This window comes from Stenotrophomonas sp. IS26 (assembly GCF_054188265.1).
The window spans coordinates 1-56,951 of sequence record NZ_JBSZJV010000017.1 but is presented as its reverse complement, the minus strand read 5'-3'; the positions used below and the strand labels follow the sequence as shown (position 1 = coordinate 56,951).

General features: G+C 67.2%; 49 protein-coding genes and 1 pseudogene (1 of these 50 running past the window's edge). 36 read left to right on the top strand and 14 right to left on the bottom strand.

The annotated features are described in order from the left end of the window. Positions 1-1,133, top strand: partial view of an efflux transporter outer membrane subunit gene (locus ACW6W5_RS14170; RefSeq protein ID WP_193222782.1) — the 3' portion only. It extends 268 nt beyond the left edge of the window; 1,133 of the gene's 1,401 nt are visible here — the last part of the coding sequence; its start codon lies beyond the left edge, outside the window; it ends in the stop codon at positions 1,131-1,133. 42 nt (positions 1,134-1,175) lie between these two features. On the opposite strand, the gene ACW6W5_RS14165 is transcribed toward ACW6W5_RS14170, so the two are convergent. The 4 genes from ACW6W5_RS14165 to ACW6W5_RS14150 all read right to left on the bottom strand — a co-directional run bounded on the left by ACW6W5_RS14165 (position 1,176) and on the right by ACW6W5_RS14150 (position 3,054). Then, positions 1,176-1,595, bottom strand: coding sequence for a low affinity iron permease family protein (locus tag ACW6W5_RS14165; RefSeq protein WP_121039946.1), 420 nt, complete (start codon positions 1,593-1,595; stop codon positions 1,176-1,178). A 76-nt stretch (positions 1,596-1,671) separates the two neighbouring features. Beyond that, on the bottom strand, positions 1,672-2,004 hold the full coding sequence (locus ACW6W5_RS14160; RefSeq protein WP_019186055.1) for a hypothetical protein: 333 nt from the start codon (positions 2,002-2,004) through the stop codon (positions 1,672-1,674). Positions 2,005-2,066: 62 nt separating this feature from the next. Continuing rightward, positions 2,067-2,345, bottom strand: coding sequence for a hypothetical protein (locus tag ACW6W5_RS14155; protein ID WP_121039943.1), 279 nt, complete (start codon positions 2,343-2,345; stop codon positions 2,067-2,069). Between the two features lie 256 nt (positions 2,346-2,601). After that, positions 2,602-3,054: a nucleoside deaminase gene (locus ACW6W5_RS14150; RefSeq protein WP_121039940.1), complete on the bottom strand. Its 453-nt coding sequence runs from the start codon at positions 3,052-3,054 to the stop codon at positions 2,602-2,604. Positions 3,055-3,133: 79 nt separating this feature from the next. On the opposite strand from ACW6W5_RS14150, the gene ubiE reads away from it, so the two are divergent. The 3 genes from ubiE (at position 3,134) to ACW6W5_RS14135 (ending at position 6,853) form a co-directional block, all read left to right on the top strand. Further along, positions 3,134-3,895 carry a bifunctional demethylmenaquinone methyltransferase/2-methoxy-6-polyprenyl-1,4-benzoquinol methylase UbiE gene (ubiE, locus tag ACW6W5_RS14145; protein WP_070471930.1) on the top strand — a complete coding sequence of 254 codons (762 nt, stop codon included), beginning with the start codon at positions 3,134-3,136 and terminating at the stop codon, positions 3,893-3,895. Positions 3,896-3,963: 68 nt separating this feature from the next. Continuing rightward, positions 3,964-4,830: a GGDEF domain-containing protein gene (locus tag ACW6W5_RS14140; RefSeq protein WP_121039934.1), complete on the top strand. Its 867-nt coding sequence runs from the start codon at positions 3,964-3,966 to the stop codon at positions 4,828-4,830. Positions 4,831-4,912: 82 nt separating this feature from the next. Continuing rightward, positions 4,913-6,853 (top strand): M1 family metallopeptidase, encoded by a 1,941-nt coding sequence (locus tag ACW6W5_RS14135; RefSeq protein ID WP_121039931.1) that lies wholly within the window; start codon positions 4,913-4,915, stop codon positions 6,851-6,853. 138 nt (positions 6,854-6,991) lie between these two features. Here the strand turns inward: ACW6W5_RS14135 and ACW6W5_RS14130 are convergent, their stop codons facing one another. After that, on the bottom strand, positions 6,992-7,612 hold the full coding sequence (locus ACW6W5_RS14130) for a TetR/AcrR family transcriptional regulator (protein WP_121039927.1): 621 nt from the start codon (positions 7,610-7,612) through the stop codon (positions 6,992-6,994). Between the two features lie 93 nt (positions 7,613-7,705). Between ACW6W5_RS14130 and ACW6W5_RS14125 the strand changes: the two genes are divergently transcribed. The 3 genes from ACW6W5_RS14125 (at position 7,706) to ACW6W5_RS14115 (ending at position 10,225) form a co-directional block, all read left to right on the top strand. After that, a complete protein-coding gene (locus tag ACW6W5_RS14125) occupies positions 7,706-8,791 on the top strand; it encodes an MBL fold metallo-hydrolase (protein WP_428999452.1) in 1,086 nt (361 codons plus the stop codon). 94 nt (positions 8,792-8,885) lie between these two features. Then, on the top strand, positions 8,886-9,617 hold the full coding sequence (locus ACW6W5_RS14120) for a hypothetical protein (RefSeq protein WP_121039921.1): 732 nt from the start codon (positions 8,886-8,888) through the stop codon (positions 9,615-9,617). Further along, the gene (locus ACW6W5_RS14115) at positions 9,605-10,225 is read left to right on the top strand and encodes an HAD family hydrolase (RefSeq protein ID WP_121039918.1); all 621 of its coding nucleotides are present in this window, start codon (positions 9,605-9,607) and stop codon (positions 10,223-10,225) included. Before ACW6W5_RS14120 ends, ACW6W5_RS14115 begins: the two co-directional genes overlap by 13 nt. Positions 10,226-10,472: 247 nt before the next feature. Here the strand turns inward: ACW6W5_RS14115 and ACW6W5_RS14110 are convergent, their stop codons facing one another. Beyond that, entirely contained in the window at positions 10,473-11,411 is a 939-nt protein-coding gene (locus ACW6W5_RS14110) for a carbohydrate kinase family protein (RefSeq protein WP_121039915.1), read from the bottom strand. Positions 11,412-11,686: 275 nt separating this feature from the next. Here ACW6W5_RS14110 and ACW6W5_RS14105 point away from each other — a divergent pair, with 275 nt between their 5' ends. From ACW6W5_RS14105 to ACW6W5_RS14065, 9 genes are all read left to right on the top strand, one after another. Continuing rightward, positions 11,687-12,733 (top strand): rod shape-determining protein, encoded by a 1,047-nt coding sequence (locus ACW6W5_RS14105; RefSeq protein WP_019186044.1) that lies wholly within the window; start codon positions 11,687-11,689, stop codon positions 12,731-12,733. A gap of 156 nt (positions 12,734-12,889) precedes the next feature. Beyond that, a complete protein-coding gene (gene mreC, locus ACW6W5_RS14100) occupies positions 12,890-14,008 on the top strand; it encodes a rod shape-determining protein MreC (RefSeq protein ID WP_152152290.1) in 1,119 nt (372 codons plus the stop codon). Continuing rightward, complete coding sequence (mreD, locus tag ACW6W5_RS14095; protein ID WP_019186042.1) at positions 14,005-14,490, top strand: rod shape-determining protein MreD; 486 nt, start codon at positions 14,005-14,007, stop codon at positions 14,488-14,490. Before mreC ends, mreD begins: the two co-directional genes overlap by 4 nt. Before the next feature lies 1 nt (position 14,491). Continuing rightward, a complete protein-coding gene (gene mrdA, locus ACW6W5_RS14090) occupies positions 14,492-16,552 on the top strand; it encodes a penicillin-binding protein 2 (RefSeq protein ID WP_121039909.1) in 2,061 nt (686 codons plus the stop codon). Continuing rightward, on the top strand, positions 16,549-17,661 hold the full coding sequence (rodA, locus tag ACW6W5_RS14085; RefSeq protein ID WP_121039906.1) for a rod shape-determining protein RodA: 1,113 nt from the start codon (positions 16,549-16,551) through the stop codon (positions 17,659-17,661). Before mrdA ends, rodA (ACW6W5_RS14085) begins: the two co-directional genes overlap by 4 nt. Before the next feature lie 166 nt (positions 17,662-17,827). Further along, a complete protein-coding gene (gene rodA, locus ACW6W5_RS14080) occupies positions 17,828-18,928 on the top strand; it encodes a rod shape-determining protein RodA (RefSeq protein ID WP_152152288.1) in 1,101 nt (366 codons plus the stop codon). Positions 18,929-19,529: 601 nt separating this feature from the next. Beyond that, positions 19,530-20,675 (top strand): lytic murein transglycosylase B, encoded by a 1,146-nt coding sequence (mltB, locus tag ACW6W5_RS14075; protein WP_152152286.1) that lies wholly within the window; start codon positions 19,530-19,532, stop codon positions 20,673-20,675. Continuing rightward, complete coding sequence (locus ACW6W5_RS14070) at positions 20,672-21,994, top strand: septal ring lytic transglycosylase RlpA family protein (protein WP_152152284.1); 1,323 nt, start codon at positions 20,672-20,674, stop codon at positions 21,992-21,994. Before mltB ends, ACW6W5_RS14070 begins: the two co-directional genes overlap by 4 nt. A 107-nt stretch (positions 21,995-22,101) precedes the next feature. Then, positions 22,102-23,319, top strand: a complete 1,218-nt coding sequence (locus ACW6W5_RS14065; protein WP_152152282.1) for a D-alanyl-D-alanine carboxypeptidase family protein — start codon at positions 22,102-22,104, stop codon at positions 23,317-23,319. Positions 23,320-23,378: 59 nt separating this feature from the next. Here the strand turns inward: ACW6W5_RS14065 and ACW6W5_RS14060 are convergent, their stop codons facing one another. Next, positions 23,379-24,443 carry a lipid A deacylase LpxR family protein gene (locus ACW6W5_RS14060; RefSeq protein ID WP_121039891.1) on the bottom strand — a complete coding sequence of 355 codons (1,065 nt, stop codon included), beginning with the start codon at positions 24,441-24,443 and terminating at the stop codon, positions 23,379-23,381. 193 nt (positions 24,444-24,636) lie between these two features. Between ACW6W5_RS14060 and ACW6W5_RS14055 the strand changes: the two genes are divergently transcribed. From ACW6W5_RS14055 to gnd, 7 genes are all read left to right on the top strand, one after another. Continuing rightward, positions 24,637-24,915, top strand: coding sequence for a DUF493 family protein (locus tag ACW6W5_RS14055; RefSeq protein WP_121041243.1), 279 nt, complete (start codon positions 24,637-24,639; stop codon positions 24,913-24,915). Then, the gene (gene lipB, locus ACW6W5_RS14050; protein ID WP_121039888.1) at positions 24,903-25,610 is read left to right on the top strand and encodes a lipoyl(octanoyl) transferase LipB; all 708 of its coding nucleotides are present in this window, start codon (positions 24,903-24,905) and stop codon (positions 25,608-25,610) included. The genes ACW6W5_RS14055 and lipB overlap by 13 nt, the downstream gene beginning before the upstream one ends. Positions 25,611-25,628: 18 nt before the next feature. After that, positions 25,629-26,642: a lipoyl synthase gene (gene lipA, locus ACW6W5_RS14045; protein WP_121039885.1), complete on the top strand. Its 1,014-nt coding sequence runs from the start codon at positions 25,629-25,631 to the stop codon at positions 26,640-26,642. Positions 26,643-26,880: 238 nt separating this feature from the next. Beyond that, a complete protein-coding gene (locus tag ACW6W5_RS14040; protein ID WP_121039882.1) occupies positions 26,881-29,058 on the top strand; it encodes a carboxy terminal-processing peptidase in 2,178 nt (725 codons plus the stop codon). Positions 29,059-29,187: 129 nt separating this feature from the next. Beyond that, positions 29,188-29,814 (top strand): DUF2242 domain-containing protein, encoded by a 627-nt coding sequence (locus ACW6W5_RS14035; protein ID WP_121039879.1) that lies wholly within the window; start codon positions 29,188-29,190, stop codon positions 29,812-29,814. A gap of 22 nt (positions 29,815-29,836) precedes the next feature. Then, positions 29,837-31,117: a hypothetical protein gene (locus ACW6W5_RS14030; RefSeq protein ID WP_121039876.1), complete on the top strand. Its 1,281-nt coding sequence runs from the start codon at positions 29,837-29,839 to the stop codon at positions 31,115-31,117. A gap of 3 nt (positions 31,118-31,120) precedes the next feature. Continuing rightward, entirely contained in the window at positions 31,121-32,023 is a 903-nt protein-coding gene (gene gnd, locus ACW6W5_RS14025; protein ID WP_121039873.1) for a phosphogluconate dehydrogenase (NAD(+)-dependent, decarboxylating), read from the top strand. An 81-nt stretch (positions 32,024-32,104) separates the two neighbouring features. On the opposite strand, the gene ACW6W5_RS14020 is transcribed toward gnd, so the two are convergent. Then, entirely contained in the window at positions 32,105-33,145 is a 1,041-nt protein-coding gene (locus ACW6W5_RS14020; RefSeq protein ID WP_152152280.1) for an oxidoreductase, read from the bottom strand. A gap of 170 nt (positions 33,146-33,315) precedes the next feature. On the opposite strand from ACW6W5_RS14020, the gene ACW6W5_RS14015 reads away from it, so the two are divergent. The 4 genes from ACW6W5_RS14015 (at position 33,316) to ACW6W5_RS14000 (ending at position 37,650) form a co-directional block, all read left to right on the top strand. Next, positions 33,316-33,690, top strand: a complete 375-nt coding sequence (locus ACW6W5_RS14015) for a BON domain-containing protein (RefSeq protein WP_121039870.1) — start codon at positions 33,316-33,318, stop codon at positions 33,688-33,690. Between the two features lie 183 nt (positions 33,691-33,873). Beyond that, a complete protein-coding gene (locus tag ACW6W5_RS14010; protein ID WP_121039867.1) occupies positions 33,874-35,694 on the top strand; it encodes a sensor histidine kinase in 1,821 nt (606 codons plus the stop codon). After that, positions 35,691-36,131, top strand: coding sequence for a response regulator (locus tag ACW6W5_RS14005; RefSeq protein WP_152152278.1), 441 nt, complete (start codon positions 35,691-35,693; stop codon positions 36,129-36,131). Before ACW6W5_RS14010 ends, ACW6W5_RS14005 begins: the two co-directional genes overlap by 4 nt. 4 nt (positions 36,132-36,135) lie before the next feature. Beyond that, positions 36,136-37,650 (top strand): ATP-binding response regulator, encoded by a 1,515-nt coding sequence (locus tag ACW6W5_RS14000; protein ID WP_121039861.1) that lies wholly within the window; start codon positions 36,136-36,138, stop codon positions 37,648-37,650. Here ACW6W5_RS14000 and ACW6W5_RS13995 read toward each other — a convergent pair whose 3' ends face one another. Continuing rightward, complete coding sequence (locus tag ACW6W5_RS13995) at positions 37,651-38,385, bottom strand: 20S proteasome subunit A/B (RefSeq protein WP_152152276.1); 735 nt, start codon at positions 38,383-38,385, stop codon at positions 37,651-37,653. Positions 38,386-38,469: 84 nt separating this feature from the next. Between ACW6W5_RS13995 and folK the strand changes: the two genes are divergently transcribed. Continuing rightward, on the top strand, positions 38,470-38,961 hold the full coding sequence (gene folK / locus ACW6W5_RS13990; RefSeq protein ID WP_152152274.1) for a 2-amino-4-hydroxy-6-hydroxymethyldihydropteridine diphosphokinase: 492 nt from the start codon (positions 38,470-38,472) through the stop codon (positions 38,959-38,961). 101 nt (positions 38,962-39,062) lie between these two features. On the opposite strand, the gene ACW6W5_RS13985 is transcribed toward folK, so the two are convergent. After that, entirely contained in the window at positions 39,063-39,800 is a 738-nt protein-coding gene (locus ACW6W5_RS13985) for a pteridine reductase (protein WP_152152272.1), read from the bottom strand. Positions 39,801-39,856: 56 nt separating this feature from the next. Here ACW6W5_RS13985 and ACW6W5_RS13980 point away from each other — a divergent pair, with 56 nt between their 5' ends. After that, entirely contained in the window at positions 39,857-41,041 is a 1,185-nt protein-coding gene (locus ACW6W5_RS13980; protein WP_152152271.1) for a class I SAM-dependent methyltransferase, read from the top strand. A 1-nt stretch (position 41,042) separates the two neighbouring features. Further along, positions 41,043-41,432: a VanZ family protein gene (locus ACW6W5_RS13975; protein ID WP_152152268.1), complete on the top strand. Its 390-nt coding sequence runs from the start codon at positions 41,043-41,045 to the stop codon at positions 41,430-41,432. Positions 41,433-41,497: 65 nt separating this feature from the next. On the opposite strand, the gene ACW6W5_RS13970 is transcribed toward ACW6W5_RS13975, so the two are convergent. From ACW6W5_RS13970 to ACW6W5_RS13960, 3 genes are all read right to left on the bottom strand, one after another. Beyond that, on the bottom strand, positions 41,498-43,834 hold the full coding sequence (locus tag ACW6W5_RS13970; RefSeq protein ID WP_152152267.1) for a family 20 glycosylhydrolase: 2,337 nt from the start codon (positions 43,832-43,834) through the stop codon (positions 41,498-41,500). A 93-nt stretch (positions 43,835-43,927) separates the two neighbouring features. After that, complete coding sequence (locus tag ACW6W5_RS13965; protein WP_152152265.1) at positions 43,928-46,627, bottom strand: TonB-dependent receptor; 2,700 nt, start codon at positions 46,625-46,627, stop codon at positions 43,928-43,930. 155 nt (positions 46,628-46,782) lie between these two features. Further along, positions 46,783-47,802: a glucokinase family protein gene (locus tag ACW6W5_RS13960; RefSeq protein WP_152152264.1), complete on the bottom strand. Its 1,020-nt coding sequence runs from the start codon at positions 47,800-47,802 to the stop codon at positions 46,783-46,785. 366 nt (positions 47,803-48,168) lie between these two features. On the opposite strand from ACW6W5_RS13960, the gene ACW6W5_RS13955 reads away from it, so the two are divergent. Genes ACW6W5_RS13955 through ACW6W5_RS13935 form a run of 5 tightly spaced genes read left to right on the top strand, consistent with a single transcriptional unit; the run spans position 48,169 to position 53,818 of the window. Further along, complete coding sequence (locus ACW6W5_RS13955) at positions 48,169-49,461, top strand: sugar MFS transporter (RefSeq protein WP_152152262.1); 1,293 nt, start codon at positions 48,169-48,171, stop codon at positions 49,459-49,461. A gap of 42 nt (positions 49,462-49,503) precedes the next feature. Next, entirely contained in the window at positions 49,504-50,571 is a 1,068-nt protein-coding gene (locus ACW6W5_RS13950) for a LacI family DNA-binding transcriptional regulator (RefSeq protein WP_088432334.1), read from the top strand. Between the two features lie 6 nt (positions 50,572-50,577). Next, positions 50,578-51,606, top strand: coding sequence for an SIS domain-containing protein (locus ACW6W5_RS13945; RefSeq protein ID WP_152152261.1), 1,029 nt, complete (start codon positions 50,578-50,580; stop codon positions 51,604-51,606). Then, positions 51,606-52,754: an N-acetylglucosamine-6-phosphate deacetylase gene (gene nagA, locus ACW6W5_RS13940; protein ID WP_152152259.1), complete on the top strand. Its 1,149-nt coding sequence runs from the start codon at positions 51,606-51,608 to the stop codon at positions 52,752-52,754. The genes ACW6W5_RS13945 and nagA overlap by 1 nt, the downstream gene beginning before the upstream one ends. Further along, positions 52,751-53,818: an acyltransferase family protein gene (locus ACW6W5_RS13935; RefSeq protein WP_152152258.1), complete on the top strand. Its 1,068-nt coding sequence runs from the start codon at positions 52,751-52,753 to the stop codon at positions 53,816-53,818. The genes nagA and ACW6W5_RS13935 overlap by 4 nt, the downstream gene beginning before the upstream one ends. On the opposite strand, the gene ACW6W5_RS13930 is transcribed toward ACW6W5_RS13935, so the two are convergent. Further along, the gene (locus ACW6W5_RS13930; protein ID WP_193222780.1) at positions 53,803-54,132 is read right to left on the bottom strand and encodes a hypothetical protein; all 330 of its coding nucleotides are present in this window, start codon (positions 54,130-54,132) and stop codon (positions 53,803-53,805) included. The genes ACW6W5_RS13935 and ACW6W5_RS13930 overlap by 16 nt on opposite strands. Between ACW6W5_RS13930 and ACW6W5_RS13925 the strand changes: the two are divergent. After that, positions 54,131-56,951: pseudogene (locus ACW6W5_RS13925) on the top strand (hypothetical protein); the annotation flags it as partial. The gene ACW6W5_RS13930 and the pseudogene ACW6W5_RS13925 overlap by 2 nt on opposite strands.

The window sequence follows — 56,951 nt, the reverse complement described above, 5'->3', positions numbered from 1 at the left end:
AGCGTGCCCGGGCGCAGTACCGCATCCAGCGCGCTGACCGCGTGCCGGCGGTCGGTGTGCAGGGGCAGATGACCCGCAGTGGCGGCGATGCCCCGGTGACCGAGCAGTTCAGTGCCAACCTCGGCGTGGTCGAGTTCGAACTGGATCTGTTCGGCCGCGTGCGCAACCTCAGCCAGGCGGCGCTGCAGCAGTACTTCGCCGAAGCGGCCAACCGCCGCAGTGCGCAGCTGTCGCTGGTGGCGGAGGTGGCCAATGCGTGGCTGACCCTGGGCGCGGACAGCGAGCAGCTGCGGATCGCCCAAGCGACGCTGGCGACCTATGAGGACTCGCTGCGCCTGACCGAGGCCCGCCGCCAGCTCGGCGGCGCCTCGGCGCTGGAACTGAGCCAGACCCGCACCCTGGTGGAAACCGCGCGCACCGATGTGGCGCGCTTTGCCGGGCAGGTCGCGCAGGACCGCAATGCACTGGTGCTGCTGGCCGGTGGGCCGGTCGATGCCGCGCTGCTGCCGCAGGCGGAGGTGACCGAGGTCGCCAGCGTGCGGCCGCTGCCGGCCGGGATGCCGGGCGATGTGCTGCTGCAGCGGCCGGACGTGATGGCGGCCGAGCACGTGTTGCTCTCGGCCAACGCCAACATCGGTGCGGCGCGCGCGGCGTTCTTCCCGTCGATCAGCCTGACCGGCAGCATCGGGTCGGCCTCGTCGGAGCTGTCGGGTCTGTTCGACAGCGGCACACGCGTGTGGAGCTTCATTCCCAAGCTCACCCTGCCGATCTTCCAGGGCGGTAAGCTGCGCGCCAATCTGGGCATGGCCACGGCGGACCGCGATATCGCGCTGGCGCAGTACGAGAAGGCGATCCAGGTCGGTTTCCGCGAGGCGGCCGATGCCTTGGCGCTCAACGAGAGTCTGGATGCGCAGTTGTCGTCGCAGCAGGCGCTGGTGGCTGCCGCGGAGCAGGCGCAGCAGTTGTCGCAGGCACGCTATGACGCCGGCCTGGACAGCTTCCTGACCCTGCTGGATGCACGCCGTACCGCGTACACCGCACGGCAGTCGCTGGTCAGCACGCAGCTGGCCCAGCAATCCAACCAGGTGGCGTTGTACAAGGTGCTCGGCGGCGGTTGGCACGAGCGCGGGTGAATGATCCACGCGGGTGCGGCCACGTTGCCGCACCCGTGCCGCTCAGGGATCGTCTGCCCGGCCATCGCCGTGGCAGCGGCGCGCGCGATCCAGTGCGCTGCCGGCTTCGCGGGCCATCCGTTCGTACTCGCGGCGGATTTCTTCCAGGCGTTCTTCGTCCAGCTCTTCCAGATCGAGTAGTTCGTTGTTGGCCTCTTTCGTCGCGCGGATCAACTCATCGAGCTTGATCTGGATCGCAGCGGTATCCGCGTTCTGGCTGTGCTGGATCAGGAACACCATCAGGAAGGTGATGATGGTGGTACCGGTGTTGATCACCAGCTGCCAGGTGTCGTTGAACGTGAAGATCGGCCCGCTCAGGGCCCAGACGACCACGATCGTTACCGCCGCCAGGAAGGTCCACGGCGTTCCCGCCGCATAGGACGCCTTCTTGGCGACAAGGTTGAAGAGACTGCGCAGTTTCATGAGGCACGACAGGTGGGAGCCGAGGTGTCTGCATCATTGGAGGGGCGCCGTGCAGGCGCTGTGCAGCCGGCGCGGGTCAGACGCGGGCATGCAGCCGCGGGCGCGAGGACAGGTCCTGGCGGCCGGCATGGTAGACGTGTTCCCAGCACTGGTCGACGAACTGGCGAGCCTGTTCTTCGGACAGGCGCGGCATGATCTGCAGCGCGTAGTGGGTCTGGAACATTTCATCGCGCTGCTCATCGCTGGCACGCGGTTGCGTGATCAGCGAATCGCAGGCGAATTTGATCCACGGCACGTAATGGCCGAATGAGCCCGTCCCGAGGTTGCCGTCGGCGTGACGCTGGCGCCAGTAGCTGACTTCGGCGTCGACATCGATGACGGCAGGGATGGAGATCTGGGCGGAGGACATGGTCACTTCAATATGGGAAGAAGGGAATCTGGATGATGGCGTAGGGCGCGGTGCATGTGATGTCATGGCGATGTGGAGCCGGTGTGGCGGCGTTCGCCCCGTGGCTCGCCCAGCAGCTGCGCGTGGTGGACCACGCCCAGGCGTTCGGCCAGGGTCGCCAGCCGGTTGCAGACCGCGACGCGATGATGCGGATGGGACCGCGTCAACTCATCCTGGATCGCCTGGTAGGCATCCCAGAAAGGCGCGGCGTTGTGGTGGCGTGCGTAGTGCACCTGCAGTCTTTCCCACGCGTCCATCAACGCAGGTTCGACGGAGGAGGTGCGGCGGGTTTGGGCATGCATGACGTCTCCTCGACGATGGTGCCCCCTGTGCAACCACCTTAAGGCGTTCATGCAGCGCGGTTGTTAGTGCGGCGTGTTGGCGATGTCCCACGGCGGTGTGCGGCACGTGAGGGTGTCGCACGCATACATCCGTGGCACAGGGCGTTGCGCCCCGCCTCGCTCACTGAAGCATTCAGAACGTTGCAGCGCCCGCGCGCTGCGTATCGGCATCACGCGGGCGGGTTCCGGGCGGATCCGCGCGGAACGGTGGCGTTTCTTACTCGCCGATGTCTTCGTTCCAGACCTCGGGATGGGCGCTGATGAAGCCGCCAAGCAGGTCGATGCATGCCTGGCTCTGCATGTCGATCACCTTGACCCCGTTCTCGCGCAGCCACGCGATGCCGCCCTGGAAGGTGACCGACTCGCCCACCACCACGGTGCCGATGTTGAACTGGCGCACCAGCCCGCTGCAGTACCAGCACGGGGCCAGGGTGGTGACCATGATGGTGTCCTGGTAGCGGCGCTGGCGGCCGGCCTTGCGGAAGGCATCGGTTTCGCCGTGCACCGAGGGGTCGCCTTCCTGGACGCGGCGGTTGTGGCCGCAGCCGAGCAGGCGGCCATCGTTGTGGTACAGCGCGGCGCCGATCGGGATGCCGCCTTCGGCCAGGCCCTGGCGGGCTTCGGCGATGGCGGTTTCGAGCAGGGCGGCGTAGTCGGGGGTGGTGATCATGCGCAATCCAGGAACGTGAAGGCCCCCATGATAGTGGGCGGCCTGCCGCAACGGCGCCGGCGGTGCGATAATCGTCCCCATGAGCGAATCCCCCTACAAGACTGGCACCACCCATTTCGGCTTCCGCGATGTCGCTGCCAAGGACAAGCAGAAGCTGGTGGGCGAAGTGTTCACCTCGGTCGCGCGCAGCTACGACCTGATGAACGATCTGATGAGCCTGGGCATCCACCGGGCGTGGAAGCGCTACTACGTCGCCACCGCGCAGGTGAAGCCGGGCGACCGCGTGCTGGATCTGGCCGGCGGCACCGGCGATATCGCCGCGCTGATCAAGGAGCGGGTGGGTGATGAGGGTGAAGTGGTGCTGGGCGATATCAACGCCGGCATGCTCTCCGTTGGCCGTGACCGGCTGACCAACCGTGGCCTGGTTGCAGGCCTGAACTACGTGCAATGCAACGCCGAGGCGCTGCCGTTCCCGGATGCGAGCTTCGATCTGGTCACGATCGCCTTCGGCCTGCGCAACGTCACCGACAAGGAAGCCGGTCTGCGCGAGATGCATCGCGTGCTCAAGGTGGGTGGCCAGGCGCGCGTGCTGGAGTTCTCCGAAGTCACCGCCGACTGGTTCAAGCCGATCTACGATTTCCACTCGTTCAAGATCCTGCCCAAGCTGGGCCAGCTGTTCGCGCGGGATGGCGACAGCTACCAGTACCTGGCCGAGAGCATCCGCAAGCATCCGCCGCAGGAGCAGCTCAAGACCATGATGGCCGAGGCCGGTTTCGAGCGCTGCCATTACAAGAACCTGACCGGTGGCATCGTTTCGATTCACTCCGGCTACAAACTTTGAGACAGAGGTCCGGTTCCCGCTGAGGGAGCTCGGCCACACTGCACGCAGGCTGTCGAAGAGGGCCTGCCATGCGTCTGTACCGCGGGCTTGCCCGTGTGTTTCCCCGCTCGTTCACCGCCAAGCTGATGGCGGTGGTGTTCCTTGGCCTGCACGTTCCGCTGCTGGTCCTGCTGCTGTGGATGGCCGCCACCGGCCACTATGAGCGCGGGATGATGTGGACCGTGGTCGGGGTGGTGCTGCTGGCCACGCTGCTCGGCACGGCGATCGCGATGATGGCGCTGTACCGCCTGATGGCGCCGCTGCGCCAGGCCGCCGATGCACTGGAGGCCTACTACGACGAGCAGCGCCTGCCGCATCTGCCCGATCTGGGCCACGATGAGATCGGCCGGCTGCTGCGCAGCATCAACCGCAATCTGCATGGCGTGGACGCCGGCCTGCGTGATCTGCGCCGCAGTGTGCTGCTCGATCCGCTCACCCAGGCCCTGAACCGGCGCGGCTGCGAGCAGGCGCTGGCTGAGTCCGCCGCCTGGGCCAGCGAGAAGGCGCGTCCGCTGACCCTGTTCGTGGTCGATCTGGACAACCTCAAGCCGATCAACGACGCCCACGGCCATCTGGCCGGCGACCAGGTGCTGGTGCGGCTGGTGGAGACCGCGCGACAGTGGCTGCGCGGCCCCGACTGGATCGGGCGCTGGGGCGGTGATGAGTTCCTGCTGGCCGTGCACGCCGATGGCAACGAGGCCGGCGAGCGGGTGACGCGCTGGCTGGCGCAGCTGGCCGCGCCCGCGCGTGCCGGTGACCCGCCGGTACGCGCCAGCGCTGGCGCGGCCGGGTATCGCCCCGGCGATGACCTGCGCGAGGCCTACCGGCGCGCCGATGCGGCGATGTACCGGGCCAAGTACGCCGGGGGCGGGCGCCTGCTGCGCGCCGAGGACTGAATGCGCGAACCGGCACGCATGGCCTGCGCGGGCGCCGGGGACAGGGGGTAAACTGGTCGTTTCACCCTGATCGGTCCCGTTCATGCGATCTCCGTTCCTGTTGATTCCCCTGGCCGTCGCCCTGGCGTCCGGCTGTTCCAAAGAACCGGCGGCTCCGACCGTCGATCCCACTGCCACCGCCCCGGCGAGCACTGCCATGAAAGCCGACAGCCGCAGCCACGATGAAAGCTCGTACGCCGAGCCGGACAAGGTCGTCGTCAAGGACATCGCGCTGGACCTGAAGCTGGATTTCGACAGCAAGCAGATCGGCGGCACCGCGACCTACACGCTGGAGTGGAAGGACAAGGCCGCCAAGCAGCTGGTGCTGGACACCCGCGAGCTGACGGTGGAGAAGGTCGAGGCGATCGCCGCCGACGGCAAGGCTGCCCCGCTGCCGTTCGTGCTGGCGCCGGCCGACAAGGTGTTCGGCAGCAAGCTGAGCATCGAGACCCCGGATCAGCCGGCCAAGGTCGTGATCACCTATCACACCGCACCGACCGCCTCGGGCCTGCAGTGGCTGGAGCCGTCGATGACCGAGGGCAAGAAGCTGCCCTTCATGTTCAGCCAGTCGCAGGCGATCCACGCCCGTTCCTGGGTGCCGCTGCAGGACACCCCGAGCGTGCGCTTCACCTACAGCGCGCACGTGGTCTCGCGCCCGGACGTGATGGTGCTGATGAGCGCCGACAACGATCCCAAGGCCGCGCGTGATGGTGATTACACCTTCAAGATGCCGCAGCCGATCCCGTCCTACCTGCTGGCCATCGCCGCCGGCGACCTGGTGTTCGAGCCGATCTCCGGCCGCTCCGGCGTGTGGGCCGAACCGACCATGGTCGGCAAGGCCGCCAAGGAGTTCGAAGACACCGAGAAAATGATCGGCGCTGCCGAGAAGCTCTACGGCGAATACCGTTGGGGCCGCTACGACATGCTGGTGCTGCCGCCGTCGTTCCCGTTCGGTGGCATGGAAAACCCGCGCCTGACCTTCGCTACCCCGACCGTGATCGTCGGCGACAAGTCGCTGGTCTCGCTGGTGGCCCACGAACTGGCGCACAGCTGGTCGGGCAACCTGGTGACCAACGCCAGCTGGAAGGACATCTGGCTCAACGAGGGCTTCACCACCTACGTGCAGGGCCGCATCACCGAGGCGCTGTACGGCCAGGAAATGGCCGAGATGGAGCGCGAGATCGACCAGAACGATCTGCTCGCCGAAGTGAAGGACATGAGCGCGGCCGACCAGGCCCTCGCCCTGCCGCCGCTGAGCGAGCGTGACCCGGACGAGGCATTGAGCCAGGTCGCCTACGTCAAGGGCGCATGGTTCCTGCAGTTCCTGGAACAGCGCTTCGGCCGCGAGACTTTCGATCCGTTCCTGCGGGGCTGGTTCGATGACCATGCTTTCCAGAGCGCGAACACCGACCAGTTCGTCGAGTACCTGAAGAAGAACCTGCTGTCCAAGAAGCCCGGCGCCGTCAGCGACGCCGAGCTGAAGGCATGGCTGGACGAGCCGGGCATTCCGACGTTCGCGACCAAGGCCCGCTCGCGCAACTTCTCCATCGTCGATACCGCCCGCATCGCCTGGCAGGGCAGCAACACGCTGCCCAACGCACAGATCACCGGCGAGTGGGGCACCCAGGAATGGGTGCACTTCATCGACGGCCTGGGCAAGACCCTGCCGGTGGAGAAGCTGGCCGCGCTGGACAAGGCCTACCACTTCACCGGTACTGCCAACGGCGAGATCGCGATGCGCTGGTATCCGTTGACGATCCGCAGCGGCTACAGCGAAGCGAACGACGCCGCCGGCGCGTTCATCGAGCGCGTTGGCCGTCGCAAGCTGATCATGCCGATCTACGCCGAACTGGTGAAGACGCCGGAAGGCCTGGCCTTCGCCAAGGCGGCCTTCGCCAAGGCCAAGCCGGGCTACCACCCGATCACCACGGGCTCGGTGCAGGACATGCTGGACAAGGCCGAGGCGGGCACGGCCAAGCCGTAATCGCCCGACGCATCGGTTGAACGAAAAACGGCGGGGAAACCCGCCGTTTTTTTATGCCTGCCTGCGTACCGCGAGCCGAGCCCGACCAACTAGCCTCCGCGACTGGATAAGGCATGCTTCTTTGCGTGGAAGCCTATGTCACACCGCGCGCACCGCCAGGAACATGTCCACGCAATCGTGCATCACCTGCTGCTGCTGCGCCGGCGCCAGCGGTGGCTGGCCGAAGGTGATCTGCGGCCAGAACGCAAAGGCCTTGAGCATCGCCTGCAACTGGTGCGCAGCCTCGGCCGGCGGCATGTCCGTGCGCAGCCGGCCATCGGCCTGGGCCGCGCGGATCCAGCCGGTCAGGCCTTCTTCCTTCTCGGCCAGCTTGTCCATCATCGCGCGCGCGCGCTCGGGGGCATGGACCAGTTCGGCCATCGCGACCCGGGAGAGATCGATGAAGCCGGGGTCGTCGAGCAGGCGCATCTTCCGCTGCGCGAAGACCAGCAGCTGCTCGCGCAGCGACTGCGCCGGATCGTACGGCACGACATCCAGCGCCTGGCTGGCTTCGAACAGCTGCCACAGGATCGCGGCGAACAACTCGTCCTTGCTGGCGAAGTGGTTGTACACGGTGCGCTTGGACACCTCGGCCGTGGCCGCGATGCGATCCATGCTGGTGCCGGCGAAACCGAATTCGCGGAACTCGGCCACCGCGGCGCGGAGGATGGCCTCGCGTTTACGGTCGGTGAGGCGGCTGGGGCGGTCGGGGGCGGTCATGCGGATTATTTTACACCGTTCAGTTTACTTTTCGGAAAAGGCAAGTAAACTCGCCGGTGTACTTTCCAGGGCAAGCCCCGCATGAAACGTCGCCTGCCTCGTGTCCTCCTCCTTCTGACGGTGTTGATCGCCATGTCCATTGGCCTGTTGACCTGCGGTGCCCGCCCGGCGGCCGCCTATGACCAGTCGCCGCAATTCGGCGACGGCCGCTTCCACAACCCCACCGGCAAGACCGACCTCGGCTTCTTCCGCACCGTCGGGGTGATGTGGCGTTTCCTGTTCAACAAGCCGGCCGATGCCAGCCCGCTGGCGCCGATCCCGGTGCAGGCGCTGACCCGCCAAGCCCTGCTCGAGGCACCGGACGACAGCCTGTGGCGGTTGGGGCATTCGACGATGCTGATGAAGCTGGACGGCCACTTCTGGCTGACCGACCCGGTGTTCTCCGAGCGTGCCTCGCCGATGTCGTTCATGGGCCCCAAGCGCTTCCATGCGCCCCCGCTCACCATCGACGAACTGCCGCCGATCACCGGCGTGATCGTCTCGCATGACCATTACGACCACCTCGATCACGACGCGATCCAGGCGCTGGCGCCCAAGGTGCAGCACTTCGTCACCGCCCTCGGCGTGGGCGACCGCCTGATCGCGTGGGGCGTGCCGGCGGCGAAGGTCGTGCAGCTGGACTGGTGGCAGGACACCCGCGTGGAAGGCCTGAAGATCGTCGCGACGCCGGCCCAGCACTTCTCCGGCCGCACCCTGGCCGACGGCAACCGGACGCTGTGGGCCTCGTGGGTGATCGACACCGGGCGTACCCGGATTTTCTTCAGCGGTGACACCGGCTATTTCGACGGCTTCGCCCGGATCGGTGAGCGCTATGGCCCGTTCGATCTGACCATGATCGAAACCGGGGCCTACGGCGAGGATTGGCCGGACGTGCACATGCAGCCCGAACAGAGCCTGCAGGCGCACCTGGACGTGCGCGGCAAGGTGATGATGCCGATCCACAACGGCACCTTCGATCTGGCCCTGCACCCATGGACGGAACCGTTCGAGCGCATCACCACGCTGGCGCAGGAACAGGGCGTGCCCCTGACCGCGCCGCACATGGGCGAACGTCTGGATATCCGCGCACCGGCACCGTCCACCCACTGGTGGCGCGAAGGACAGCCGAGCACGGAGTGAAATCGCTGCCCATCGGTGCCACACCGGCGTGCGCCGCTTGGCGATAAAGTAGGCGCAGGCGCCTTGCGCGCCATCGTCCAACACGGAGCACCCAATGAAGCGACTGATCCTGGTAGCGGCCTGCGCCTTTGCGCTGGCAGCGTGCAGCAACCCCGAAGCCGAGCGCCAGGCGCAGCAGGCCGCTGCGGCCGCCGCCAAGGCGCAGCAGGAAGAAAAGGCCGAAGGCGTAGCCAAGCAGTACGACATGGCGGTCGCCGCGCAGGATTGGGAACGTGCCCGCATCCACGGTGGCTCGCTGCTGGACCAGTACAAGGACACCGACGTCGCCGCCCGGATCGAACCGGGCTACGCCGAGGTCAAGGCCAAGGCCGAGGCCGCGCGCGAAACGCGCCGTCTGCAGGCCCTGTGGCAGTACAACCAGATCCCGGTCGGCACCAAGGGCATCCAGTCCTCGGCGCAGATCTACAGCAAGGAGCGCGTGGACGTGGATGGCAGCGGTGCCAAGCCGGTGCAGCTGGTGTTCCGCGATCATCCCGAATGGAAGCGCCATGCGTACCTCGTGCTGCAGGCCGGCGATTTCCGCTGCCCGAAGTGCCAGGTCAAGGTGACCGTCGACGATGGCAAGCCGGTCTCCATGGCCGCCTGGCGCCCGGATACCGATGAAGCGATCGCGATGTTCATCACCGACCAGAAAGCGCTGTGGAACCTGGCGCGCAAGGCCAAGGTGATCAGCATCGAGTTCCCGGTCAAGGCCGGTGGCACGCGCACGGCCGTGTTCGAAACCGGTGGTGTGGATGCCAGCCGCATGCCGTCGTGGTGGCAGTGAGGGGCCTGCCGGCGATCCGTCACTGGGTGTTTGACCTGGACGGCACGCTGACCGTGGCGGTGCACGATTTCCAGCGCATCAAGCGTGACCTCGCGATTCCACCGGACGATGACATCCTCACCCATCTGGCCGCGCTGCCTGCCGAGGAGGCCGCGGCCAAGCATGCGTGGCTGCTCGCACACGAACGTACGCTGGCCGAGCAGGCACAGGCCGCCCCCGGCGCGGTGGCCCTGGTACGCACCCTGCACGCCGCGGGCTGCCGGCTGGGCATCCTGACCCGCAACGCGCGCGAACTCGCCGAGGTGACCCTGCAGGCGATCGGTGTCGGGGGGGTGTTCGCCACCGATGACATCATCGGCCGTGACGAAGCCGAGCCCAAGCCATCACCGGCCGGGCTGCAGTACTTCGTTGCGCGCTGGCAGGCCGTTCCCGCCCAGATGGTGATGGTCGGCGACCATCGCTTCGACCTGGAATGCGGCCGTGCCGCCGGCACCCGCACGTTGCTGGTCAACACCCCGGACAACCCTTGGCCGGGCATGGCCTGCTGGCACCTGGCCGATTGCGGGCAGGTGCTGGCGACATGGGAAGAGAGCCGGGTTTCGGCCTGACTGCAGCGGCAAGTGCCTGCCGCATGATCCGCGGGCGATGGAGCCGGAAAGCAGCCAGGCATGGCCTGGCTCTACCCTCATCACCCCTAAAGTCCTCTCTGGTGGAGAGCCCCCTTGATGTTCAAGGGGGCGCGCCAGCGGCGCGGGGATCAGGTGGAATGCGCGGGACGGTTGCGCCACAGGCGCAGTCGTCTCAAGGGGGCGCGCCGAAGGCGCGGGGATCAGGTGGAATGCGCGGGCAGTTTGGTTACGCGGTTAACGCGTAACCAAACTGCTGCTTGAACTGCTCATTGAACTCATCGAACGTGAAGCGCTGGTTCTGGGTGCCCGGGTGCTCGACCTTCAGCGCGCCCATCAGGTTGCCCATGCGGCCGATGGTCAGCCAGTCGTAGCCCTTCTCGATGCCGTAGATCAGGCCGGCGCGGAACGCATCGCCACAGCCGGTCGGATCGACCACGCGGCGCTCGTGCGCCGGCGGGATGTCATAGGTCTTTTCCGGGGTGTGGATGACCGCGCCCTTGGGGCCACGGGTGGTGATGTAGGCCTTGACCCGGCTCACGATCGCTTTTTCATCCCAGCCGGTGCGCTCCTGCAGCAGGTTGGATTCGTAGTCGTTGACGACGACGTAGTCGGCCTGCTCGATGAAGGTGCGCAGCTCCGGGCCGTTGAACAGCGGCATGGCCTGGCCCGGGTCGAAGATGAACGGCACGCCGGCCTCGAAGAATTCCTGCGAGTTCTGGATCATGCCCTCGCGCCCATCCGGGCCGACCAGGCCCAGGGTCACGCCCGGCACGTCTTTCACGTGGTTCTCGTAGGACCGCATCATCGCGCCCGGGTGGAAGGCGGTGATCTGGTTGTTGTCGTGATCGGTGGTGATGAACGCCTGCGGGGTGAACAGTTCATCGATCACCTTGACCCGGCTCAGGTCGATGCCCAGGCCCTGGAAGTACTCGCGGTACGGGCCGAAATCCGAACCCACCGTGCCCATCGGGATCGGCTCGCCACCCAGCAGGTACAGGTTGTAGGCGATGTTGCCGGCGCAACCGCCGAATTCACGACGCATGCGCGGCACCAGGAACGACACATTCAGGATGTGCACCTTGTCCGGCAGGATGTGATTCTTGAACTGGTCCGGGAACACCATGATGGTGTCGAAGGCAAGAGAACCACAGATCAAAGCGGACATCGAGTAAGGCCTATGCGGAAGGGGGTTTGAGGCCCGTTGGGCGGGCAACGAAACGGCGCCCTGCGGCGCCCTGCGGCGCAAAGGTTAACGGGTAGGGCGGCTTTGGGCCAGAACCCGGGCTGTCCGGATTGGCCTGAATGGCCGTGAAGGCTGGCTTTCGGCCAGATTTGTCCTTGCTCGCGCACAGGGGGATTGCTAGGCTTGTCGGCCTCGAATTCTGCCCATTTTTTCGCCATCCCGCGTTGGGCGCGACACCCCTCAGGATCAACTCCCAGATGTTCAAGAAACTGCGTGGCATGTTCTCCAATGACCTGTCCATCGACCTGGGCACGGCCAACACCCTCATCTACGTGCGTGGGCAGGGGATCGTGCTGAACGAGCCGTCGGTCGTGGCCGTGCGCCAGGACCGTGCCATCGGTGGTACCCGTTCCGTGGCTGCCGTGGGCGCCGAGGCCAAGCAGATGCTCGGCCGTACCCCGGGCCATATCACCACCATCCGCCCGATGAAGGATGGCGTCATCGCCGACTTCACCTACACCGAGGCGATGCTCAAGCACTTCATCAAGAAGGTCCACAAGTCGCGCTTCCTGCGCCCGAGCCCGCGCGTGCTGGTCTGCGTGCCGGCCGGCTCGACCCAGGTCGAGCGCCGCGCGATCAAGGAATCGGCCGAGGAGGCCGGTGCGCGTGATGTGTTCCTGATCGAAGAGCCCATGGCCGCTGCGATCGGCGCCGGCATGCCGGTCACCGAAGCGCGCGGCTCGATGGTCATCGACATCGGCGGCGGCACCACCGAAGTGGCGGTGATCTCGCTCAACGGCATCGTCTACTCGGCCTCCGTGCGTATCGGCGGCGACCGCTTCGACGAATCGATCACCAACTACGTGCGCCGCAACCACGGCATGCTGATCGGTGAAGCGACCGCCGAGCGGATCAAGGTCGAGCTGGGCTGCGCCTACCCGCAGGCGGAAGTGATCGAGATGGAAATCTCCGGCCGCAACCTCGCCGAGGGCGTGCCGAAGATGATCAAGATCAACTCCAACGAAGTGCTTGAAGCCCTGCATGAGCCGCTCTCGGGCATCGTCAGCGCGGTCAAGCTGGCGCTGGAGCAGACCCCGCCGGAACTGTGCGCCGACGTCGCCGAGCGCGGCATCGTACTGACCGGTGGTGGCGCCCTGCTGCGTGACATGGACCGCCTGATCTCCGAGGAGACCGGCCTGCACGTGCAGGTGGCCGATGACCCGCTGACCTGCGTGGCCCGCGGTGGTGGTCGTGCGCTGGAGCTGGTGGACATGCACGGCAACGAGTTCTTTGCGCCGGAGTAAGCCGTACCGGCCGTGTATCGTAGACGCGCCTCTGCGGCGTGATGCCTCCAGCAAGCTTCGCTTGCCGGGCGTCACCTCGCCGGGGCGTTGTCGCATGCTGTTCCCGCTGCGCTCTTGTTCCGCGCGCTTCATCCACACTATTTCCAGTCGACGCCTGTGCCGCCTTACGCCGGTCCTCCCGTAGCCTCCCGCCAGGGCGATGCCGCCAGTCCGCTGCGCCTGCTCGCTTACCTGGCGTTGGCCATCACCCTGATCGTGCTTGATGACCAGGCCGGCTGGCTGTCGCGCCTGCGCGCGCAGGCCAACGTGCTGGTGCAGCCGGTATGGGCATTGGCCGGTCTGCCGGGACGGCTCGGCACCCAGGTCAAGGACAACGCGGCCAGCCACGGCCAGCTGGTCACCGAGAACCGCGAGCTGCGCAACCAGTTGCTGATCGCCAATGCGCGCCTGACCCGCCTGCAGACCGCCGCGCTGGACAACGCCCAGCTGCGCGAACTGCTCAACGTGGCCGAGCGCAGTGGCCTGGATGTGCAGCTCGCGCCGATCCTGGATATCGACCTGGACCCGGTGCGCCAGCGCCTGGTGCTGGCGGCCGGCACCCGCGATGGCGTGCATGTCGGCCAGGCGGTGATCGATGCCGGTGGCCTGATGGGCCAGGTGATCGCCACCACCGGCAACAGCGCGACCGTCCTGCTGCTCACCGATCCCGACCATGCCGTGCCCGTCACCGTGGCCCGCAATGGCGTGCGCCTGATCGTCTACGGCCGCGGCGACACCCTGGAACTGCGCGACATTCCGCTCAGTGCCGGGGTGGAAGTGGGCGATGAGATCGTCACCTCGGGGTTGGGCGGGCGCTTCCCGGCCGGCTTCCCGGTCGGCAGCATCACCGCGCTGCGCCCGGATGACACCCACGCCTTCCTGGTCGGTGTGCTGAAGCCGGCCGCCCAGCTCGACCGTGGCCGCGATGTGCTGCTGCTGCGCCCGGGCGAGGCGATCCGCATTCCGCCGAACCTGCGCCGTGATGCGGGCGAAGCCGGTGGCCCGGCCGCGCTGCCGCTGCAGGCCGGCGCGCCGGCAGGCACCGCAGCGCCGGCCAGTGCCACCCCGGCGGGTTCATCCCCGGGCTCCACGGCACCTGTGACGGCGCCCGCCAATGCACCGCAGGCCAACCGGCCCGGTCCATCCGCGCCGGTACCGGTGACTCCGCGTCGCCCCGCAGCCTCGCCTGCGCCCGCGCCTGAAACCGGCGCCGCGCCGCCGGAGGAACAACGATGAGCCGCCTGCGCGACAAACCCTGGGTGCTGCCGGTGAGTCTGGTCGTGGCGCTGCTGCTGGGCCTGTTGCCGCTTCCGGCGCTGCTGCAGCCGCTGCGTCCTTACTGGCTGGCACTGGTGCTGGCCTACTGGGTGATCGAAACACCGGACCGGGTCGGGCTGGGCATCGCCTTCGCCAGCGGCGTGATCGCCGATCTGCTCTACGGCGGCGTGCTCGGCGAGCAGGCGCTGCGGCTGGTGATCCTGACCTTCATCCTGCAGCGCTTCCGCGCGCGGATCCGCTTCTTCCCGATGTCCCAGCAGATCCTGGCGATCGGCGGCCTGCTGTTCAACGACCGCATCGTCAGCGCGGTGGTGCACATCGTGGTCGGCGAGCCGACCCTGCCGTGGTCGTACTGGTGGGCCCCGCTGCTGGGCATGGCGCTGTGGCCGCTGGTGTTCGTGCTGCTGGATGCGCTGCGTTTCGGGCGACGCGGGCGCTGACATGTACATGCGCCGCCAGGCCAAGAATCCGCATGCCGAGGCAGAACAGTTCCGGCGCCGTGCCGCGCTGGGCTTCCTCGGTGTACTGGTATGCCTGTTCGGCCTGGGAGGGTGGTACTTCAAGCTGCAGGTGATGGACCACGACATCTACGCCACGCGCTCGGAGGCCAACCGGATCAAGCCGCGGCCGGTGGTGCCGGGGCGCGGGATGATCTACGACCGCAACGGCCGGCTGCTGGCCGAAAACGTGCCGGCGTTCCGCCTGGACATCACCCCGGACAAGGTCAAGGACATGGACGCCACGCTGGCGGGCCTGTCCAAGATCCTCGCGCTGAGCCCGGAAGATATCGAGACCTTCAACAAGTCGCGCAAGGCACGTCGCAGTTTCCTGCCGGTCACGCTGAAGCTGCGTGTCACCGATGAGGAGATGGCGCGCTTCGCGGTGGACCGCTGGCGCTTCCCCGGCGTGGAGCTGGAGCCGTACCTGACCCGTCGCTACCCGTACGGCGATCTGTTCGCGCACATCATCGGCTACGTCGGCCGGGTCGATGACAAGGATCTGGAGATGCTGGGCGAGGGCAATGCCGCGCTGACCCATATCGGCAAGTCCGGGCTGGAGCGCTATTACGAGCAGCAGCTGCGCGGCAAGGTCGGTTACGAGCAGGTCGAAACCAACGTGCAGGGCCGCGCGATCCGCACCATCGGCCGGGTCGCGGCGCAGTCGGGCAGCGATCTACGGCTGTCCATCGATGCCGATCTGCAGCGCGCGATGGTCGCCGCCTTCGGCGAGTTCGAAGGTGCGGCGGTGGCGATGGACCCGCGCACCGGCGAAGTGCTGGCGATGGTCAGCCTGCCGTCCTACGACCCCAACCTGTTCGTCAACGGCATCTCGCATGCCGATTTCAAGGCGCTCAACGACAATCCCTCGCGGCCGCAGTTCAACCGCCTGGTCCTGGGTGGCGTCGCGCCGGGTTCGACGATCAAGCCGCTGATCGGCCTGGCCGGCCTGGACAGTGGCGTGCGCAAGCCCGAAGACAAGATCCTGTCCACCGGCATGTTCTATCTGCCGGGCACCTCGCGCGGCTGGGGCGATGCCAACCGTGGCGGCCATGGCTGGACCGATCTGCGCAAGTCGATCACCCAGTCGGTCAACACGTACTACTACAGGCTGGCGCTGGATCTGGGCATCGATCGCTTCGACCACTACATGGGCTACTACGGGTTCGGCGCACCGACCGGCATCGATCTGACCGGCGAGATCGGCGGCATCCTGCCCTCGCCGGCGGCCAAGTTCAAGGCACGCAAAGAGCGCTGGTATCCCGGTGATACGGTCAATGTCAGCATCGGCCAGGGCGACTGGAAGGTCACCCCGCTGCAGCTGGTGCATGGCGTGGCGGGCATCGCCGATGGCCAGCTGCGCCAGCCGCACCTGGTGATGCAGCAGCGCGCCGGTTTCGATGCCGACTGGACGGCGACGCCGCCGGGCGAGAGCAAGCCGATCAGCCCTACGCCGGGCAATCTGCAGGCGGTGCGCGAGGGCATGATGGGCACCATGCAGCCGGGCGGCAGCGGCGCGCGGGCAGCCGCGGGCGCGCCGTACGTGATGGCGGGCAAGACCGGTACCGCACAGGTGATCAGCCGGCGCGGTACGGCGGCGGTCAATCCGCGCAGCCTGCCGCTGCATCTGCGCCATCGCGCGCTGTTCGTGGGTTTCGCGCCGGCCGACCATCCGGTGATCGCCGTGGCAATCGCGGTCGAAGGCGGCGGTTACGGTGGCTCGGCCGCTGCACCGATCGCACGCAAGATTTTCGATGCCTGGCTGCTGGGCAAGATGCCCGACGGCCTGGAGCCGCTGGACAGCGAGCGCGGTACCACCGCGATCGGCATCACCGCCTTCGATGGCGGCGATGGCGCCGTGCGCGAGGCGGGCGATGCCGCCGTGGCTGCGCTGGAGTTGATGCCGGTGGTGGTGGGCCTGCCTGCGCCTGCGCCCGCGCCGGACCCCGCTGCACCCGTCCCCAGTGCCACTCCACCCCCGACCGCACCGGAGCGGCCACGATGAAGGTCTTCCTGCGCTGGGCGGTCGACATGGCCGTCCGCTTCAGCAGCTCGCTGGACTGGGTGCTGTGCCTGGCCCTGGCCGCGCTGATGCTGATGGGCCTGGCCGTACTCAAGAGCGCCGGAGGCGACGGCCTGGTGTTCGCCCAGGGGGCGCGCTTCGCGGTTGGCCTGGGCGCGATGTGGGCGATCTCGCGGATCTCGATCCTGCGCATCCGTTCGGCCACGCCGCTGATCTACGCAGTCTCGATGATCCCGTTGCTGGCCGTGTTCGTGCTGGGCACCGGCAAGTACGGCCGCCAGTGGCTGGATCTGAAAGTGTTCTACCTGCAGCCGGCCGAGCTGCTCAAGGTCAGCCTGCCGATGATGGTGGCCTGGTATCTGCATCGCATGCCGCTGCCGCCGCGCTTCTCCACCGTGCTGACCAGTGCGGTGATCATCGGCGTGCCGACCGGGCTGGTGATGCTGCAGCCGGATTTCGGCACCGGTGTGCTGATCGCTGCCAGCGGCGCGTTCGTGCTGCTGCTGGCCGGCCTGCCCTGGTGGTGGGTAGGCGTGGCGGTCGGCGGTGTGGCCGCGGCCGCGCCGGTGGCCTGGTTCTGGCTGCTGCGGCCGTACCAGAAGGACCGCATCATGATGTTCATGGATCCGGAAAGCGACGCGCTCGGCGCGGGCTGGAACATCATCCAGTCCAAGATCGCGATCGGCTCGGGTGGCTTCGATGGCAAGGGCTGGGGGCAGGGCTCGCAGTCGCACCTGAACTTCATTCCCGAGCAGACCACCGACTTCGCCTTCTCCGTGCTCAGCGAGGAGTTCGGGTGGATCGGCGTGGCGATTGTGCTGGCACTGTACCTGGTGGTGATCGGGCGTTGCCTGTGGATCGCCTCGCAGTCGCGCGATACCTATTCGCGGCTGCTGGCCGGCGCGACCGGGCTGGCGTTCTTCGTCTACGTGCTGGTCAACGGCGGCATGATTTCCGGCCTGCTGCCGGTGGTCGGCGTGCCGATGCCGTTGATCAGTTACGGCGGTACCTCGGCGGTCTCGCTGTTGGCCGGCTTCGGGCTGGTGATGGCGGTGCGTCGCCACAATCCAGTACACGGCGGCTACGGCTGAGCGCACGCGATGCGTGCGCCGTGGCCCGGCGGTACGTATCGGCTAAGGATTGCGTCGCCCGCGCGTGTTACGGTCCTGCGCTCGCGCCGGCCCGCCTAGCGGGTCCGCTTTCTGTTCGCCGTGTCGCCTCCTGCTGTGCGTCGCGTCATCCACAGGAGTCGTCCGCATGGTCGAACTACTGCAGCGCGCACGCGCCGTGTTCCATTTCTTTTTCCGCACCCTGGATCTGCCCCTGGTGGGCGCGCTGTGCCTGCTGATGGTGGCCGGCCTGGCCGTCCTGCACAGCGTGGACGGGCCCGTGCATGCGCAGGCGATGCGCTACGGCGCCGGGCTTGCCGCGCTGTGGGGACTGTCGCGGCTGCCGGTGGTGACGCTGCGCGCGTGGTCGCCCTGGATCTACACCTTGTCCTTGCTGCCACTGCTGGCCGTGTATGTGGTCGGCACCGGCAAGTACGGCCAGCGCTGGTTGAACCTGGGCGTGTTCTACCTGCAACCTTCCGAGCTGCTCAAGCTCAGCCTGCCGATGATGATGGCCTGGTACCTGCACAAGCAGCCGTTGCCACCATGGCCGCGCGCGGTGCTGACCGCCGCGTTGCTGATCGGCGGCCCGGCGGTGCTGATCCTGCTGCAGCCCAACCTGGGCACCGCCACGCTGGTGACCGCCAGCGGGGTATTCGCGCTGTTGCTGGCCGGCCTGCGCTGGTGGTGGATGGCCGTCGCGCTGGGCGGGTTGTCGGTGGCCGCGCCGCTGGCCTGGTTCGGCCTGCTGCGGCAATACCAGAAGGATCGCGTGCTGACCTTCCTGTATCCGGAGAACGATCCGCTGGGCACCGGCTGGAACATCATCCAGTCCAAGATCGCGATCGGCTCGGGCGGCCTGCATGGCAAAGGCTGGGGGCAGGGCACCCAGGCCACGCTGGATTTCCTGCCCGAATACACCACGGATTTCGCCTTCTCGGTGCTGGCCGAGGAGTTCGGCTGGGTCGGCGTGGCGGTGGTGCTCAGCCTGTTCCTGTTCGTCACTGCGCGCTGCCTGTGGATCGCCAGCCAGTCGCGTTGTGGTTACTCGCGCCTGCTGGTGGGCACCACCGGCCTGGTGTTCTTCGTCTATGTACTGGTCAACGGCGGCATGATCTCCGGCCTGTTGCCGGTGGTCGGCGTGCCGATGCCGCTGATCAGTTATGGCGGCACCTCGGCGGTCTCACTGCTGGCCAGCTTCGGGCTGGTGATGGCGGCGCGCCAGCATCAGCCGGTGCACGCGACGTGAGTTGCCGGTGCGGCCGCGATTGCGCACCCCAAGCACACGAAAACGGTTTCAGGTGCAAACGTTGTCAACGCGCGGAGATAAAAGTGAGAAGTGGCGCACAGATATGAAGTGACTTGATCTCGATCAATGGACTTGTCGTAAACGGCCTGCACAATGGCGGCCCGCCAACAACGACGCGCTGAGCCAAGCATCGCGGAGGGGGAGTCTGGCGGGGAGTAGTTGACCCAACAGGCAGAGGGGCGAGGCACGCGCTGGGGAGATGCGCGCCGCGCCGCTGCCGATCGGGTCCGGTTTGGCCGGTTGCGTCTGCGGGGATGGGGACGCAACCGGCGGACCTCTTGTGCGTTCTGCATCTTTCTCAAAAGTGAGACGTGCGTTGCTCGATGGCCCTTCGCCGGGCGGCTGCGGTGAGCCAGCCATGCGCCTTGCCGCATCGCCGCGCGTTCGAGACGGCGACGGCACCTTCGTCAGACTATGAATGGGCAGGGGAGGCAGGGCCTCTCTACACGCGGGCTTAACGGTCGCGAAGAAACTCAGGCAATCCGTTGAGATTCATGGCCTTAGGGGTTTTAATTCATCCATGACCTGCTAACCTGCCGCGATGATTCGACGCTCCCTGGCCTGCATGCTCACGCTCGGTTTGGTCGCTTGTGCGACCCAGCCGCAGACTCCTTCACCGACGCCGCAGGCCTCGGGTGTCCCGGTTACGCCGGCCGCCGGCAACAACGGGCCCGCCGAAGCCGCCCCCGAAGCCGCCGGTGCCAATGCCGCCCCGGTCGATCTGACCCCGGTGCCCTTCGAGGTGGCCCGCGCCAACTTCGTGCGTGACACCGCCGCACGCTACGGGATTCCCGCCGCGCAGATCCAGGCAACCCTGGCCCAGGCGCAGATCCGTGATCCGATCATCGCCGCGATGTCGCGCCCGGCCGAGCGGGTCAAACCGTGGAACGAATACCGGCCGATGTTCATCAGCCAGGCGCGGATCGAGGGGGGAAAGAAATTCCTCGCCCAGCACCGCGAAGAGCTGATGCGCGTGCAGCAGCGCACCGGCGTGCCGGCCGAAGTGATAGTGGCGATCATCGGCGTGGAAACCAGCTACGGCGGCAATACCGGTAATTACCGTGTGCTCGATGCGCTGTACACGCTGGCCTTCAAGTACCCGCGCAGCGGCGATCCGGCCAAGCTGGAGCGCGAAGTGCGCCGTGAGCTGTTCTTCCGCGACGAGTTGGCGCGCCTGTTCGCGCTGACCCGCGACGAGAAGCTCGACATCACTGCGATCAAGGGCAGCTACGCCGGCGCGATGGGCATGGGCCAGTTCATGCCGTCCAGCTATCTGGACTATGCGGTGGATGGCAACGGCGATGGCCGTCGCGATCTGTTCAACAGCTACGACGACGTCTTCTCCTCGATCGCCAATTACTTCGTCAAGAAGGGCGGTTGGGTGCGCGGTGGCCCGGTTGCCGTGCCGGCCACGCTGCAGGCCGGTCGTGAAGAATTCAATCCGACCGAATGGGCGCCGACCTGGACCCTGTCCCAGTTGGCCCAGCGCGGTTACCAGCCCAGCGTCCCGGTCGCGGCCGGCTTGACCGCGACCCCGATCACGCTGGAAGGCAGCACCGGCAAGCAGTACTGGCTGGGCTTCCAGAATTACTACGCCATTACCCGCTACAACCTCTCGAAAATGTACGCGATGGCCGTGTACCAGTTGTCCCAGGCCATCGCCGGACAGGAGTTGCCGCCGGCATGAACACGATCGCACGCTCCAGATGGCTGATCCCGGGTCTGTTGATACTGGCACTGGCCGCCTGCAGCAGTGCGCCGAAGAAACCGGGTGGCAGCACCGCCGGCAGCAGCAAACCGTCCGGCGCGGTGGTGCAGGGCAAGGGCGGACGCCCGGCGCATTGTCCTGACGGGTCGCCCTACAAGGCGGCCGCGGAAGATCCGAGCACGCGCGGTGACTACCGCGCCGGCGGCCTGTACAAGCCCGGCGTGAATGACAGCACCCCCACCTACATCCCGAACGTGGCCTGCATCCCCGAGCCGGACGTGGTCGATCTGCCGCGCTCGCCGATCGGCAACAAATCGCCGTATGTGGTGCTGGGCAAGCAATACCAGGTGATGGACAAGACCCGCGGCTATGCCGAGAAGGGCACCGCCTCGTACTACGGCGCCAAGTTCCACGGCCGCCTGACCTCCAACCGCGAGGTGTACGACATGTACGCCTTCACCGCCGCGCACAAGACGCTGCCGCTGCCGAGCTTCGCCCGGGTCACCAACCTGGACAACGGCGAATCGGTGATCGTGCGGGTCAACGATCGCGGCCCGTTCCACGATGGCCGCGTGGTCGACCTCAGTTATGCCGCCGCCGTGCGCCTGGGCATCACCCAGCGTGGCACCGGCAACGTTGAAGTACGCGCGCTGGCCCCGGGGGATGACAACCTGCTGGCCGACAAGCCCAGCCGCCGCGAGCGCCGCGAGGTCGCCGCCGCTGCGGCAGCCGCCACCACGGCCAGCGCTGCCGCGGCACGCCGCGCCAGCGATATGGATGCCCTGGTCGGCAAGCTGCCGGCCGCCACGGCCACGCCCGCCGCCGCCGCCAAGCCGGCCGGCGAGCAGTACCGCTACCGCGTGGCCGACTCGGCCAAGCCGGGCAACGCCGACAACTTCGATCACTGGATGCGCGACAACGGCGTGCGCGTGGCGACCGGCAAGCCTGCCACCACCCAGGCCGCCAGCGTCAACAGCGCCCCGGTCGCGGTGGCCGCCTTGCCCGCCGCCGCACCTGCAGCGCGCCCGGCACCGGCGCCCAGTGCGACGCTCTCCCAGCAGGTGCTCGGCAGCGTGCTGCTGCAGGTCGCCAGCTTCGCCAGCCGCGACAACGCCACCCGCGCGCTTGGCCAGTTGTCCTCGGCGGGTATCGCCGGGGCCAGCATCAGTGACATCGTCAGTGGCGGGCGCACCCTGTGGCGCCTGCGCGTGCCGGCCCCCGACCACGCCAGTGCCTCGGAACTTGCCGGCCGGATTGCCGGTCTGGGCTTCGGGGCGCCGCAGATCGTGAAGGACTGAGCCTTCCGCTGCCCGCGGCACGCCAGCGCGTGCCGCCGCTCCTTGGGCCTACAATGCCCGTTATCCCTCATCCACCCCTTGGCGCCCCTCCAGGAGCTTGCTGTCCGATGAAATTCCGCTTTGCCGCCGCTGCCATGGCCACGACCCTGTTCGTGGGCATGGTTTCCGCCCAGACCCCCTTGCCGACCCCGGCACCGGCGCCTGCTCCCGCCGCCGCCGCACCGGCCACCGTGGCCACGCCGCCGGCTCCGAAGCCCAGCGTCTCCAAGGCCTGGATCCTGATGGATTACGCCACCGGGCAGGTCCTGGCCGGTGAAAACGTGCACGAACAACTGGCCCCGGCCAGCATCACCAAGGTGATGACCTCGTATGTCGTGGCCGCCGAGGTCAAGAACGGCAAGGTCCGTACCGACGACCAGGTGATGATGAGCGAACGCGCCTGGCGCGAGGGCGGCGCCGGCACCGACGGCAGCTACAGCGGCTTCCCGGTCAACCAGACCGCGCGCCTGGAAGACATGGAAAAGGGCATGGCGATCCAGTCCGGCAACGATGCCGCGATCGCCTTGGCCGAACACGTGGCCGGCAGCGAAGAGGCCTTCGCCTCGCTGATGAACAGCTATGCCGCCAAGATCGGCATGAAGGATTCCCACTTCGTCAACGCCCATGGCCTGAGCGCCCCGGGCCACCACACCACCGCCTACGACCTGGCGCTGCTGGGTCGCGCGATGGTGCGTGACTACCCGGAAACCTACGCCTACAACAAGGTGAAGGAATTCACCGTCGGCAACATCACCCAGCCCAACCGCAACCTGCTGCTGTGGCGCGACCAGAGCGTGGACGGCATCAAGACCGGCCATACCTCCGAAGCCGGCTACTGCCTGATGAGCTCGGCTCAGCGCGGCGACCAGCGTCTCGTGGCGGTGGTCCTCGGTGGCGGCTCGGAAAAGCAGCGCGCCGATGACAGCCTGGCGCTGCTCAACTGGGGCTTCCGCTTCTTCGAAACCCACCGCATGTACGAGCCGGGCAAGGTCGTGGCCGAGCACAAGGTGTGGAAGGGCAAGACCGCCACGCTGCAGCTGGGCGTGGCCCAGCCGATGCTGGTCAGCGTCCCGCGTGGCCGCTACAACGATCTCAAGCCGAGCATCGATGTGCCCAAGACCCTCGAAGCCCCGTTCACCGCCGGCCAGCAGGTCGGTACCCTGAAGGTGATGCTGGACAACCAGGTCGTCGCCCAGGCCCCGCTGGTGGCCGTGGCCGCCGTGGAAGAAGCCGGCTTCTTCAAGCGCCTGTGGGACAGCTTCTGGATGTGGTGGGAATCGGAGTAATCCGATTCGACCGCACTAAGAAAAAAGACCGGCGAAAGCCGGTCTTTTCATTTCTGGCGTTACAGCGACCGGCTGATCGTAAAGCTGCCGAACACCGGCGCCTCGCGCTGCCCATCGAACTCGCGCGTGCTGTGGTAGCGCGCCAGCGCGAACTTCCAGCGCCCACGCATCACCGCCAGCCCGTACCCGGCCTGGCCGACCACATGCCGCTTGTCGACACTGTGGCTGTTGCGGAACGTATTGCCGTCCAGCGTGATATCGCGGATCACCCACGCTGCATCGGTCGTGGCGAACAGATGCCACGACCACCCGCTCGGCTTGCCGCCGCGCGTCGGCGCCGTGTTCTCACCGGCGGGGCGCAGCGGGGTACTGCCGAAATCGTCCGGCAGCTTCCAGCCGAAGCGCACCTCGCCACCGGCGTTGACGTGCGTGGCCAGGTTGCCCACCGCGCCGCCGTAATGGCTGATCGCATCCCAGCCCCAGCCGCCCAGGTTCTCGCTGGCATCGGCCGGCCAACGTCGCATCCGCTCATGCGTCAGCATGAACACCGGTTCGTTGTGCAGCTGGTTGTCCCAGCCCTGGAACTTCTCGTCGCCCAGCAGCTCGTGCACCGCGTTCTGCACCTCCTCGCCGAGCGCCCACGGCCCCACCACGCCCACCGCCAGCTGCGTCGTCTGCAGCCGGTCGCCGCGGCGCGCGTTGTACCCGAAGCTGGCGATCAGCACGCCCGCATAAGGGCGATCGTCCTCGATCAGGTCCTTCCGGGTGAAATCGGTCGGGGTGAAAATGCCCTGGGCCAGGCTGAAGATCATGTTCTGCTGCTCGAACTCGCCCGGGTGCAGCCGCTCCAGATGGCTGTTGACCCAGCGTGCCAGGCGCGGCAGGCAGGGATCGTCGGTGTAATCGACCAGATTTGGCGAGACCAGGGTGATCTGGGCGCCATTGGTATAGCCCTGATCCTGGTCCTTGCCGCCGAACAGATCGTTGTCGACGCGGAAGTTGACCTGGGGCGGATGCTCGCGCATCGCATCGGGCCCGCATTGAGTCGCGGCATGGGCGGCAGGGGCGGCCAAGGCCAGGAGACCGGCAAGGGCGGCCGGCAGCGCGAAGGGCTTCAGGGACATGGGATACCAGACAGGGATTTATGCTTTCTTAAGCCGATACAGCGTAGTCAGAGCGTGATGTCGTGAACAGCGCTGCGCACGCACTGCTGCGTATCAGTGGCGATACAGGCCTTTTCACGTGCCGTTCGGTACCGCTGTGCGCACGATCAAGCAGCGCTTGGGTTCGGGCGCGGGCATCCCCATAATCCCGGTCATGGAGATCAAGTCTGACAACCCCGACCACGGCTTCCAGTTCCCCGGCCAGTTCGAACTCAGCGCCATGGGCGCGGCCGGCAACGACCTGGAACGCGAACTGCCACGCCTGCTCGAGCTCGCCGGGCTGGAAGTACTGACCGAACGGGTCAGCTGGAAACACTCGTCCAACGGCAAGTACGTGTCCGTGCGACTGGTGTTCAAGGCCGACAACCGCGAACAGTACGATGCCGCCCACAACGCGCTGCGCGACCACCCGGAAGTGAAGTGGACGCTGTAGCCAGCTGCGCCACTGCCGCGGCCCCGGGCGACCGGGCGCCGCAACCGGCCATCGTGCGTGACCTCGGCCGCCAGCCCTACGCCCCGGTCTGGCACGCCATGCAGCGCTTCACCGATGCCCGCACCGATGCCACCCGCGATGAACTGTGGGTGGTCGAGCACGACCCGGTGTTCACCCTGGGCCAGGCCGGCAAGGACGAGCACGTGCTCGCCCCCGGCGATATTCCGGTTCTTCATGTCGACCGCGGCGGCCAGGTGACCTACCACGGCCCCGGCCAGCTGGTGATCTATCCGCTGCTGCAGCTGCGGCGGCTGGGCATCGGGGTGCGCGACTACGTGTGCCGCATCGAACAGGCCATCATCGACACCTTGGGCGACTGGAACATCGGCGCCGAGCGCCTGGAGGGCGCGCCCGGGGTCTACGTGGGCGGGGCCAAGGTGGCCGCGCTCGGCATCCGCGTCCGCCGCGGCTGCACCTTCCATGGCCTGTCCTTCAATGTGGCCATGGACCTGGAACCGTTCCGCCGGATCAACCCCTGTGGCTATCAAGGGCTGCAGGTGACCTCGGTGGTAGACTTGGGGGGACCGTCCGGCATGGCGGCCGTCACGCCGGTGCTGCTGGGCCATCTGGCCCGCCAGTTCGGCCTGGACCTCGAGCCGGCCGCTGAACTACCCGATTTGACTGACGCGGCGTGAACGCCGCCGACCAAGGCCATGACTGAAACCACCGCTCGCCTCATTCCCCTGCAGGTTGTGCAGGGCGACACGCCGTCCGCCGCCCCGTTGCAGACGGGCGTCAAACAGATCGGCGGTGACAAGATCGGCCGCTCGCCGGTGCAGTTCGCCGACGTGCCGGTGCTGCGCAAGCCGTCGTGGATCCGCGTGCGGATTCCCTCCGGCAACGCCGTGCAGAACCTCAAGGCCAAGCTGCGTGAGAACCGCCTGGTCACGGTCTGCGAGGAAGCCAGCTGCCCCAACATCCACGAGTGCTTCAGCCACGGCACCGCGACCTTCATGATCCTCGGTGAGGTCTGCACCCGCCGTTGCTCGTTCTGCGACGTCGCCCACGGCCGGCCCAAGCCGCCGGACGCCAATGAACCGGCCAGCCTGTCCCAGACCGTGGCCGACATGGGCCTGAAGTATGTGGTGGTGACCAGCGTGGATCGCGATGACCTGCGCGACGGCGGTGCCCAGCACTTCGCCGACTGCATCGGTGCCATCCGTGCCAAGTCGCCCAAGACCAAGATCGAAGTGCTGACCCCGGACTTCCGCGGCAAGGGCCGCATGGAGCGCGCGCTGGAGATCCTGGCGACCAACCCGCCGGATGTGTTCAACCACAACATCGAAACCGTGCCGGATCTGTACCGCAATGTGCGCCCGGGCGCGGACTACCAGTGGTCCCTGACCCTGCTCAAGAAGTTCAAGGCCCAGCACCCGGAGATCGCCACCAAGTCCGGCATCATGCTCGGCCTCGGCGAGACCCTGGAGCAGGTGCAGGCCACGCTGCGCGACCTGCGCGAGCACGACGTGGACATGATCACGATCGGCCAGTACCTGCAGCCGACCGCACATCACCACCCGGTGCTGCGTTACTGGACCCCCGAGGAGTACAAGGCGCTGGAGGAGTACGGCAATGCGCTGGGCTTCAGCCACGTCGCCTCCGGGCCGATGGTGCGCTCGTCCTACCACGCCGACCGCCAGGCGGCCGACGCCGGCGTCGCCGGTTGATCCAGCGGGCCCTTCGGGGCCCGTTCTGCCAATCCCTCCCGTCTTTCCCCGGCCGCGGCCCTGAACCGCGGATGGCCGCAGGCCTGTGCCTGCCCGCCGTTCTCCCCGGTATTCACAAATTTCTCCAACGGCCTCGGTAGGCTGAAGGCCCCGGTGACAAACGCGGCAACTTTCGGCACTGTCGTGGTGTCTGTAATGCACGCAGTCTCTCCCTTGGCAAGGTGCCACGAGCTAGTCCATGAAATTCAAAGCCCCCGCATTCCTGATGGCCCTGGCGCTCACCGCGCCGATGGCACTGGCCGCCTACGCCGATTCGCCCGCGCTGCCCTCGGCGGCCACGGCCGACCAGGTGACCACCTCCAAGCTGGTCTACGGACTGCTTTCGGACAGCCGATACGCCTACCGGCCGCGTGCACTCGATGCCGCGACCTCCAAGGACGTCTTCAAGCGCTACCTGGAGTCGCTCGACAGCAGCAAGCAGTTCTTCACCCAGGCCGACATCACCCGCTTCGCCCCGTTCGAGGCCAACATCGCCACCGCCATCCGCGGCGGCGAGCTGGAGCCGGCGTTCCAGGTGTTCGCGGTCTACAAGCAGCGCGTCGGTGAGCGTGTCGGCTATGCGCGCAAGCTGCTCAAGACGGATTTCGATTTCAGCACCGATGAGAAGTTCGAGTACGACCGCAAGGACGTGCCGTGGGCCGCGAGCAGCGCCGAGCTGGACGATCTGTGGCGCAAGTCGGTCAAGAACGACTGGCTGCGCCTGAAGCTGGCCGGCAAGCAGCCGGCCGAGATCCGCAAGACGCTGGACAAGCGTTACGCCACGCTGGAAAAGTCGGTCAATGAGCTCAAGGGCGAGGACGTGTTCCAGTTCTTCCTCAACGCCTACACCAGCGCGGTGGACCCGCACACCGATTACTTCACTCCGCGCACCGCCGAGAACTTCAACCAGGCGATGTCGCTGTCGCTGGAAGGCATCGGCGCGCAGCTGCAGCGCCAGGACGACATGGTGGTGATCCGCGAGGTCATCGCCGGTGGTCCGGCCGCCGTCAACGGCACGCTGAAGCCGGGCGACCGCATCGTCGGCGTGGGCCAGGGCAAGTCCGGTCCGCTGGAAGACGTGATCGGCTGGCGCATCGATGATGTGGTGGCCAAGATCCGCGGCAAGAGCGATACCCAGGTGCGCCTGGAATTCATTCCGGCCGAAGAGGGCGTCGACGGCAAGCACCACACCCTGGTGCTGACCCGCCAGAAGGTGCGTCTGGCCGAACAGGCCGCCAAGGGCGAGACCCTGACCATCCCGGCCAAGGATGGGGAGCCCGAGCGCAAGGTGGGCGTGATCAAGCTGCCGACCTTCTACCAGGATTTCGAAGGCCGCCGCCGCAACGCCGCCGACTACGCCTCTGCGACCCGCGACGTGGCCAAGCTGCTGGCCGGCTTCAAGGCCGACAAACTCGATGGCGTGGTGCTGGACCTGCGCAACAACGGCGGTGGTTCGCTGGATGAAGCGATCGAACTGACCGGTCTGTTCATCGAACAGGGCCCGGTGGTCCAGGTGCGCGAGTCCGGTGGCCGCGTCACCGTCAACAGCGACCGCAGCGAAGTGGTGGCGTGGGACGGCCCGCTGGCCGTGCTGATCAACCGTGGCTCGGCCTCGGCCTCGGAAATCTTCGCCGGCGCCATCCAGGATTACGGCCGCGGCCTGGTGATCGGTGAGACCACCTTCGGCAAGGGCACCGTGCAGAACATCGTCGACCTCGACCGTTGGCCGAGTGGCGAGACCCAGCGCTTCGGCCAGGTCAAACTGACCATCGCCCAGTTCTTCCGCGTCAGCGGCAGCAGCACCCAGCACAAGGGGGTGGTGCCCGATCTGGCCTTCCCGGCCAGCGTGGACGCCAGCGAGTACGGCGAAAGCACCTACGACAACGCGCTGCCGTGGACCCGCATCGCCGCCGTGCCGCACACCCAGTACGGCAACTTCGGCCCGCTGCTGCCCAAGCTGGAAAGCCGCCACGACACGCGCATCGCTGCCGACAAGGAATTCCAGTGGTGGAACGAGGATGTCGAGCAGTTCCGCGCCGAGAAGGCCAAGAAGTACATCTCGCTCAACGAGGCCGAGCGCCGCGCCGAGCGTGAGAAGCAGGACAAGCAGCGCACCGACCGCCAGGCCATCCGCAAGGAACTGGGTCTGGATCTGGATCCGCTGGCCGATGACAGCAATGACGACGGTCTGACCGGCAACGAGCGCGACATCGTCAAGGATGCCGCCCGTGAGAAGGCGGCCGAAAAGCGTCCGGATCCGCTGCTGCGCGAGTCGGCCGCGATCCTGGCCGATGCGGTCAACCTGCTGGAAGCCGACCGCCCGCTGTCGGCCCAGGTGCTGCCGCAGTCGACCGGTGTGGGCCGCTGGGCGGACTGACCGCCACGGCTGCCGCAGCTGAACCGGTGACAACTCCACAGGCCGCCCTTCGGGGCGGCCTGTGCGTATCCACCTCCTGCCAACGTGCGCAGGTCTATCCTTGGAGGCTGGATTTCCGCAGGAGCGGCCATGCGCTTTCGTCGTGTACGTTCGATCCCGCTGCTGGCGGGGCTCGCCGCTTTGACCGCCTGTGGCGGCCGCGCCGCTGACAGCACGCTGATCCGGGAGTCCTTCGACTCCGGCGATACCTATTCGCGCACCGTGCCCGGCCCGCCTGCCCAGGCCTGCGAGGCCGCACGCCGTACCCTGCTCAGCCAGGGCTACGCGATCGCCCGCGCCGGCGATGACGCAGTGGAGGGCAACAAGAACTTCCAGCCCAAGGATGAAGAGCACGAGCAACTGGTGCTGCGCATCTCCTGTGCGCCGCGCGGCGACCAGGCGCTGGTATTCGTCAGTGCCGTGCAGGATCGCTACGCGCTCAAGAAGAGCCCGACCTCGGCCAGCGTCGGCGTGGGCGCGCTGGGCTCGGTGTCGCTGCCGTTCGGCAGCAATGACGACTCGCTGGTGAAAGTGGCCAGCAGCACCGTGCAGGACGCCACCTTCTACCGCCGCTTCTTCGAGCGCCTGCAGCAGTACTTGCCGGCCGCGGCCGTGCCCGAGCCCACGCCGGCCGCGGCGCCCGCGACAGCCCCGGCTGCGGCGGTGGAGGCCACGCCTGCCACGGTGGTGAGCGATACCCCGGCATCGCTGCGCTGAGCGGGCGGCGGTGCGGCAGGTCATGGCAACAGGATCGCGGCGCTGGCGCCGCCATGCGCTTGCGTTCCTGCTGGGGCTGATCCCGGCGGGCAGCGCGTGGAGCGCGTCGTCCTGTGCGCAGGGCGTGCTGGAGGAGCTTGGCTGGCAGATCGCTGCAGCCGACATCGACGCCCCCAAGGTGCACGGTGGTCCGGTCTGCGAACGCGCCGATCTGCGCCAGGCCCAGAGCGCCGGCGACCTGCGTGTGCAGCTGCCGCGGCAGTGGTCGGCGGACCAGCGGCAGGCCTGGCTGCCCACGTTGTTCGATGACCCGGCCACCGTATGTGCGTACGCCTTCCAGCTTGGCGCCGCTACCCGCCGCGCCACCACCGCGCTGCAGGACAACGACGGCTTCCGCTTCTCGGCGCTGCAGCTGGGCTGGATCGGCTTCGGTGCCGGCGGCGCGCAGGCCAAGGGCTGGGAGCGCTTCCGCAGCTTCGGCCGCGGCTATCAGCCGGCCGGGGCCAACAGTGCGGCGCTGCAGACCTTCTACGAGGGCCGCGTGCGTGCCGAGTGCGGGGTCGGCCGCCAGGTCGCGCAACTGGCGACCCAGCGCGAGCTGTACGGCGATGCCGCGTTCGATCGCGAGTTCTCGGCCGATGAGCTCTCCATCGGCACCTTCCTGACCCTGCACGAGACCGACAGCATCCTGCTCGGCCGGCATGCCGGGGAGTTCCTGGCCGATGGCAAGGCGAAGAAGACCGCCCTGCGCGGGCGGCAGGCCTTCGTCGGCACGCCCGGCTTCATCGAGCACGTGTTCGAGCGGAAGTACCTGGACGACATCAACAACCAGGCCGAGAACTTCGTGGTGGTCGATGTCAGTGATGCGGCGGCACGCGCGCTGCGCGAGCACGAGGGCTTTGCCTACTACGACCGGATCAACCGGCGCATCTGGGCGCTGGCCCAGCGCATGCCGGGCCCGGGACCGCGCCGGTTCGAGCGGCTGCTGATCGAGCGCGATCCGATCTGGCGGCGCGAGGTACCGGCCGAGCAGCAACCGTTGCTGAAGGAACTGGATGCCTTGCTGGACGATCCGTTCTACCAGGGGTTCCTGATTTACGTGCATCCTCGGGGTATACGTCCTATCGGGTACCACATCGCACGCCTGCTCGATCGCAATCCGCGTACACCGTTCGCGATCGAACTGGGGCTGCACAACCTGCATACCACGCTGTATCGGCGCTGGATCGACGCACGCCTTCGCCAGTGCGATGCCCCGCCGCCAGCGTTCCTGCAAGACAACACGACAACTGAGCAAAGGTGATTCATGGATATTGCAATGATCGGGCTGGGCCGCATGGGCGCGAACATGGCCGAGCGGCTGCACCGGGGCGGCCACCACGTGATCGGCGTCGATCCGGGTGAGGCCGCCCGCAGCGCGGCGGCCGCGCGTGGGTTCCAGGTCAGTGCCTCGATCGCCGAGACGCTCGCCGCGCTGCCGGTCCCGCGCGTGGTGTGGCTGATGGTGCCGGCCGGCGTGGTCGACCAGACCCTGGCGTCACTCTCGCCGCATCTGTCCGAAGGCGATGTGGTGATCGACGGCGGCAACTCGTACTACAAGGATTCCATGCGCCGCAGCGAACAGCTGCAGGGCGAGGAGGTGACCTACATCGACTGCGGCACCAGCGGTGGCGTGTGGGGCCTGCAGGAGGGCTACAGCCTGATGATCGGCGGTGACACGGCGGCGGTCGAACGGATCGGGGCGATCTTCCGCACGCTGGCGCCGGGCGAGGACCGTGGCTGGGCGCATGTGGGGCCGAGCGGGGCAGGGCACTTCTGCAAGATGGTCCACAACGGCATCGAGTACGGGATGATGCAGGCCTATGCGGAAGGCTTCGCGTTGATGCAGCACAAGACCGAGTTCAACCTCGATCTGGCGCAGGTGGCCAAGGCCTGGCAGCACGGCAGCGTGGTGCGTTCGTGGCTGCTCGATCTCAGTGCCGACGCACTGGGCCGCAACCCGCAGCTGGACGGCATCGCACCGTATGTCGAGGACTCCGGCGAAGGCCGTTGGACCGTCGCCGAGGCGATCGATCTGGATGTGCCGGCCCCGGTGATCACGCTGTCACTGCTCGAACGCCTGCGCTCGCGCGAGAAGAACTCCTTCAGCGACCGCCTGCTGGCGGCAATGCGCAACGAGTTCGGCGGTCACGCGATCAAGACCACGTAAGACCCATCGATGCGGGCCGAACCCCATCGTCCGGCCCGCATCCACGCATGGCGGAGATCTGCGTGGGCGGGCGTGGCCGACTCAAAGGGTCACCCGCCGCCCGCTGCGTGCACTCTCTGCGCCCGCCTCCAGCAGGCGCATCAGCTGCAGCGCCTGCGCAGTGCTGACCGGCGCTTCGCCCACGCCCAGCATCGCATCGCGGAAGGCCGCATAGAACGCCCGGTAATCGCCGGGCACGTTGTCCACGGTGCTGCGCCGGGTGTGCCCGTCGGCATCGATCCGCACCAGGTGACCGTGCTGCGGATCCAGTCCCCAGCCCGGGGCGCCCGGGGCAATGCCGCGCCGCAGCTGATCTTCCTGCACGTCCAGCCCGTCCTTCAGATAGCTGCCGGCATCGCCATGCACGATGAAGCGCGGGCCGGAGGCGGCCACTAGCGAGCCGGCATGCACGATCGCGCGATGCCGGGGGTAATGCAGTACCGCATGGAAGTAGTCGTTGCCCAGCGCGTGCTCGCGCTGCGCCATCAGGTCCACACTGATCGCGCCGGGCCAGCCGAACAGCTGCAGCATCTGGTCCAGCAGGTGCGGCCCCAGATCCATCCACAGCCCGCTGCCGGGCGCATCGCTTTCGCGCCAGCGTTCGCGCACCTGTGGGCGGAAGCGGTCGAAGTGGGAATGGCATTCGGCGACGCGGCCGATCCTGCCGTTGTCGATCACCTGCTTGAGCGTGAGGAAGTCGGCATCGTGGCGGCGGTTCTGGAACACCGTCACCACCCGGTCGGCGTCGTGCGCGGCCTGCACCACCGATTCGGCCTCCGCCACGGACAGTGCGAACGGTTTGTCCACCAGCACATGTTTGCCGGCCGCCAGTGCGGCGCGCGCCAGCGGGGCATGCGCATCGTTGGGCGTGGCGATCACCACCGCATCCACCGCCGGGTCATCGAACACCGCCTGCGGGTCATTGCAGATGCGCACATCGGTGAAGCTGCGCAGCAGGCGATCCCGCTGCGAGCTGACGATGCTGTGCAGTGCAAGCCCTGGCGTATGCAGGATCAACGGCGCATGGAACACGCTGCCCGCCAGCCCGTAGCCGATCAAGGCGACCTGAAGTGTGGCGGCCATGGTGCGCTCCAACATAACGGGGCAGGACAGCGTAACGGCTGCGCGCGCGCGGCGGAAATCTGAACGATCGGGCGCCAACCTGAGTGGTTCACGGCAACGTTATGCGGCGCCCACGTCCCGTCCACGGCCGTGCACGGACACTGGCTGCACATCCGCAAAGGAATTCGAACATGACCAACACGACCCGTAATCTGCTTGCTGCTTCGCTGGCCCTGGGCATGGTGCTGGGCACCTCGACTGCCATGGCCAAGGATCCGCCGAAGACCACCGATCATGCCGCGATGACCCATGCCGACAAGCACGATTCGGCCGAGCCGGTCACCGACAGCTGGATCACCACCAAGGTCAAGACCGACCTGCTGACCAGCAAGAACGTCCCGGGTACCGAAGTGAAGGTGGAGACCGTCAATGGCGTCGTCACCCTGACCGGTACCGTGGCCAGCCAGGCCGAGCATGACAAGGCCGTACGCGTGACCCAGCAGATCAAGGGCGTCAAGCGCGTCGATGCTGCCAACCTGAAGGTGGCTGCGACCGCCGCACGCTGAGCCCCAACGCTGCATCGCTGAACAGGGCGCGCCTTCGGGCGCGCTTTTTTTTTGGCAGGCCGCCTGCCCCGTATTCACAAAGGGGTGGAGTATATTCAACGCTTCGCCATTGCCGATGGGGCTGCGCGGGCCGGCGCTGCCGCCTGGGCCGGGTCGTCGATGGCATCGAGCTGACGAGGGACTATGGCGCTGGTGTTCAGTGATCAAATCTGGGACCGCTGGCGTCTGCCGGCCTTGGCCCTGGCGGCGGTAGCCATCATCGTGGTGCCGTGGCTCACCCTGCGCAAGCTGGCCAATGACAACATCGATGCGATGAACTGGGTCACCCATACCCAGGATGTCGGGGTGGCGGTCTACCAGCTCCAGGCCGATGTCCGCGATGTCGAATCCGCGGCGTTGACGATGTCCAAGGGCATCGACGCCCCCGGCCTGCGTGAGCGGCTGGCCCAGGCCGACGACATTCCCGGGCGGCTGGCGCGGTTGGCGGAGCTGACCCGCGACAATCCCGATCAGCTGGTCCGGATCGGTCGCATCCAGTCCATGCTCGAGCGCCGGATGGAGCTGGCCAAACAGTTGGCCCGTTCCTCGCCCGATGCCGATCAGCGCCAGCTGGTGGCCGACCTGACCACGCGCTACCCGATCCGCAGCCTGGTGGAAGAACTGCAGGCCACCGAGGAGCAGCTGCTCAAGCAGCGCTCCTCGCTGTTTGCCGCACAGCAGCGCCAGGGTGAGTTCGTGTCCTGGTCGGCGCTGGTGGTGCAGTTGCTGTTGCTCGGCCTGGTGCTGTGGCTGTTGCAGCGGCAGATCCGCCACCGCCTCTCTGCCGAACGTGCCTCGCTGCGCGCGGCCGAGCGCGCGGCCTCGGTGCTGCATACCGTGCGCGAGCCGATCGTGCTGCTCGACCGCAGCCTGCGGGTACAGATGCACAACCCCGCGTTCGCCGAACTGTATGGGCTGGACGAGGAGGCCTCGCCCGAAGGACTGCCGCTGGACAGCATCGGCGACGGTGCCTGGGCCGATGCGGTGGTCCGCCAGCGCCTGACCGATGTGCTGCTGCGCGGCCGCGAGCTGTGGGACTACGAGCACGAACAGCGCACCGCCGATGACGTGGTCCGCATCATGCTGATCAACGCGCGGCGCATGCCGTTGCCGGACAAGGATGACGAAGTGGTGCTGATGACGGTCAGCGATGTCACCGTCCAGCGCGCCGTGCAGCTGCGCGTGGAAGAGCTCAACCGCCAGCTGGAAGGGAAGGTCGAGCAGGTCTCCGAGGTCAACCGCGAACTGGAAGCATTCAGCTACTCCGTCTCGCACGATCTGCGCGCGCCGCTGCGTCACGTGGCCGGCTTCTCGGACAAGTTGACCCGTCACCTGGGCGAGGGCGCGGACGAAAAGTCCCTGCATTACCTGGGCGTGATTTCCAATTCGGCCAAGCGCATGGCCGCGTTGATCGACGACCTGCTGGTCTATTCGCGCCTGGGCCGGGCGGCGATGCGGCTGCAGGCCGTGGACATGCAGTCGCTGGTGGCCGACACCCGCGCCATGCTCGATGCCAACCAGCAGAGCGAGTCGGAGAGCAGCGGGGTGCCGCACCATATCGACTGGAAGATCGCGCCGCTGCCGATCATTGTTTCCGATGAAAACATGATGCGGCAGGTCTGGCTGAATCTGCTCGGCAACGCGATCAAGTATTCTTCCAACCGCGAGCCGGCCCGGATCGAGGTCGACTACAAACTGCAGCCGGACGGCAGCCATCTGTTCACCGTGCGCGACAACGGCGCCGGCTTCGACATGGCTTACGCCGGCAAGCTGTTCGGGGTGTTCCAACGGCTGCACAAGGCCAGTGACTACCCCGGCACGGGCATCGGCCTGGCCAGTGTCCGCCGGGTGCTGACCCGCCACGGGGGCCGCATCTGGGCCGAGTCGGTGGTCGATCAGGGCGCCACTTTCCATTTCGTTCTTCCACCCGCGCTCGACGCAATCAACAAGGGCTCCGCCGCATGACCGCTCTCCGTACCATCCTCCTTGCCGAGGACAGCCCCGCCGACGCCGAGATGGCCATCGACGCATTGAAGGAGGCCCGCCTGGCCAACCCGATCGTGCACGTCGAAGACGGCGTGGAAGCGATGGATTACCTGTTGCGCCGTGGTGCCTTCGCCACCCGCGACGAAGGCCTGCCGGCCGTGCTGCTGCTGGATATCAAGATGCCGCGCATGGATGGCCTGGAAGTGCTCAAGGAAATCCGCAACACCGAGGAGCTCAAGCGGCTGCCGGTGGTGATCCTGTCATCCTCGCGCGAGGAAAGCGATCTGGCGCGCAGCTGGGACATGGGCGTGAACGCCTACGTGGTCAAGCCGGTGGACGTGGACCAGTTCTTCGGCGCGGTGCAGACCCTGGGCAAGTTCTGGGGTTTGATCAACCAGGCACCGGAGGTCGAGTAAGACCATGCCGCTGACCGGCCCTGCGTTGGGTGCCCTGCGGATCCTGCTGATCGAGGATTCGCCGGAAGACGCCGAACTGATGTGCGAGCAGATGCTCGACGCTGGCCTGGAGGCCAGCTTCGAGCGGGTCGAGAGCGCGCAGGAACTGCGTGAGGCGCTCGAGCGCGCCGCGCCGGACATCGTGCTGTCCGACCTGAGCATGCCCGGCTTTTCCGGCAATGAAGCGCTGCAGATCGTGCGCGCTGCGTTGCCCGAGGTGCCCTTCATCTTCGTGTCCGGCACGATGGGTGAGGAAAACGCGGTGGCCGCCCTGCACCAGGGGGCCAACGATTACATCATCAAGCACCAGCCGGCGCGCCTGCCCTCGGCGGTGGCGCGTGCCGTGCGCGAAGCGCGCAGCGCGATCGACCGTCAGCGGGTGGAAGCCGAGCTGATGCGCGCGCAGCGTCTGGAAAGCCTGTCGCTGCTGGCAGCCGGCCTGAGCCACGACCTGCGCAACATCCTGCAGCCGCTGCTGATCATGCCGGACCTGATGAAGGCACGCACCGACGATCCGCAGCTGCACCATCTGGCCGACATCATCGCCGAGTGTGGCCGGCGCGGGCATGAGATGGCCGAATCGATGCTGTCCTTCGTGCGCGGTTCGCGCAACAGCAGCGAACACATCTGCCTGGTCCACCTGTTCGAAGGGGTCGAGCTGCTCCTGCGCAGCAACCTGCCCGCCAAGGTCACCCTGCACCTGGAGGTGGCCGACGGCCTGGCGGTGGATGCAAACTACACCGAGCTGCAGCAGGTCCTGCTCAACCTTGCGTTGAATGCCATCCAGGCCATGCCGGACGGCGGCCGGTTGACCCTGCGCGCGGCATCCGCCGCCGATACGCATGGCGAGGACTGGTTGCGGATCTCGGTGACCGATGAAGGCATCGGCATGGATGCCGATACCCTGTCGCATCTGTTCAATCCCTTCTTCACCACCAAGGCCACCGGCACCGGCCTGGGCCTGATTTCGTGCAAGCGCATCATTGAAGGCGCACACGGCAGCATCCACGTCGACAGCCAGCCGGGTGTCGGCACCCGCTTCGATCTGTTGCTGCCGATGCGCGAGATCGCCGACACCGCCGCTACGGTCGATGGGCCGATCGCCGCCGGTACCGGCCAGTCCATCCTGGTCGTGGACGGTGAGGCGACGCGGCTGTCGCTGCTGGGCAATGCGTTGTCCAGCCAGGGCTATCACCTGCAGCTGGCCTCCGATGGTGCGGCCGCGCTGCGCTGGATGCAGCAGGAGAGCATGCCGGCACTGGTGATCGCCGATGCCGGCTCCAAGCTGCTCTCGGCCAGCCACCTGCTGGGCGAGATGGCTACGTTGGGCTATCGCGGGCCGGCGCTGGTGCTGGAAGAAGCCGAGGTGACCGTGCCGCTGGCGGTGTTCCCGCCGGGCATCAATGTGCACGTGCTGCGCAAGCCGCTGGAAATGCAGCAGGTGTTCCGTTCGGTCGCCGAGGCGCTGGAAACCGCCTGATCAGGCCTCCCAGGGGAACCGGGGGAGGCTGGCCACGGCCTGTTCGAGCTTGAAGGACCAGTTGCCGTGGATTTCCGCGTACAGCGGGCTGTCGCCGGCCAGGCGCATGCGCTGGGTGATGCGCAGGTCATCCTTGCGGATCAGCACCAGATCCACCGGCAGCCCGACCGACAGGTTGGAGCGGATGGTGGAATCCAGCGAGACGATGGCGGTGCGCGCAGCGTCTTCCAGCCGCGTCTGCGGGCGCAGGATGCGGTCGAGGATCGGCTTGCCGTACTTGGACTCGCCGATCTGCAGGAACGGGGTTTCCGGCGAGGCCGCGATCGCATTGCCGAGCGGATAGATCATGTACAGCCCCGGATGCTCGCCGCCGATCTGGCCCCCCAGGATCAGCGTGGCCTGGGTCACGATGCCATCCTGGCCCGCCTCATGCGTGCTGGATTTGACCTGGCTGTCGAGCAGCACCCGGCCCACGTACTCGGCCACCTCGAACAGATGCCGGTAGGCGCGCAGATTTTCCGGGCGCTGTTCCTCCACATCACGGCGCAGCCGTGAGATCAGCAGCTGGGTGGTCGCCAGGTTGCCCGCGGCCATGATGACGAAGGCGGCTTCCCCGGGAAACTCGAACTCGTGCAGCTTGCGGTGCACGCGCACGTCGTCCAGCGACGCGTTGGTGCGGGTGTCGGCGGCGAAGACCAGGCCTTCGTCCACCTCGATGCCGACGCAATAGGTCATGTCGGTGTCCTATGATGTGCACCCCGATTCTATGCGCTGGGCATGTTGCCCCCGTGTGGAATCGCCCCACGTACGCTGAATACCATGACCACTGCGCTCCTGAGCCTGGGCAGCAACCTGCAGCCGCAACAGCACCTTCACGCCGCGGTGGAGGCGCTGCGCGCGCGTTTCGGCGCGATCGCGGTATCGCCGGCCTACCGCACTGCCGCGGTCGGCTTCGACGGCCCGGACTTCCTCAACAACGCCGTGGCGATCGAGACCGAGCTGCCGCTGCAGACACTGGATGACTGGCTGCACGCGCTGGAAGATGCCCACGGCCGCGACCGCAGCGGCCCGCGCTTCAGCGATCGCACCCTGGATATCGATGTGGTGTTCTACGGCGACCTGATCGTGGAAGGCCCCGGCCACCTGCGCATCCCGCGCCCGGAGCTCAGGCACGCCTTCGTGCTCAAGCCGCTGGCCGACATCGCGCCGGACTTCCGCGATCCGGTCAGCGGGCTGACCCTGGAGGCGTTGTGGCGCGCGCATCGGCAGTTCGGCGAGCCGTTCGACACGATGGAGCTGGTGCCCGGGTAATCAGGCGCCGGGTAGTGCCGGCCGCTGGCCGACGATGCGACAACACCCGATTCATGCGGAGCCGGCCAGCGGCCGGCACTACCGGGCGGGGCAATCGGCGTTTACGACAACGTCCGCCCGCCATCCACGCGCAGCGTGTGCCCGGTGACGAACGCGGCCTCGGTGGCCAGCCAGTACACCGCCTCGGCGATCTCCTCCACCGTGCCGGTGCGGGCCAGCGGCGTGCGCGCCAGCAGCGCCTGCCGGGCGAAATCGTCCTTGCCCTGTTCCGGCCACAGGATGGCCCCAGGGGCAACCGCGTTGACCCGTATCTTGGGCGCCAGCTCCAGCGCCAGTGAGCGGGTGACCATTTCCAGGGCTGCCTTGGCGGCCGCGTACACCGGGTGGTCGCGCATCGGCTGGGTGCCGTGCAGATCGGTCAGGTTGACGATGCTGCCCTGCTGGCGGCGCAGGTGCGGCGCGGCGGCCTGGGCCAGCAGCAGCGGCGCGCGCGCATTGACCGCGAACAGGTCGTCCCACTGCGCGGCGGTGATCTGGCCGAGCAGGGTGGGGTAGAAGTTGGAGGCGTTGTTGACCAGCGTGTCCAGCCGGCCGAACTGGGCCATGGTCTGGTCGATCAGGTCGGGCAGGGCATCGGCATCGCGCAGATCCGCCTGCAGGGCCAGCACGCTGCCCGGCCGCAGCATGTCCATGTCGAAGGCCATCTGCTGCAGCTCGGTGGTGGAGGTGTGGGCATGCAGCGCCACCGACCAGCCACAGGCGTGGAACTGGCGGGCGATGGCCGCGCCGATCCGGCGCGCGCTGCCGGTGATCAGCGCCACGGGCGCGGTATCGGTCATCGGGGGTACTCCCTGCTCAGGCTATGCTGTGCATTGTCACCGCAATCGCCCGCGCCATGCATTCCCCACTGCCCACCCCCGAATCCGACGCCCTGGCCCACAGCGACGAGCTGGCTGCGGCGCTGCGTGCTGAAATCCTCGCCAACGGCGGCGCGATGCCGTTCTCCCGTTTCATGGAGCTGAGCCTGTATACCCCCGGTTGGGGCTATTACAGCGCCGGCGCGAGCAAGTTCGGTGCCGCCGGCGATTTCACCACCTCGCCGGAGATCGGCGCGCTGTTCGCCGCGACCCTGGCCAATGCGATCGCCCCGATAATGCAGCAGCTCGGCCCGGAAGCGCGTTTCATGGAAGTCGGTGGCGGCAGCGGCGCGTTCGCCGAAGTGCTGCTCAAGCGCATGCTGGAACTGGACGCACTGCCTGAACGCTACGCGATCCTGGAGCCCAGCGCGGACCTGCGCGAGCGCCAGCGCGAGCGCCTGGAAATGGCGCTGATCCCGCCGGTGTTCGCCCTGGTGGAATGGCTGGACCGCCCGTTCGATGACGACTGGGACGGCATGGTGTTTGCCAATGAAGTGATCGATGCCTTGCCGACGCCGCGCTTCCTCGCGCGCGATGGCATGGTCTACGAGGAAACCGTCGAGCTGGATGCGCAGGGCGCCTTCGTGCGCGGCGCGCAGCCGGCCGATGCGATGCTCACCGCGGCGGTGCGGCATGTGGAGCACTACCGTCAGAAGCCCTTCGCCGATGGGTACCGTTCCGAACTGCTGCCGCAGCTGCCGTACTGGATCCAGGCGATCGCCGGCGGCCTGAAGCGCGGCGCGATGTTGTTCGTCGATTACGGCTACCCGCGCAACGAGTATTACCAGGACGACCGCGACGACGGCACGGTGCGCGCGTTCTATCGCCACCACGTGCACAACGATCTGTACCGCTGGCCGGGCCTGCAGGACCTGACCGCCTCGGTGGATTTCACCGCGTTGGCCGAGTCGGGCACCGGGGCGGGATTCGAACTGGCCGGTTACTGCACGCAGGCCAGTTTCCTGCTCGGGAACGGGCTGGATACCCTGCTGGAAAAGGCCGACGCGCGCACCGACGAGATCGGCCGCGTACGCCTGCGCGATCAGGTGAAAAAGCTGACGCTGCCGACCGAGATGGGCGAGCGCTTCCAGGTGATGGGCTTCCAGCGCGATGTCGATTTCGAACCCGCCTTCGAACTCGGCGATCTGACCTGGCGTCTGTAAGGTGGCGGCGACACCCGTGCTTAAACCGCTGCGCTGGCCACGGTTCTGGCTGGCGCTGTGGTGGCTGGCGGTGCTGGGCACGATCGTGGTCTGCCTGATCCCGCCGCCGCCGATCCCGTTGCCGGAAAACAGCGACAAGGTCGAGCACTTCCTCGCGTATTTTCTACTGGCCGCATCCGCCGTGCAGATCTACCAGCGTCGCGCGGCCCTGGTCTGGGCCGCGCTCGGCCTGGTCACGCTGGGCATCGGCATCGAGTTCGCCCAGGGCGCCTTGACCGTCAACCGCATGGCCGACCCGATGGACGCGCTGGCCAACAGCGTCGGCGTGCTCGCCGGCACGGCGATCGTGTTCACCCCGTTGCGCGATCTGCTGGTGCGCCTGCGCGGTTGATGCGTGTGACGCCGGCGACCCATGACGGGGAGTGCCGGCCGCTGGCCGGCACCTTGGCGCCCCGATTACCGCGGCAACAGCGTCATCTCATCCAGCACCCACATGGTCGGCCGGGTATCGCCGGTGAAGCGCACGCACAGATTCTGCTTGCCCTTGAGCGAGCGCGGCAGCGCCGCCTCCAGCGTGATGAACCCATCGGCGCCCGGCGCGGCCGGCAGTGCCACGCTGGCCAGCGGCTTGCCAGCGCACTGGCCGCCGAGGATGTCCATTTCCCCATGCGCGCTGCGCTTGGGCGCGAAGCGGCGGTTCGGCTCGTCGTGGGCCAGCTGGAAGTAGTACGGGATCTGTCCGGCGCGGATGCGGAGCGTGGCGATGCCATCCACATCCGCGTCCTTCCACAACCAGCACGGGTTGAAGATGTCCACGTTGAAGATCGCGCGCTCGCCATCGGCCGGGCCGTCGTCTTCCAGGCGCAGCAGCAGCTGGCCTTCGCCCGGGCACTGCGCGAGATGTTCGTCGGTCCGCGACAGCAGCGACCCGGCGGTGATGTCGAAGCGGCTGGCCGCCTTGGCCAACGCCTCGCCGTTGAAGAACGTCGCCGCCTGCAGTGCCACCGGCAGCGGCTGCTGCAGCGGGGCGGTGTAGCGCGGTGACTGCGCGGTGACCGCGCTGCCGTCCACGCTGTAGTGGATGTCGTAACCGAGCGGGGTGCGCAGGGCCAGCGTCGCGGTGCCGGCGGCGCGGTCGTCCGTGCTGTCCAGTTCCACCTGGAATGGCGTCTGCGCATACGCGATGCCCATCGCCTGGTAACGCTTCAGCTGCGCCGGCAGACGCGCCAGGAAATCCGCATAGTCGCGGCGCTCGCGCGGCGACCAGCCCGTCTCGGCCACCGCGGCCAAGCGCGGGAACAGGTTGTGCTGCAGGCGCGCGTAGCTGCGCGTGTGCTCGGTGAACATGTTGGCCTGCAGGCCGAGGATGTGGTGCTGCTTGTCCTTGGCCAGCGCGTCCGGCACCGGCTCGAAGCCGTACACGCGTGCCAGCGGAATCGTCGCCGGGCGGCCCGGCGGCTCGTTCTCCGAGTTGGTCTGCAGGTAGTCCATGTACATGTCGGTCACCGGCGACATCACCACGTCGTGACCCTCGCTGGCGGCCTTGAGGCCGCCTTCGGTACCGCGCCAGGACATCACCGTGGCCTCCGGCGGCAACCCGCCTTCGAGGATTTCATCCCAGCCGATCAGGCGCCGGTCGTGGTGTTCCAGGAAGGTCTCCAGGCGCTTGATGATGTGGCTCTGCATTTCCATCTCATCGCTGGCGCCCACTTCGCGCATGCGCGCCTGCACCCGCGCGGAGGCTTCCCACTGGTCCTTGACCGCTTCGTCGCCACCCACGTGCACGTACTTGGCCGGAAACAGCGCGATGACTTCTTCCAGCACGTTCTCAAGGAATTCGAGGGTGCTGTCTTCCGTGTTGAACAGGTTCGGGAACACGCCCCATTCGCTCAGCGGCTTGAGCGGGGTGTCGATCGTGCCGAGCTCCGGATAGGCCGCGATCGCCGCGGTAGCGTGACCGGGCACGTCGATCTCCGGGATCACCTGGATATGGCGCGCGGCGGCATACGCGATCACCTCGCGGATCTGTTCCTGGGTGTAGAACCCGCAGTAGGGACGCTCGGCGCCGGTGACCGGATCGCGGCCACCGTCGCCGGCCGGAATGCGGCAGCTGCCGACGCCGGTCAGTTTCGGGTAGCGCTTGATCTCCATGCGCCAGCCCTGGTCATCGGTGAGGTGCCAATGGAAGGTGTTGAGCTTCTGCTCGGCCATCGCATCGAGGACCTGCTTGATCTCATCGAGGCTCTGGAAGTGGCGGGCCGAATCGAGCATCAGGCCGCGCCAGCTGAAACGGGGCGCATCATCGATGCGCAGCGCCGGAAGCGTGCCATCGCTGCCGCCGGTGAGCAGCTGCGAGAGCGTGGCCGCACCGTAGAACAGACCGGCCTCGGTGGCGGCCTGCACGGTCGCGCCACGCGCGTCCGAACGCAGCTGGTAGCCTTCGGCACCGGTCTTGAGCGTGGCATCGAGGATGAAGCGGATGCCGTCCTTGCCGCGTCCTTCGCTGACCGTTACCGCCGGGCCACCGCTGTCGCGCAGCAGGGTGGCGAACTGTGCAGCCACGCGGGCGGCGGCCTGGCCCTGTGCATGCACAGGGGTGGCGGTGGTCACGGTGTAGCCGGCGCCGTCGATGCGATCGACCCTGGCCGGCGCGGGGATCAGCATCAGCGAACCGGGCAGGGCCTTCGGGCCAGCCGGTGCCTGTGCGTCGGCGGCCTGGGCCAGCGGTGCGAGGGAGAGTGCCAGTGCGAAGGACAGCAGCGACAGCGAGGTACGACGGGTGCGGGTGTGCATCGGGTCATTCCTTTGTAGCGATTCGGGTTCCACCTGTGAAACGGGCCCGGAAATCCGGGCCCGTTTCAGGTGTGCAGCGTGTTACCGCGGCGATCAGTACTTGAAGCGGAAGTTCAGATAGTACTGGCGGCCGTTGCTGTAGAACGAGGTCGGCACCGACGCGCTCTGGTAGTACTTGTAGGTCGGGTTGTTGAGGTTGAGCGCATCGAAGCTGACGCTCAGCCAGTCGGTGGCCTTGTAGCTCAACGACGCCGACAGCGTGCCGAAGTCATCCTGGTAGTACGGGTTGGCACCGGACAGGCCGATCAGGAACGAGGAGCGGTAGGTGTAGCCCACGCGCGCACCGAAGGTGTCGTTCTCGAAGTAAGCACCCACGTTGTAGGTGTTCTTCGAGGTGCCCAGCAGGTTCTGCGTGCCGTCTTCCCAGGTATGCGAGGTGCTGCCATCGGCGTAGGTGTAGTTGGCGTTGACGCCGAAGAATTCACCGATCGGCTGCTCGTAGGCCAGCTCGACGCCGCGGACCTTGCCGTTGGCGTTGATCGGCTTGGAGATCTCATACGCTTCCAGCTGGTGGGTCAGCTCGCTGAAGAGCATCTGGGTCTCGGTGCCGAAGGCCACGTAGTCCTTCAGGTTCATCGAGTACACGCCGGCCGACAGCAGGCCGCGCGGCATGAAGTACCACTCCAGGTTGGCATCGAAGTTGGTCGACAGCACCGGCTTGAGGTTCGGGTTGCCACCGCCGCCGAGCTTGTTCAGATCCGAACCCCACGAGGAGGTACCCAGGGCCGAGAAGTCCGGCAGGGTCTGGGTCTGGGAGGCGGCAAAACGCAGCACCAGGTCGTCGGCCAGGTCGAACTTCAGGTTGGCGCTGGGCAGCACGCGGTTGTGCTTGTTTTCGAACTTCAGCGCATCCCAGGCACCGAACAGGCTGCTCACGTCCGGGTCGCTGGTGACGGCCACGTAGGTGTCGATGTCCTGCTTGATGTTGACGTAGCGCAGGCCGACGTTACCGGCCCAGCTGTCACCGACGAAGTTGGCCTGGACGTAGGCGCCGAAGTTCTTCTCGGCCACCTTCCATTCGGCGCCGTAGTTGTGGCGTCCGTCCGGGCCGTCATTGTTGGCCAGCCAGGTGGAGTTGTTGGTCACCGCATCCTTCAGCGCACCCGGGGTGTAGTACCAGATGTTGCGCGGGAAAGTGCCGCCGATGTCACCGGCGAAGCCGTTCGGGTAGTTGCCGGTGGGGGCGCCCTGCAGCGCGGCCCAGATGTTGCCCGGGGTCGCGCCTTCCGGCGACAGCGACTCACGCTTGTGGTCAGCAAAGCGTGCACCGAAGTCGATCGAGCTCAGCACGCTGCCGCTGCTGAAGTACTGGCTGAAATCCAGGCTGGCCCACTTTTCCTTGTCTTCGGCGGTGACCTGCTGGTTGCCCCAGGTGCCGAAGGTGGTCACGCCGTTCGGGCTGATGTCGCCGCCGATGTTCCAGTCGACCGGGGAGCCGTTGCCGTGCGTGGCCCAGCTGGCGCCGCCGCCGCGACCAACGGTGACTTCGGCGATGTACTGGCGCGGGGTTTCGCCGGTGCCCTTGGTGTTGCCGGCCTGGAACTTGGCGGTCAGGTTGTCGTTGATCTGCCAATCCGCATCGAAGGTGATGTAGTTCGTCTCTGCCGTTGCTTCACGGTAGATCATGTCGTACACGCCGTAGTCCGTGCCCGGCTTGCCGCTGTAGGTGGCGTTGGTGATGACGCCGTCCTTGACCACATAGCCCGGATCCGGTGCCTGCGATTTGGCGAAGCTGGCGCCGAACATCATGAAGTTGCGGTTGTAGTTGTTGGCTTCCAGCTTGGAACTGAAACCTTCCAGACCCAGGGTCAGGGTGTCGGTGGGCTTGAACTGCACCGAGATCAGGCCGCCCTTGCGCTCACGGGTCTGTTCGAACAGCGTGGAACCGAGCAGGCCGGGGATCTTGAGCCCCTCCAGGTCCGGACGCGGGCCCTGCAGGAACTGGCCCGGGTTGGCCGGATCCGGGATGCCTGCGACGACCGGGTCGTTCGGGCCGAGGGTGAAGAATCCGCCCGGGATTTCCTGTGCTTCGCGGCGCAGCTCACGCTTCTGGTAGAAGCCCTGCACCATCACGCCGAAGGTGCCGTCGTCGTTCTTGTAGTTGAACAGGGCCGACAGCTGCGGATCGGTCGACTTGGCCTGGTCCGAATTCACCGCACCGACCGAGGCTTCGGCGGTGATCTGCTTGGCGAACTCCAGCGGGCGACGGGTGATGATGTTGACGGTGCCGGTGGTGCCGCCGTCCTGCAGCTTGGCCTGCGAGGACTTGTTTACTTCCACCGAGCTGACCAGCTCGGAGGGCAGCAGCGAGTAGCTGACGCTGCGGCCGACGTTGTTGCCTTGGCTGAGCACGAACCAGTCGGCCGAGGCAACGCTGTGGCCGTTGATCAGGGTCTGGGTCAGGCTCGGGCTGGTGCCGCGCAGGCTGACGCGGTCGGCTTCGTCGAAGCCGCCTTCATCGGCGCTGGACGAGCTGATGTTCACGCCCGGCAGGCGCTGCAGGGTATCGGCGACGTTGTGCGCGGGCAGCTTGCCCACGTCTTCGGCGGTGACCACTTCCAGGCGCGCATTGGCATCGCGCTTGGTGTCCAGCGACTTTTCCATCGAGCCACGGATGCCGGTGACCTGCACGGTGTCCAGATCGGTGGCGGTGGGGGCGGCTTGCTGCGCGTGGGCGCTGAAGGCCAGGCAGCTGACGATGGCTGCGGAAAGCAGGGTCTTGCGGGTGTTCATGATGTCTCTCCTCATCACTCGATGGTCGCCGGCGACGGCGTCTGTTTTCTTGCGTCTGGTACGACTGTGCCGCGCGCCTGTTGTCCGGGTGCGCCTTGGGTACTACGTACTGCGTGGTGCGATGTCCACAGCGCCGATCCCGGCGCCGCGGCAGATCAGGTGTCCGAGCGGCCCAGGTACCAGCTGGCGGCGCCGATGACGCCCAGCTGCCCGTGCTCGACCACCTTCACGGGAATGCGTTCCAGCGCCTCGCGCATCGGTCCCTTGTTGAGGTACCGCTCGACGAAGGTGCTGTTCAACAGGAAATCGCGGATCTGCGGCAGGATGCCGCCGGCCAGGTAGACCCCACCGGTGACGCCGTATTGCAGCGCCATGTCGCCGATCGTGCTGCCGAGCAGGCCGCAGAACACATCCAGGCTCTGCCGCGCGAGCGGGTCCTGGTCGGCCATGGCGGCGGCGGTGATCGCATCGGGGGTGGTCAGCGCTGGCGATTGGCCGCTCAACGCACACAGGGCGCGATACAGATTCATCAGGCCGGGGCCGGACAGCGCCTGCTCGACCGAGACATGCGACCGGTCGCGCAGCATCTGCCGCACGATCGCCATCTCCAGTTCGGTGGTGGTGGCCAGGGTCGGCTGGCCGGCTTCGGTCGCCAGCACGACGGCGCCGTGCGGGGTCGGGATCCACACCGCCGCGCCGAGGCCGGTGCCGGGGCCGACCACCAGGGTCGGGCCGCGCGGGGCGGTGGCCGGGCCGGTCAGCTGCAGCACGCCGCTGGCATCGACCTGGGCGGCGGCATAGGCCACGGCCTCGAAGTCATTGACGATGTACACCTGGTCCAGGCCGACATCGCGCTCGATCTGCCGTGCCGACAACGGCCAGGGCAGGTTGGCGGTGATCACCGTGCCGTCGTCGCGGGCATAGCCGGCGGTGGCGACCACGCAATGCGTCGGGCGCGGGCCATCGGCCAGAAAGTCGGACAGGATCGCGCTGAGGCCGGCGTAATCCGCATTGCGGAACTTGCGGTAGTCCAGCAGCTCCACCGGATGGGCCGGATCGGCGCTGGCCTGGACCCGGCCAACCCGGACATGCGTGCCACCCACGTCGGCGGCCAGGAACGGCGGCGTCGCGGCGGGCGGGGCATGGGCCGGAACAGCGTGGGCGGCGTTGGTCACACGGACTCCATCGGTTGGGCGTGGCCAGGGTTGCCCCGGCGATTGAGGCGGAGTCTGTAATCGTTCTGACAACGATGTCAACGATAACCTCACACTTTCGATGCTGCGCCGCAACGTGGGTTTGCGCGGGAAAACGTTTTCATCACACTGCCGTCATGTTTTCGCAAACTGCCGTGAATACGGGCTCCGCTCCGCCCGCGGCGAGCGCTGCCGCCAGATTGCGCAGGTGCAGCAACGCAAAATGCGCGGCGCTGGCGTGAACCAGTTGTTGACAAACCTGGCGGCTGCAACGAATAAATGTGACAACGTTGTTCCCAGCCACTCTTCCGATGCCGCTCCGGCGCCGTCGATGCAGGAGCCTCCTTGATGTCTGCCGTGCCTGCTGCCTCCGCGCGTTCGAGCGTGCTTACCTCGATCCTGATCATCGGCGTGCTGTTCTTCCTGATCGGCTTCTTCACCTGGCTCAACGGCCCGTTGATCACCTTCGTCAAACTCGCCTTCGAGCTGGATGAGGTGGGCGCCTTCCTGGTGCTGATGGTTTTCTACCTGTCGTATTTCTTCCTGGCCCTGCCGGCCTCGTGGATCCTCAAGCGCACCGGGATGAAGAAGGGCCTGAGCCTGAGCCTGCTGGTGATGGCGGCCGGTGCGGTGGTGTTCGCGCACTTCGCCCAGCAGCGCTGGTACCCGGGCGCGCTCAGCGGCCTGTTCATCATCGGCAGCGGCCTTGCCCTGCTGCAGACGGCGGTCAACCCGTACATCAGCATCCTCGGCCCGATCGAGACCGCGGCCCGGCGCATCGCACTGATGGGCATCTGCAACAAGATCGCCGGCATGCTCGCCCCGGTGCTGATCGGCACGCTGGTGCTGCACGGTATCGGCGACCTGGATGCCCAGGTGAAGATCGCCGATGCGGCCGCCAAGACGGTGCTGCTCAATGACTTCGCCGCCAAGATCCAGCTGCCGTACATGGCCATGGCCGGGCTGCTGGTGGTGCTGGCGGTGGGCGTGCTGTTCTCGCCGCTGCCCGAACTGAAGACCGCCGAAGCCAATGCCACGCCAGCCCGCGCGCCAGGGGTGGCCGAGCGCACCAGCATCTTCCAGTTCCCGCACCTGTGGCTGGGCGTACTGTGCCTGTTCGTGTACGTCGGCGTGGAAGTGATGGCCGGCGATGCGATCGGCACTTACGGCCACGGCTTCGACCTGCCGCTGGACCAGACCAAGATGTTCACCTCGATCACCCTGGGCGCGATGCTGATCGGCTACCTGGCCGGCCTGGCGCTGATCCCGCACCTGGTCTCACAGTCGCGCTACCTGAGCATCTCGGCGGTGCTGGGCGTGGTGTTCTGCATCGGCGCGCTGCTGACCCACGGCTATGTCTCGGTCGGCTTCGTGGCGGCCTTGGGCTTTGCCAACGCGATGATGTGGCCGGCGATCTTCCCGCTGGCGATCCGCGGCCTGGGCCGTTTCACCGAGACCGGCTCGGCCCTGCTGGTGATGGCCATCGCCGGTGGCGCGATCATTCCCCAGCTGTTTGCCGTGCTCAAGCAGCACTTCGACTTCCAGTGGGTGTTCGCCGGCCTGATGGTGCCCTGCTACCTGTACATCCTGTTCTATTCGATGCGCGGCCACCGCGTCGGGCTGTCCCGCGACGGGCAGTGATCGGCGATCATGGACGCTCAACCGGTCAGCCAGGAAAAGACGATGCGTAGAGCGACCATCAAGGATGTCGCCGAACGGGCCAAGGTATCGCTGAAGACGGTCTCGCGGGTCATCAACAACGAGCCCTCGGTGATGCAGGCCACCCGTGCACGGGTGCTGCGTGCGATCGCCGAGCTGGACTACGAGCCCGATCCGGCCGCGCGCAACCTGCGCACCGGCACCACGCTGGTGGTCGGGCTGGTCTACGACAACCCCAACCCGTACCACATCATCGGCGTGCAGAACGGCGTGCTTGCCGCGTGCCGCGAGACCGGGTTCGGCTTGCAGATCCATCCCTGCGATTCCAGCTCGCCGATGCTCGCCGAGGAACTGGCCGACTGGGTGCAGCGTTCGCGTCTGGCCGGGCTGGTGCTGACCGCGCCGATGTCCGAGCGCAAGGATCTGGTGGCCGCGCTCACCGCACGCGGCATCAAGCTGGTGCGCATCATCGCCGCCACCGCCGATCCGCAGGACGGCGCCTGTGTGTTCGTCGACGACCGCGAGGCCGCCTACGAGATCACCGAGCACCTGATCCAGCTGGGCCACCAGCGGATCGGCTTCCTCTGGGGCGGCACCTCGCACCGCTCCAGCGGTGAGCGCTACGCCGGCTATGAAGCGGCGCTGCGCGACTACGGCATGACCATCGACAAGCACCTGGTGGTGCAGGGCGATTACACCTTCGATGATGGCTTCCGCGGCGCGCGCCGCCTGCTGGCGCTGCGCGAACCGCCCACCGCGATCTTCGGCTCCAACGATGAAATCGCCGCCGGCGTGTTGGCGGCGGCCAAATCCACCGGCATGAACGTGCCGTACGACCTGTCCATCGCCGGTTTCGAGGACAGCCCGTTCTCGCGCCAGTCCTGGCCGCCGTTGACCACCGCCAAGCAGGCCACCGAAGACATCGCCCGGCATGCCGCGCGCCTGCTGATCGCGCAGCTGCGCAGCGATGCCTACGACGACGCGCCGCTGCAGCTGCAGAACCAGGGCTTCGTGCCGCAGCTGGTGGTGCGTGGTTCCACCGCGCCGATGCGCCCACAGGGTGCACGGCTTCCTTCTCCTGAAACGACCTGAGTCCCCATGTCCCTGCCTGCCCCCCACGACACCCTGATGTACCGCGAAGCCGCCGAGGCTGCCGATGTGATCGCCGCGCAGTTCGCGCGCAACCAGGTGGCCGTGGAGACGCTGGCCGCCAGCCTGCGCGCGGCACCGCCGCCGTTCGTGGTGACCTGCGCACGGGGCAGTTCCGACCACGCCGCCACCTATGCCAAGTACCTGCTGGAAACGCGCCTCGGGCTGGTCACCGCCTCGGCCTCGCCGTCGGTAGGCTCGGTGTACGAAGCGCCGCTGAAGCTGCGTGGGGCGCTGTACATCGTGATCTCGCAGTCGGGCAAGAGCCCGGACCTGCTGCGCAACGCCGAGGCCGCGCGTGCGGCCGGCGCACGCGTGGTGGCGCTGGTCAATGTCGAGGATTCGCCGCTGGCGCAGCTGGCCGAGACGGTGATCCCGCTGGGCGCCGGTGCCGAGCACAGCGTCGCGGCGACCAAGAGCTATCTGGCCTCGCTGTCGGCGATCCTGCAGCTGGTGGCGTACTGGACCCAGGATGTGGGGCTGATCGCTTCGCTGCGCGCGCTGCCCGATGCGCTGCGTCAGGCTTGGAACAGCGACTGGTCGTCGCTGACCGACGGTCTGGTGCCGGCCCACAATCTGTTCGTGCTTGGCCGCGGTCTTGGCCTGGCCGCCGCGCAGGAAGCGGCGCTGAAGTTCAAGGAAACCTGTGGCCTGCACGCCGAGGCGTACAGCTCGGCCGAGGTCAAGCATGGCCCGATGGCGCTGGTCGGCCCGGGCTTCCCGGTGCTGGCCTTCGCCCAGCCGGATGAAACCGGCGCTGGCACCCGCGCGGTGCTGAGCGAGTTCGCCGCGCGCGATGCGCAGGTGTGGCTGGCCGATGTCGGCGGTGACCTGCCGCTGCCGGTCGCGCCGCACCCGGCGTGCGCCCCGCTGCTGACCATCCAGAGTTTCTACCGCGCGATCAATGCGCTGGCGCTGCGCCGTGGTCACAACCCGGACCTGCCGCCGCATCTGAACAAGGTGACGGAAACCGTCTGATGAAAACTGTCCTGCGCAATGCCCGCATCCTGGCCGGTGACGACTTCCGCGATGATCTGGCGGTGGTGATCGAGAGCGGCCGGATCACCGCGCTGGTCTCCGATGCCGCGCCCATGCTCGGCCAGGCCGATGAGCAGGTGGACCTGGGTGGTGGTTGGCTGCTGCCCGGCTTCATCGATGCGCAGGTCAATGGCGGTGGCGGCGTGCTGTTCAACAACAGCCCGGATGTCGCCACGCTGCGCACGCTGGCGCAGGCGCACCGCCGCTTCGGCACCACCGGTCTGCTGCCGACCCTGATCAGCGACGACGTGCAGGTAATGCGCGCGGCCATCGCCGCGACCCGCCAGGCGATCAGCGAGGGCGTGCCCGGCGTGCTCGGCATCCATCTGGAAGGCCCGTACATCGCCCCGGCGCGCAAGGGCACGCATGATGCGAACAAGTTCCGTGTGCCGGACGCCGCCGAGATCGCCTTGGCCGCCTCGCTGGACAACGGCGTCACCCTGCTCACGCTGGCGCCCGAGCGGGTACCGCTGGAGAGCATCCGCGCGCTGGTGGAACGCGGCGTGGTGGTGGCGGCAGGTCATACCGCCGCCAGTTACGAGCAGGCGCGTGCAGGCCTGGAGGCCGGTATCCGCGGCTTCACCCATCTGTACAACGCGATGTCGCCGCTGACCGGGCGCGAACCGGGTGCGGTCGGTGCGGCGCTGGAAGATCGCGACAGCTGGGTCGGCATCATCGCCGACGGCGTGCATGTGCATCCGGCCAGCCTGCGTGTGGCGCTGGCGACCAAGCCGCGCGGCAAGGTCATGCTGGTCACTGATGCGATGCCGCCGGTCGGTGCGCAGGACCCCAGCTACGAACTTTACGGCGAGGTCATCACTGCGGTGGATGGGGTGGTGCGCAATGCTGCCGGCTCGCTGGCCGGCTCGGCGCTGGACATGGCCACGGCGGTGCGCAACAGCGTGCAGCTGCTGGGCGTTTCGCTGGCCGAGGCGGCGCGGATGGCCTCGACCTATCCCGCGCAGTTCCTGAATCTGGATGACCGCTACGGGCACATCGCCGAAGGGCATCACGCCGATCTGGTGCTGCTCGATGACGCGCTGCAGGTGCGCAGCATCTGGATCGCCGGGCAGCGCGAAGACGTATGAGTGCCGTACCGTCGGGGCGGATGGGCTCGATCGACGCACTGCGCGGCCTGACCGTCGCGGCGATGCTGCTGGTCAACAACCCGGGCGACTGGAGCCATGTCTACGCACCGCTGCTGCACGCGGACTGGCATGGTTTCACCCCGACCGACCTGATTTTCCCGTTGTTCCTGTTCATTGCCGGTGTCTCGATGGCGTTCAGTCTGGCGCCACGCGCGGCCGAGCCGGCCAAGCGTCCGGCGCTGGTGCGCGGGGTGCTGCAACGCGCACTGCGCATCCTGATCGCCGGCGCGCTGCTGCACCTGCTGGCGTGGTGGTTGTTCGAACTGCCGGCGTATCGCCTGTGGGGCGTGCTGCAGCGGATCGCCCTGTGCGTGGCGGTGGTCGGCGTGCTGGCGGTCTACACGCGGGCGCGCACGCAATGGGCGCTGATCGTCGGGCTGTTGGCCACCTATGCGGTGATCCTGCTGTCGGCCACCTCCATGGCGCCGTGGGTCAACCCGGCCAGCCGCCTGGATACGGCGCTGTTCGCCCCGTTCCTCTACAAGTATTCCGCGCTCACCGGGCTGGGCCATGACCCGGAAGGCCTGCTGAGCAGCCTCGGGGCGATCGCCACCACCCTGCTGGGCCTGCGCGCCGGCGCGTGGCTGCGTGCCGGCAGGGCACCGCAGTTGACGCTGCTGGCGGCGGGTTGCCTGGCGGTCGGCGGCCTGGCCACGCTGTGGTTGCCCCTGAACAAGCAGTTGTGGACCCCCAGCTTCGTGCTGTGGACCGCAGGTCTGTCCGCGGCTGCGCTGCTGCTGGCCCATCTGTTGATCGATCGCTGGGGCATGCCTGCGCTGGGGCGACGCTTTGGCGTGAATGCGATCGCCGCCTATCTTGGCTCCTCGGCGATGGCGCTGGTGCTCGCTGCAACCGGTGCGTGGGCCTGGGCGTTCCATGCCCTGCAGAGCGCGCTGCAGGAGGCACCAAAGCTGGCCTCGCTCGCGTGCGCGGTGGGCTTCGTGACGATCTGGTGGGGTGTGGTGTGGGTGCTGGATCGCCGGCGTGTCTATCTGAAGATCTGAGCGATCTCTGCAGAATCGCTCACCGCGCGGCGAATGCGGGCGATCCACTGCCTGAATTTTACGTTCACATCACGGTTGACCAGTAAAAGTACCGGCACACATCTGCGTACTTCACGAAACCGCCTGTTCCTGGCCGTGGCCCATTTGCCGCGCGCCGTCTGTCCCCTCCTCGATGTTGTCCCGCCGGAAATGCAGTCCCAGGCAGCGTCCGCTGCCGTCGTGAATTTCATGGTGATGCGTGCAGTCAGGAGCAGGGGGCTTCGATGACCTGTCATGCCGCCGCCGCCCTCCGTGATGTCCAGAGGAAGCCGCATGCCCAGGTCCACTCTCCACCCCCTCGCGCTCAGCATCGCCGTGCTGCTCCGTTCACGCGGCCTGCTGGGCAGTGCCATCGTCCTGGCCTCGTTCGGCGCACAGGCGGACTGCGTTACCGTCGGCACCACCACCACCTGCACCACGGCCGCACCCAATCCCTATGTGACCCGCGTCGGTAACGGCAACATCGCCATCGAGGATGGACGCACGGTGGATGTCCAGGCCGGTGCCAAGCTGGTGGTGGGTGACGCCAACGCCATCTCGCTGCGCGACAACGCCAACATCCACGTCGGCACCGGTGCGACCGTCAGCGCCACTGCAGTCAGCGCGCCGGGGCTGTTCGGCGCGGGCGGCAACACACTGGAATTCCGCACCGGCGGCACCCTGACCGTCGATGCCGGCGGAGAAGTGCTGGCGCTGGGCAGCCAAGGCAGTGCCGAAGTGATCAACTTCCAGGGCGCGGGCAACACCATCGTCAACAGCGGCACCATCCGCGCCAACAACGCCGTGGCGATCTGGTCGCAGAACACCACTGGGCTGAACACCGTGATCAACACCGAGACCGGCATCATCCAGGCACCGGGCACGGTGATCGGTGGCTCCGGCAACGGCGCGCTTGACTTCACCAACCGTGGCCAGGTGATCGGCAACATCTCGCTGGCCGGCGGCAATGACATCCTGCGCCTGTATACCGGTTCGTCGATCACCGGCAATTTCAGCGGAGGAGCGGGCAACGACGCGATCTTCCTGAGCGGCATGGGTGATTCCACGCTGCCGGGCAATTTCGTCGGTTTCGAGTCGCTGACCAAGAATGATGCGGGCAAGTGGACACTGACCGGCACCATCACCGGGGTGACCGTGGCCACGGTGGCGCAGGGCACCCTGGCGCTGACCGGCAACAACGCCAATTACACCGGCCCGGTGATCGTCGATCCGGCCGGCATCCTGGAAGCGCGGGCGCAGAGCCTGCCGCCCGGCGTGACCAACAATGGTCTGGTCCGCTTCACGCAGCCCGACGATGGCACCTATGCGGGCAGCATCAACGGCACCGGCGCATTGGACAAGACCGGGGCCGGCACGCTCACCCTGACCGGCCTCAACAGCCTGGGTGGGGCAAGCACACTCACTGGCGGCACCCTGGTGCTGGGCAACACGCTGGAAACCGCCAGCCTGACCATGGCCAATGGCACCACGCTGCAGATCAATGGCACGCTGCAGCAGCGCGGCGGTGGCGCGGCGAATGTGATCGGCACCAGTGGCGCCCAGTCGCTGATCGTCAACGGCCGACTGAACGGCTCAGCGCTGCTGGGCGACGGCAATGATCTGCTGGATGTTGCGGGTGTGATCGTCGGCAACGTCGATCAGGGCGCCGGCAACGACACCACGATCGTGCGGCCCGGAGGCAGGATCGGGGGCACGCTGGCGCAGGGGCTGGGCGATGATCGCCTGGAGATGCAGGGCGGGCAGATTGTGGGCGCGGTCACCCAAGGTGCCGGCAACGATGCTCTGTTGATGAGCGGCGGCACGCTGGCGTCGGTCGACCAGGGCGACGATGTCGACCAGCTGGAGATCAGCGGCGGCACCATCACCGGCACCGTGCAGCAGGGTGGGGGCCGGGATGTGTTCGTCATGACCGGCGGTACCATCGGTGCGCTGCTGCAGGGCGATGGGACCGACCGCTTCCGCATGACCGGTGGCCAGATCATCGGCGGCTTCGATGATGGCGATTACGCCGAGATGACCGGCGGGCGCATCGGCCGGGTCAACATGAAGCTGGAGAACAACACCTTCGACATGTCCGGCGGCACCATCGACGGCAACCTGGTCACCGGCTTCGGCAACGACACCATCATCCTGTCCGAGGGCTACATCGGCGGCAACATCAGCGTCAGCGGTGGCGATGATTCGATCACCATCACCGGCGGCACCGTACGTGGCGAGATCCGCGCCAGTACCGGCAGCGATCGGCTGGACTGGTCTGGCGGTGGCGTGGTGCACGGCGCGGTGGACATGGGCGAGGGCAATGACGTTGCCAGCTTGGCCAACCTCAACGCCTCCAACCTGGGGGCGTTGCCGCTGTTCGACGGCGGACCCGGCAACGACGCGCTGAGCATGAACAACGTCAAGACCGACGGTGTCGCGCGCTTCGCCAACTGGGAGCAGATCGGCCTGGCCAATGATTCCCAGCTCACCTTCGACGGCAACCTGACGCTGGGTGACGGCGGCACCGGCACCGGTGCGCTGGACATCGATGCCACCAGCACGCTCTTCGCCGGTGGCCTGGACGCGCGCATCGTGCCGTTCACCGCCGGCCAGCTGGCCACGGTGACCAACGCTGGACGCATCGACCTGAGCAATGGTGGCAGCCGCGTCGGCGACGCCTTCACCATCGTCGGCAACTATGTGGGCAACGGCGGCGCGCTGTACCTGCAGACCGTGCTGGGCGATGACAGCTCGCTGTCGGACAAGCTGGTGATCTCCAACGGCACCGCCAGCGGCACCACCGGTATCGGCGTGCTCAACGTCGGCGGCACCGGCGCGGCCACGATCGCCGACGGCATCATGGTGGTGCAGGCGACCAATGGCGCCAGCACCGCCGCCAATGCGTTCGCGCTGTACAGCCCGGTCGCCGCAGGCGCTTACGAGTATTACCTGTTCAAGGGCGGTGTGAGCGGCGGCAGCGCTGAAAACTGGTACCTGCGTTCCACGGTTACCGCCTCGGCGATCCCGGCACCGGCGCCACCGCCGACCATCGACGTGCCGCCGCCGCCGCCGCCGCCGGAAGCCATCGGCACCCCGCCCCCGGTGTTGCCGCCGG

Coding starts and splice junctions, on each gene's coding strand:
- ACW6W5_RS14165 (WP_121039946.1), bottom strand. CDS start 1,595: ATGAAACTGCGCAGTCTCTTCAACCTTGTCGCCAAGAAGGCGTCCTAT.
- ACW6W5_RS14160 (WP_019186055.1), bottom strand. CDS start 2,004: ATGTCCTCCGCCCAGATCTCCATCCCTGCCGTCATCGATGTCGACGCC.
- ACW6W5_RS14155 (WP_121039943.1), bottom strand. CDS start 2,345: ATGCATGCCCAAACCCGCCGCACCTCCTCCGTCGAACCTGCGTTGATG.
- ACW6W5_RS14150 (WP_121039940.1), bottom strand. CDS start 3,054: ATGATCACCACCCCCGACTACGCCGCCCTGCTCGAAACCGCCATCGCC.
- ubiE (WP_070471930.1), top strand. CDS start 3,134: ATGAGCGAATCCCCCTACAAGACTGGCACCACCCATTTCGGCTTCCGC.
- ACW6W5_RS14140 (WP_121039934.1), top strand. CDS start 3,964: ATGCGTCTGTACCGCGGGCTTGCCCGTGTGTTTCCCCGCTCGTTCACC.
- ACW6W5_RS14135 (WP_121039931.1), top strand. CDS start 4,913: ATGCGATCTCCGTTCCTGTTGATTCCCCTGGCCGTCGCCCTGGCGTCC.
- ACW6W5_RS14130 (WP_121039927.1), bottom strand. CDS start 7,612: ATGACCGCCCCCGACCGCCCCAGCCGCCTCACCGACCGTAAACGCGAG.
- ACW6W5_RS14120 (WP_121039921.1), top strand. CDS start 8,886: ATGAAGCGACTGATCCTGGTAGCGGCCTGCGCCTTTGCGCTGGCAGCG.
- ACW6W5_RS14110 (WP_121039915.1), bottom strand. CDS start 11,411: ATGTCCGCTTTGATCTGTGGTTCTCTTGCCTTCGACACCATCATGGTG.
- ACW6W5_RS14105 (WP_019186044.1), top strand. CDS start 11,687: ATGTTCAAGAAACTGCGTGGCATGTTCTCCAATGACCTGTCCATCGAC.
- mreD (WP_019186042.1), top strand. CDS start 14,005: ATGAGCCGCCTGCGCGACAAACCCTGGGTGCTGCCGGTGAGTCTGGTC.
- mrdA (WP_121039909.1), top strand. CDS start 14,492: ATGTACATGCGCCGCCAGGCCAAGAATCCGCATGCCGAGGCAGAACAG.
- rodA (WP_121039906.1), top strand. CDS start 16,549: ATGAAGGTCTTCCTGCGCTGGGCGGTCGACATGGCCGTCCGCTTCAGC.
- rodA (WP_152152288.1), top strand. CDS start 17,828: ATGGTCGAACTACTGCAGCGCGCACGCGCCGTGTTCCATTTCTTTTTC.
- mltB (WP_152152286.1), top strand. CDS start 19,530: ATGATTCGACGCTCCCTGGCCTGCATGCTCACGCTCGGTTTGGTCGCT.
- ACW6W5_RS14070 (WP_152152284.1), top strand. CDS start 20,672: ATGAACACGATCGCACGCTCCAGATGGCTGATCCCGGGTCTGTTGATA.
- ACW6W5_RS14065 (WP_152152282.1), top strand. CDS start 22,102: ATGAAATTCCGCTTTGCCGCCGCTGCCATGGCCACGACCCTGTTCGTG.
- ACW6W5_RS14060 (WP_121039891.1), bottom strand. CDS start 24,443: ATGTCCCTGAAGCCCTTCGCGCTGCCGGCCGCCCTTGCCGGTCTCCTG.
- ACW6W5_RS14055 (WP_121041243.1), top strand. CDS start 24,637: ATGGAGATCAAGTCTGACAACCCCGACCACGGCTTCCAGTTCCCCGGC.
- lipA (WP_121039885.1), top strand. CDS start 25,629: ATGACTGAAACCACCGCTCGCCTCATTCCCCTGCAGGTTGTGCAGGGC.
- ACW6W5_RS14040 (WP_121039882.1), top strand. CDS start 26,881: ATGAAATTCAAAGCCCCCGCATTCCTGATGGCCCTGGCGCTCACCGCG.
- ACW6W5_RS14035 (WP_121039879.1), top strand. CDS start 29,188: ATGCGCTTTCGTCGTGTACGTTCGATCCCGCTGCTGGCGGGGCTCGCC.
- ACW6W5_RS14030 (WP_121039876.1), top strand. CDS start 29,837: ATGGCAACAGGATCGCGGCGCTGGCGCCGCCATGCGCTTGCGTTCCTG.
- gnd (WP_121039873.1), top strand. CDS start 31,121: ATGGATATTGCAATGATCGGGCTGGGCCGCATGGGCGCGAACATGGCC.
- ACW6W5_RS14020 (WP_152152280.1), bottom strand. CDS start 33,145: ATGGCCGCCACACTTCAGGTCGCCTTGATCGGCTACGGGCTGGCGGGC.
- ACW6W5_RS14015 (WP_121039870.1), top strand. CDS start 33,316: ATGACCAACACGACCCGTAATCTGCTTGCTGCTTCGCTGGCCCTGGGC.
- ACW6W5_RS14010 (WP_121039867.1), top strand. CDS start 33,874: ATGGCGCTGGTGTTCAGTGATCAAATCTGGGACCGCTGGCGTCTGCCG.
- ACW6W5_RS14005 (WP_152152278.1), top strand. CDS start 35,691: ATGACCGCTCTCCGTACCATCCTCCTTGCCGAGGACAGCCCCGCCGAC.
- ACW6W5_RS14000 (WP_121039861.1), top strand. CDS start 36,136: ATGCCGCTGACCGGCCCTGCGTTGGGTGCCCTGCGGATCCTGCTGATC.
- ACW6W5_RS13995 (WP_152152276.1), bottom strand. CDS start 38,385: ATGACCTATTGCGTCGGCATCGAGGTGGACGAAGGCCTGGTCTTCGCC.
- folK (WP_152152274.1), top strand. CDS start 38,470: ATGACCACTGCGCTCCTGAGCCTGGGCAGCAACCTGCAGCCGCAACAG.
- ACW6W5_RS13985 (WP_152152272.1), bottom strand. CDS start 39,800: ATGACCGATACCGCGCCCGTGGCGCTGATCACCGGCAGCGCGCGCCGG.
- ACW6W5_RS13980 (WP_152152271.1), top strand. CDS start 39,857: ATGCATTCCCCACTGCCCACCCCCGAATCCGACGCCCTGGCCCACAGC.
- ACW6W5_RS13970 (WP_152152267.1), bottom strand. CDS start 43,834: ATGCACACCCGCACCCGTCGTACCTCGCTGTCGCTGCTGTCCTTCGCA.
- ACW6W5_RS13965 (WP_152152265.1), bottom strand. CDS start 46,627: ATGAACACCCGCAAGACCCTGCTTTCCGCAGCCATCGTCAGCTGCCTG.
- ACW6W5_RS13955 (WP_152152262.1), top strand. CDS start 48,169: ATGTCTGCCGTGCCTGCTGCCTCCGCGCGTTCGAGCGTGCTTACCTCG.
- ACW6W5_RS13950 (WP_088432334.1), top strand. CDS start 49,504: ATGCGTAGAGCGACCATCAAGGATGTCGCCGAACGGGCCAAGGTATCG.
- ACW6W5_RS13945 (WP_152152261.1), top strand. CDS start 50,578: ATGTCCCTGCCTGCCCCCCACGACACCCTGATGTACCGCGAAGCCGCC.
- nagA (WP_152152259.1), top strand. CDS start 51,606: ATGAAAACTGTCCTGCGCAATGCCCGCATCCTGGCCGGTGACGACTTC.
- ACW6W5_RS13935 (WP_152152258.1), top strand. CDS start 52,751: ATGAGTGCCGTACCGTCGGGGCGGATGGGCTCGATCGACGCACTGCGC.
- ACW6W5_RS13930 (WP_193222780.1), bottom strand. CDS start 54,132: ATGCGGCTTCCTCTGGACATCACGGAGGGCGGCGGCGGCATGACAGGT.